Source organism: Delftia sp. (genome assembly GCF_059499305.1).
Map to the genome: position 1 here is coordinate 56,165 of NZ_JCABYI010000038.1, position 55,516 is coordinate 111,680.

General features: G+C 68.5%; 44 protein-coding genes and 2 tRNA genes (2 of these 46 cut by a window edge). 28 read left to right on the top strand and 18 right to left on the bottom strand.

The window, feature by feature from the left end; genetic code table 11:
• The 14 genes from AC5I49_RS27030 to AC5I49_RS27095 form a co-directional block, all read left to right on the top strand.
• Nucleotides 1-792 carry the 3' portion of an acetyl-CoA C-acetyltransferase gene (locus AC5I49_RS27030; protein ID WP_016449218.1) on the top strand. Its footprint begins 393 nt before the window's first position, so the window shows 792 of its 1,185 coding nt (coding positions 394-1,185); its start codon lies off the left edge, out of view; the stop codon is at nt 790-792.
• A gap of 69 nt (nt 793-861) precedes the next feature.
• Nucleotides 862-1,686, top strand: coding sequence for an ABC transporter ATP-binding protein (locus tag AC5I49_RS27035; RefSeq protein WP_495790150.1), 825 nt, complete (start codon nt 862-864; stop codon nt 1,684-1,686).
• Nucleotides 1,670-2,395 (top strand): ABC transporter ATP-binding protein, encoded by a 726-nt coding sequence (locus AC5I49_RS27040; RefSeq protein ID WP_495790151.1) that lies wholly within the window; start codon nt 1,670-1,672, stop codon nt 2,393-2,395. The genes AC5I49_RS27035 and AC5I49_RS27040 overlap by 17 nt, the downstream gene beginning before the upstream one ends.
• A 5-nt stretch (nt 2,396-2,400) precedes the next feature.
• Nucleotides 2,401-3,273: a branched-chain amino acid ABC transporter permease gene (locus AC5I49_RS27045; RefSeq protein ID WP_267177983.1), complete on the top strand. Its 873-nt coding sequence runs from the start codon at nt 2,401-2,403 to the stop codon at nt 3,271-3,273.
• 130 nt (nt 3,274-3,403) lie between these two features.
• Complete coding sequence (locus tag AC5I49_RS27050) at nt 3,404-4,441, top strand: branched-chain amino acid ABC transporter permease (RefSeq protein ID WP_209802304.1); 1,038 nt, start codon at nt 3,404-3,406, stop codon at nt 4,439-4,441.
• 29 nt (nt 4,442-4,470) lie between these two features.
• Nucleotides 4,471-5,349, top strand: a complete 879-nt coding sequence (locus AC5I49_RS27055) for an enoyl-CoA hydratase-related protein (RefSeq protein ID WP_288897624.1) — start codon at nt 4,471-4,473, stop codon at nt 5,347-5,349.
• Between the two features lie 143 nt (nt 5,350-5,492).
• Nucleotides 5,493-6,701, top strand: a complete 1,209-nt coding sequence (locus AC5I49_RS27060; protein WP_495790152.1) for an ABC transporter substrate-binding protein — start codon at nt 5,493-5,495, stop codon at nt 6,699-6,701.
• Between the two features lie 34 nt (nt 6,702-6,735).
• Nucleotides 6,736-8,388 carry a long-chain-fatty-acid--CoA ligase gene (locus AC5I49_RS27065; protein ID WP_495790153.1) on the top strand — a complete coding sequence of 551 codons (1,653 nt, stop codon included), beginning with the start codon at nt 6,736-6,738 and terminating at the stop codon, nt 8,386-8,388.
• Nucleotides 8,389-8,522: 134 nt separating this feature from the next.
• Nucleotides 8,523-9,605, top strand: a complete 1,083-nt coding sequence (locus AC5I49_RS27070; RefSeq protein ID WP_012206624.1) for a CaiB/BaiF CoA transferase family protein — start codon at nt 8,523-8,525, stop codon at nt 9,603-9,605.
• A 9-nt stretch (nt 9,606-9,614) separates the two neighbouring features.
• Nucleotides 9,615-11,177 (top strand): long-chain-fatty-acid--CoA ligase, encoded by a 1,563-nt coding sequence (locus AC5I49_RS27075; protein ID WP_288897621.1) that lies wholly within the window; start codon nt 9,615-9,617, stop codon nt 11,175-11,177.
• Between the two features lie 25 nt (nt 11,178-11,202).
• Nucleotides 11,203-12,351 (top strand): acyl-CoA dehydrogenase family protein, encoded by a 1,149-nt coding sequence (locus AC5I49_RS27080; protein WP_047218395.1) that lies wholly within the window; start codon nt 11,203-11,205, stop codon nt 12,349-12,351.
• A 77-nt stretch (nt 12,352-12,428) separates the two neighbouring features.
• The gene (locus tag AC5I49_RS27085) at nt 12,429-13,319 is read left to right on the top strand and encodes an SDR family oxidoreductase (RefSeq protein WP_016449208.1); all 891 of its coding nucleotides are present in this window, start codon (nt 12,429-12,431) and stop codon (nt 13,317-13,319) included.
• A gap of 17 nt (nt 13,320-13,336) precedes the next feature.
• Complete coding sequence (locus tag AC5I49_RS27090) at nt 13,337-14,149, top strand: crotonase/enoyl-CoA hydratase family protein (protein WP_495790154.1); 813 nt, start codon at nt 13,337-13,339, stop codon at nt 14,147-14,149.
• 259 nt (nt 14,150-14,408) lie between these two features.
• Entirely contained in the window at nt 14,409-15,155 is a 747-nt protein-coding gene (locus AC5I49_RS27095; protein WP_209802322.1) for a 3'-5' exonuclease, read from the top strand.
• Here the strand turns inward: AC5I49_RS27095 and AC5I49_RS27100 are convergent.
• Nucleotides 15,152-16,330 (bottom strand): GGDEF domain-containing protein, encoded by a 1,179-nt coding sequence (locus AC5I49_RS27100; protein ID WP_026062628.1) that lies wholly within the window; start codon nt 16,328-16,330, stop codon nt 15,152-15,154. The two genes, AC5I49_RS27095 and AC5I49_RS27100, sit on opposite strands and share 4 nt — an antisense overlap.
• A 314-nt stretch (nt 16,331-16,644) precedes the next feature.
• On the opposite strand from AC5I49_RS27100, the gene AC5I49_RS27105 reads away from it, so the two are divergent.
• Nucleotides 16,645-17,934 carry an O-acetylhomoserine aminocarboxypropyltransferase/cysteine synthase family protein gene (locus AC5I49_RS27105; protein ID WP_272206903.1) on the top strand — a complete coding sequence of 430 codons (1,290 nt, stop codon included), beginning with the start codon at nt 16,645-16,647 and terminating at the stop codon, nt 17,932-17,934.
• A gap of 7 nt (nt 17,935-17,941) precedes the next feature.
• Here the strand turns inward: AC5I49_RS27105 and AC5I49_RS27110 are convergent, their stop codons facing one another.
• From AC5I49_RS27110 to AC5I49_RS27125, 4 genes are all read right to left on the bottom strand, one after another.
• Nucleotides 17,942-19,006: a hypothetical protein gene (locus AC5I49_RS27110; protein WP_267177977.1), complete on the bottom strand. Its 1,065-nt coding sequence runs from the start codon at nt 19,004-19,006 to the stop codon at nt 17,942-17,944.
• 86 nt (nt 19,007-19,092) lie between these two features.
• Nucleotides 19,093-20,403 (bottom strand): ergothioneine biosynthesis protein EgtB, encoded by a 1,311-nt coding sequence (egtB, locus tag AC5I49_RS27115; RefSeq protein ID WP_016449202.1) that lies wholly within the window; start codon nt 20,401-20,403, stop codon nt 19,093-19,095.
• Nucleotides 20,390-21,448: an L-histidine N(alpha)-methyltransferase gene (egtD, locus tag AC5I49_RS27120; protein WP_046241879.1), complete on the bottom strand. Its 1,059-nt coding sequence runs from the start codon at nt 21,446-21,448 to the stop codon at nt 20,390-20,392. The genes egtB and egtD overlap by 14 nt, the downstream gene beginning before the upstream one ends.
• 362 nt (nt 21,449-21,810) lie before the next feature.
• Entirely contained in the window at nt 21,811-22,425 is a 615-nt protein-coding gene (locus tag AC5I49_RS27125) for an OmpW/AlkL family protein (RefSeq protein WP_016449200.1), read from the bottom strand.
• 230 nt (nt 22,426-22,655) lie between these two features.
• On the opposite strand from AC5I49_RS27125, the gene AC5I49_RS27130 reads away from it, so the two are divergent.
• The 5 genes from AC5I49_RS27130 to AC5I49_RS27150 all read left to right on the top strand — a co-directional run bounded on the left by AC5I49_RS27130 (nt 22,656) and on the right by AC5I49_RS27150 (nt 29,328).
• On the top strand, nt 22,656-23,171 hold the full coding sequence (locus tag AC5I49_RS27130) for a sigma-70 family RNA polymerase sigma factor (RefSeq protein ID WP_016449199.1): 516 nt from the start codon (nt 22,656-22,658) through the stop codon (nt 23,169-23,171).
• Entirely contained in the window at nt 23,168-24,205 is a 1,038-nt protein-coding gene (locus tag AC5I49_RS27135) for a FecR family protein (protein WP_310043756.1), read from the top strand. Before AC5I49_RS27130 ends, AC5I49_RS27135 begins: the two co-directional genes overlap by 4 nt.
• Nucleotides 24,206-24,307: 102 nt before the next feature.
• Nucleotides 24,308-26,779, top strand: a complete 2,472-nt coding sequence (locus AC5I49_RS27140) for a TonB-dependent siderophore receptor (RefSeq protein ID WP_495790155.1) — start codon at nt 24,308-24,310, stop codon at nt 26,777-26,779.
• 278 nt (nt 26,780-27,057) lie between these two features.
• Nucleotides 27,058-28,590, top strand: a complete 1,533-nt coding sequence (locus AC5I49_RS27145) for a hypothetical protein (protein ID WP_310043752.1) — start codon at nt 27,058-27,060, stop codon at nt 28,588-28,590.
• A 117-nt stretch (nt 28,591-28,707) separates the two neighbouring features.
• Nucleotides 28,708-29,328, top strand: coding sequence for a glutathione S-transferase family protein (locus AC5I49_RS27150; protein ID WP_310043749.1), 621 nt, complete (start codon nt 28,708-28,710; stop codon nt 29,326-29,328).
• A 35-nt stretch (nt 29,329-29,363) separates the two neighbouring features.
• On the opposite strand, the gene AC5I49_RS27155 is transcribed toward AC5I49_RS27150, so the two are convergent.
• Both AC5I49_RS27155 and AC5I49_RS27160 read right to left on the bottom strand, forming a co-directional pair.
• Nucleotides 29,364-29,699 (bottom strand): type II toxin-antitoxin system YafQ family toxin, encoded by a 336-nt coding sequence (locus AC5I49_RS27155; protein WP_141834648.1) that lies wholly within the window; start codon nt 29,697-29,699, stop codon nt 29,364-29,366.
• A complete protein-coding gene (locus AC5I49_RS27160) occupies nt 29,699-29,995 on the bottom strand; it encodes a type II toxin-antitoxin system RelB/DinJ family antitoxin (RefSeq protein ID WP_043790100.1) in 297 nt (98 codons plus the stop codon). Before AC5I49_RS27160 ends, AC5I49_RS27155 begins: the two co-directional genes overlap by 1 nt.
• Nucleotides 29,996-30,257: 262 nt before the next feature.
• Here AC5I49_RS27160 and AC5I49_RS27165 point away from each other — a divergent pair, with 262 nt between their 5' ends.
• Nucleotides 30,258-30,512: a hypothetical protein gene (locus AC5I49_RS27165; RefSeq protein WP_012206639.1), complete on the top strand. Its 255-nt coding sequence runs from the start codon at nt 30,258-30,260 to the stop codon at nt 30,510-30,512.
• A 34-nt stretch (nt 30,513-30,546) separates the two neighbouring features.
• Here AC5I49_RS27165 and AC5I49_RS27170 read toward each other — a convergent pair whose 3' ends face one another.
• The 8 genes from AC5I49_RS27170 to AC5I49_RS27205 all read right to left on the bottom strand — a co-directional run bounded on the left by AC5I49_RS27170 (nt 30,547) and on the right by AC5I49_RS27205 (nt 41,663).
• Nucleotides 30,547-31,353 (bottom strand): tetratricopeptide repeat protein, encoded by an 807-nt coding sequence (locus AC5I49_RS27170; RefSeq protein ID WP_310043742.1) that lies wholly within the window; start codon nt 31,351-31,353, stop codon nt 30,547-30,549.
• Between the two features lie 32 nt (nt 31,354-31,385).
• On the bottom strand, nt 31,386-32,030 hold the full coding sequence (locus AC5I49_RS27175) for a hypothetical protein (protein ID WP_016451378.1): 645 nt from the start codon (nt 32,028-32,030) through the stop codon (nt 31,386-31,388).
• Between the two features lie 340 nt (nt 32,031-32,370).
• On the bottom strand, nt 32,371-33,348 hold the full coding sequence (locus AC5I49_RS27180; protein WP_495790156.1) for a DUF808 domain-containing protein: 978 nt from the start codon (nt 33,346-33,348) through the stop codon (nt 32,371-32,373).
• 125 nt (nt 33,349-33,473) lie between these two features.
• Nucleotides 33,474-34,706, bottom strand: a complete 1,233-nt coding sequence (locus AC5I49_RS27185; RefSeq protein WP_034363580.1) for a VWA domain-containing protein — start codon at nt 34,704-34,706, stop codon at nt 33,474-33,476.
• Nucleotides 34,703-37,270 (bottom strand): DUF5682 family protein, encoded by a 2,568-nt coding sequence (locus AC5I49_RS27190; protein ID WP_495790157.1) that lies wholly within the window; start codon nt 37,268-37,270, stop codon nt 34,703-34,705. Before AC5I49_RS27190 ends, AC5I49_RS27185 begins: the two co-directional genes overlap by 4 nt.
• A gap of 62 nt (nt 37,271-37,332) precedes the next feature.
• Nucleotides 37,333-38,415, bottom strand: coding sequence for an AAA family ATPase (locus AC5I49_RS27195; RefSeq protein ID WP_016449186.1), 1,083 nt, complete (start codon nt 38,413-38,415; stop codon nt 37,333-37,335).
• A gap of 66 nt (nt 38,416-38,481) precedes the next feature.
• On the bottom strand, nt 38,482-40,236 hold the full coding sequence (locus tag AC5I49_RS27200; protein WP_495790158.1) for a DUF5691 domain-containing protein: 1,755 nt from the start codon (nt 40,234-40,236) through the stop codon (nt 38,482-38,484).
• Nucleotides 40,233-41,663 (bottom strand): SWIM zinc finger family protein, encoded by a 1,431-nt coding sequence (locus AC5I49_RS27205; RefSeq protein WP_495790159.1) that lies wholly within the window; start codon nt 41,661-41,663, stop codon nt 40,233-40,235. The genes AC5I49_RS27200 and AC5I49_RS27205 overlap by 4 nt, the downstream gene beginning before the upstream one ends.
• Before the next feature lie 511 nt (nt 41,664-42,174).
• Between AC5I49_RS27205 and AC5I49_RS27210 the strand changes: the two genes are divergently transcribed.
• A complete protein-coding gene (locus AC5I49_RS27210) occupies nt 42,175-43,494 on the top strand; it encodes a putative DNA modification/repair radical SAM protein (protein ID WP_495790160.1) in 1,320 nt (439 codons plus the stop codon).
• Nucleotides 43,495-43,509: 15 nt separating this feature from the next.
• Nucleotides 43,510-44,349, top strand: a complete 840-nt coding sequence (locus AC5I49_RS27215) for a TIGR03915 family putative DNA repair protein (RefSeq protein WP_016450771.1) — start codon at nt 43,510-43,512, stop codon at nt 44,347-44,349.
• Nucleotides 44,350-44,414: 65 nt separating this feature from the next.
• Here AC5I49_RS27215 and purL read toward each other — a convergent pair whose 3' ends face one another.
• On the bottom strand, nt 44,415-48,446 hold the full coding sequence (gene purL / locus AC5I49_RS27220; protein WP_495790161.1) for a phosphoribosylformylglycinamidine synthase: 4,032 nt from the start codon (nt 48,444-48,446) through the stop codon (nt 44,415-44,417).
• Between the two features lie 178 nt (nt 48,447-48,624).
• Between purL and map the strand changes: the two genes are divergently transcribed.
• Both map and AC5I49_RS27230 read left to right on the top strand, forming a co-directional pair.
• Nucleotides 48,625-49,440: a type I methionyl aminopeptidase gene (gene map, locus AC5I49_RS27225; protein WP_016450769.1), complete on the top strand. Its 816-nt coding sequence runs from the start codon at nt 48,625-48,627 to the stop codon at nt 49,438-49,440.
• Between the two features lie 89 nt (nt 49,441-49,529).
• Nucleotides 49,530-52,163, top strand: a complete 2,634-nt coding sequence (locus tag AC5I49_RS27230) for a [protein-PII] uridylyltransferase (protein ID WP_046986780.1) — start codon at nt 49,530-49,532, stop codon at nt 52,161-52,163.
• A gap of 80 nt (nt 52,164-52,243) precedes the next feature.
• On the opposite strand, the gene AC5I49_RS27235 is transcribed toward AC5I49_RS27230, so the two are convergent.
• On the bottom strand, nt 52,244-53,737 hold the full coding sequence (locus AC5I49_RS27235; RefSeq protein WP_016450767.1) for a nucleobase:cation symporter-2 family protein: 1,494 nt from the start codon (nt 53,735-53,737) through the stop codon (nt 52,244-52,246).
• Between the two features lie 290 nt (nt 53,738-54,027).
• Nucleotides 54,028-54,567 (bottom strand): peptide deformylase, encoded by a 540-nt coding sequence (def, locus tag AC5I49_RS27240; RefSeq protein ID WP_016450766.1) that lies wholly within the window; start codon nt 54,565-54,567, stop codon nt 54,028-54,030.
• Between the two features lie 261 nt (nt 54,568-54,828).
• Here def and AC5I49_RS27245 point away from each other — a divergent pair, with 261 nt between their 5' ends.
• The 3 genes from AC5I49_RS27245 to AC5I49_RS27255 all read left to right on the top strand — a co-directional run.
• The gene (locus tag AC5I49_RS27245; RefSeq protein ID WP_016451371.1) at nt 54,829-55,248 is read left to right on the top strand and encodes a YbaN family protein; all 420 of its coding nucleotides are present in this window, start codon (nt 54,829-54,831) and stop codon (nt 55,246-55,248) included.
• A gap of 86 nt (nt 55,249-55,334) precedes the next feature.
• A tRNA-Asn gene (locus AC5I49_RS27250) sits at nt 55,335-55,410 on the top strand.
• 52 nt (nt 55,411-55,462) lie between these two features.
• Nucleotides 55,463-55,516: transfer RNA gene (locus AC5I49_RS27255), tRNA-Asn, on the top strand (it continues 122 nt past the right edge of the window).

A 55,516-nucleotide genomic window follows, 5' to 3' on the forward strand; every position in this document is an offset into this window, starting at 1 on the left:
GCCAAGGCCGGCCTGGGCGTGTACATGAGCCCGGCCATGCAGCAGCGCTATCCGGGCGTGGAGTTCAGCCAGTTCATGGGCGCCGAGATGATGGCCGGCAAGTACGGCCTGGCCAAGGACCAGTTGGACGCCTATGCGCTGCAAAGCCATGAGCGCGCCGTGCAGGCCGCGCGCGAGGGCCGCTTCGACCGCGAGATCCTGGCCGTGCAGGCGCGCAGCGCCGAAGGCGGTACCGAGGGCGAAGGCCAGCCGCACACGGTGGATGAAGGCATACGCTTCAACGCCACGCTGGAGGGCATTGCCGGCGTCAAGACCATCCGCGAAGGCGGCTGCGTGACCGCCGCCACGGCCAGCCAGATCTGCGATGGCGCCAGCGGCGTCATGGTGGTCAGCGAGCGCGGCCTCAAGGCCCTGGGCGTGCAGCCGCTGGCGCGCATCCACCACATGAGCCTGCTCGGGCATGACCCCGTGATCATGCTGGAGGCCCCCATCCCCGCCACCCAGGCCGCGCTGAAGAAGGCCGGCATGCGCATCTCCGACATCGACCTGTACGAAGTCAACGAGGCCTTTGCCCCCGTGCCCCTGGCCTGGCTGCAGGCCACGGGCGCCGATCCGGCGCGGCTCAACGTCAACGGCGGCGCCATTGCGCTGGGCCATCCGCTGGGCGCCTCGGGCACCAAGCTCATGGCCACGCTGATCCACGCCCTGCATGCGCGCGGCGGGCGCTACGGCCTGCAGACCATGTGCGAGGGCGGCGGCATGGCCAACGTCACCATCATCGAGCGCCTGTAGGCGCCGCCATGCCACCGTGCGGCCGGCGCGGCCCGCGCAGGCCGCCCACCATCGGGGGGAGGGAAAGCCATGAGCCAGGACTCGCAGCCCCTGCTGCGCATTGAAGGCGTTTCGCTGCGCTTCGGCGGCATCGTCGCGCTGGACGGCGTGAGTTTCGATGTTGCGGCAGGCCAGATCTGCGGCCTCATCGGCCCCAACGGTGCGGGCAAGAGCAGCCTGTTCAACTGCCTGTCGCGGCTGTATGCCTGGCAGGCCGGCCACATCCGCTTTCGCGGCCAGCCGCTGGCCACGCTGGCGCGCCACCGCATGGCCGCGCTGGGCATGGGCCGCACCTTCCAGAACCTGGCCCTGTTTTCCAGCATGACGGTGGCCGACAACGTGCGCCTGGGCACGCACAGCCACCAGCACGCCGGCTTTGTGCGCGACGCCCTGCGCCTGCCCGGCGTGCGACGGCGCGAGGAAGAAGCCCGCGCCCAGGCGCAATCGCTGATGGCCCTGCTGGAGCTGACGGGCGTGGCAGAGCGCCGCGTGGCCGACCTGCCCTTCGGCACGCAAAAGCGCGTGGAGCTGGCGCGCGCCCTGGCCTGCCGCCCGCAGTTGCTGCTGCTGGACGAGCCGGCCTGCGGCCTCAACCATGAGGAGCTGGCCGGCCTGGGCGACCTGATCCTGTCGCTGCGCGACCGGCTGGACCTGACCGTGCTGCTGGTGGAGCACCACATGGGCCTGGTCATGCGCGTGAGCGACAAGGTCGTGGCGCTGAACTTCGGCCGCAAGATCGCCGAAGGCACGCCGGGCGAGGTCCGCGCCCATGCCGAAGTCATCCGCGCCTACCTGGGCTCGGACATGCAGCCGCAGGATCAGGACAGGGAGGTGGCGCATGCCGGCACTGCTTGAAATCCGCGGACTGCATGCGGCGTACGGGTCTGTGCGCGTGCTGGACGGCATCGACATGGACCTGGCCGAAGGCCGCGTCACGGCCCTGCTGGGCGCCAATGGCGCGGGCAAGACCACCACGCTGCGCGCCATCTGCCGCCACCTGGTGGACACACGCGGCGAGGTGCGCCTGGCCGGCGAACGCATAGACCGGCACAGCACCGAGCGCATCGCGCGCCAGGGCGTGGGCCATGTGCCCGACGGGCGCGGCACCTTCGCCCAGCTCAGCGCCGAGGACAACCTGCGCCTGGGCGCGCAGGCCCGGCCCACGCGCGCTGCCCGTGCCGACGTGGGCGGCGATATGGAGCGCATGTTCGGCTACTTCCCCCGCCTGCGCGAGCGCCGCACCCAGCAGGCCGGGACGCTGTCTGGCGGCGAGCAGCAGATGCTGGCCATTGCCCGCGCCCTCATGGGCCGCCCGCGCCTGCTGCTGCTGGACGAGCCCTCCTTCGGGCTGGCGCCGCTGGTGGTGCGCGACATCTTCGGCATCCTGCAGCGCATCAACGCCGAGCAGGGCACGACCATCCTGCTGGTGGAGCAGAACGCGCGCCTGGCGCTGGAGCTGGCGCACAGCGCCTACCTGCTGGAGACCGGCCGCATCGTGCTGCACGGCCCCAGCGAAGCCATGCGCCGCAACGATGCGGTACGCCAGGCCTATCTTGGGGAGTAGCGGCCATGGACGCCTTCATCCACCAATTGCTGGCCGGCCTGGCCACGGGCGGCATCTACGCCACCGTGGCGCTGGCCCTGGTCATGATCTACCAGGCCACGCACCACATCAATTTCGCGCAGGGCGAGATGGCCATGTTCTCCACCTTCATCGCCTGGGCGCTGCTGCAGGCGGGGCTGCCGTACTGGTGGGCCTTCCTGGCCACGGTGGCGCTGTCCTTCGTGCTGGGCGCGGCCGCGGAGTTCGCCATCATCCGCCCCATGCACAAGGCAGCGGACCTGGCCCAGGTGGTGGTCTTCATCGGCCTGCTGATCGTCTTCCACAGCCTGGCCGGCTGGATCTTCGGCTACACCATCAAGGAGTTCCCAAGCCCGTTCCCGGCCGACGCCTGGTACGGCAGCGCCCTGATGTCGGCCCATGAGGTGGGCACCATCTTCGTGGCGCTGTCCATCGTGGCCCTGCTGTTTGCCTTCTTCCGGCTCACGCCGCTGGGGCTGGCCATGCGCGCGGCCGCGCAGAACCCGGCCTCCTCGCGCCTGGTGGGCATCTCCGTGGGGCGCATGCTGATGCTGGGCTGGGGCCTGGCCGGCGCCATCGGCGCGGTGGCCGGGATGATGGTGGCGCCCGTGGTTTTCCTTGATCCGCACATGATGAGCGGCGTGCTGCTGTATGCCTTTGCGGGCGCGCTGCTGGGCGGCATCGACAGCCCCGCGGGCGCCGTGCTGGGCGGCTTCATCGTGGGCGTGCTTGAAAACCTGGTGGGCAGCTACGTGGTCGGCACCGAACTCAAGCTCTCGGTGGCCCTGGTGCTGATCGTGGGCGTGCTCATCGTGCGGCCGGCCGGGCTGATGGGCCGCAAGGTCGTCAGGAGGGTTTGAACAATGTCCCCCCTGAGCGGCTACGCCGCTTCCCGTTGCACGGCGCCCCCTCTCTCGCTACGCGGGAGGGGGACGACACCCTCGCTTTTGGGCCACGCCAGTTTTGTGCCCAACGCCCTGGAGAACAATGATGTCCACACGATCCGCCTCCTCGTCTGACGCACTGGTCGCCGCCACCAGCGCGCCCCGCCCCCTGCCCCTGGGCACGGTACTGATCGCGGCGCTGGCGCTGGCGGCCTGCTCGCTGGTCTTCGTGGCCAAGGGCTACCAGCTGTTCCAGGCCACCATGGTGCTGGCCTATGCCGTGGCCCTGGTGGGGCTGAACATCCTCACGGGCTACAGCGGCCAGATCTCGCTGGGCCATGGCGCCTTCTTCGCCATAGGCGCCTATGCGGCCGGCATCCTGATGGACCGCGCGGGCCTGGCCTACTGGCTGGCCGTGCCTGCAGCGGGCCTGGTGAGCCTGGCGGCGGGCTACCTGTTCGGGCGGCCCGCGCTCAGGCTGGAAGGGCTGTACCTGGCGCTGGCCACCTTTGCGCTGGGCGTGGCCATGCCCCAGCTGCTCAAGTACCGCCACCTGGAGGCCTGGACGGGCGGCGTGGGCGGCATCGTGCTGACCAAGCCCGAGGCGCCCTGGGGCCTGCCGCTGGATGCCGACCAGTGGTTCTACCTCTATGCATTGGCCGTGGCGGCGCTGCTGTTCTGGATGGCGCGCAACCTCATAGACAGCGGCAGCGGCCTGGCGCTGCGCGCCATCCGCGACCACGCCATGGCGGCCGAGGCCATGGGCGTGGACAACGCGCACTGCAAGTCCATGGCCTTTGCGATTTCGGCCGGCTACACGGGCGTGGGCGGCGCGCTGTCGGCCATTGCCGTGCAGTTCGTGGCGCCCGACTCCTTCACCATGTTCCTGTCCATTTCGCTGCTGGTGGGCGTGGTGGTGGGCGGCGTGGGAACGCTGTGGGGCGCGCTGTTCGGCGCCCTGTTCATCATGTTCATCCCGGGGCTGGCCGAGCAGGTGTCCAAGGCCGCGCCCTGGGCCGTCTACGGCACCGTGCTCATCGTCTTCATGTTCGCCATGCCCGGCGGCGTGATGGGCCTGCTGCACCGACTGGGCCGACCGGGCCGGCCGGGCATGCACCTGCCCCGGCAGCGGCCGCGTGCCTGACTTTCCATCCCCACCCACAGGAGTCCCCCATGAATTCCAGTCCGGCCGTCCGCATGGAACGCCACGGCAACAACGGCGACAGCGGCAACAACGGCGAGATCGCCCTCATCGTCCTCCAGGACAGCGCCCGCATGAATCCGCTGGGCAGGCCCTTGCAGCTGCGGCTGCGCGAACTGCTGGCCGAGGTGCGCGAGGACACCTCCCTACGCGCCCTGGTGCTCACCGCCGAGGGCCGGGGCTTTTGCGTGGGCGCGGACCTGTCGTCCATGGGCGGCGCACAAGGCGGGGCACAAGGTGGGGCACAAGGCGGGGCCCAGGCCGATGGCCGCACGCTGGGCGAGCAGACGGCCGACAACATGCAGCAGCTGTCCAACCGCCTCATCCTGGACCTGCAGCAGTTGCCCGTGCCCGTGGTCTGCGCCATCAACGGCGCGGCAGCCGGGGCCGGCGTGGGCCTGGCACTGGCCGGCGACGTGGCGCTGGCGGCGCGCTCGGCCTACTTCTACCTGCCTTTCCTGCCGCGCCTGGGCATCGTGCCGGACCTGGGCACCACCTGGTTCATCGAGCGCCGGCTGGGCCGTGCGCGCGCCCTGGGCCTGTCCCTGCTGGGCGACAGGCTGGGCGCGCAGCAGGCTGCCGACTGGGGCCTGGTCTGGGCCTGCGTGGACGACGAGGCCCTGCGCGAGCAGGCCCTGGCCGCGGCCGCCCGCCTGGCGCGGCTGCCGGCCGGTGCCGTGCTGGAAGCCCGCCGCGCGCTGGACCACGCAGCCGCTTCCACGCTGGAGCAGCAGCTTCACTACGAGGCTGAACGCCAGCGCGAGCTGGTGGGCGCGCCGGCCTTCATGGAAGGCGTGCAGGCCTTCATGCAAAAGCGCGAGCCCGTGTTCGCGCCCCGCCAGCCGGGCTGAGCGCCACACCTTCCCGACGCACCTTGCTGCGCCCGCACATGCATTCGTCGGAATCGACGATGGGCGCGCGCCGGGCCGGTTCCTACCATGGACCGGCCACCACAAGAAAAGCGGGCACGGCGCCCGCAAGCCAGGAGACCACCATGCGCAACCCCTTCGCCCGCGGCCCCCGCGCCCTGATCGCCTGCCTGGCGCTGGTCCTGCCGGCCGTCACCCCAGTGCCAGCCCAGGCCCAGAAGAAGTACGACACCGGCGCCAGCGACACCGAGATCCGCATCGGCAACTTCGTGCCCTACTCAGGTCCCGTGTCGGCCTATGGAACCATAGGCAAGACCCATGCGGCCTACTTCGCCAAGATCAACGCCGAGGGCGGCATCAACGGCCGCAAGATCACCTACCTCTCGGCCGACGACGCCTACAACCCCGCCCAGAGCGTGGAGCAGACGCGCAAGCTGGTCGAGCGCGACGGCGTGCTGCTGATGTTCGGCGCGCTGGGCACCTCGCACAACCAGGCCGTGCATCGCTACATGAACCAGCGCAAGGTGCCCCAGCTGTTCGTCTCCACGGGCGCCACGCGCTGGGGCGATCCGAAGAACTTCCCCTGGACCATGGGCTGGCAGCCCACCTACCAGCTCGAAGGCCGCACCTTCGCCCAGCACATCCTGGCCACGCGCCCCCAGGCCAAGGTGGCCGTCCTGATGCAGAACGACGACTTCGGCAAGGACTACCTCAAGGGCGTGCTCGACGGATTCGGAGAGCAGGCCAAGCAGCGCATCGTCGTGCAGCAGACCTACGAGGTCGGCGACCCCACGGTGGACAGCCAGATGGTGGCACTCAAGGGCTCGGGGGCGGACACCTTCATCAACATCAGCACGCCCAAGTTCGCGGCCCAGTCCATACGCAAGGCCGCCGACATCGGCTGGAAGCCTGCGCACTACCTGGTCAGCGTCTCGCTGTCCATCAGCTCGGTGCTCAAGCCCGCGGGCCTGGACAACGCGCGCGGCGTGATGACGGCCAGCTACCTGCGCGAGCCCTCGGACCCCACCAACCAGGGCACGCCCGAGCTGGCCGGCTACCTGGCCTTCATGCAGCAGTTCTACCCGGCCGGCGACCCCAACGATTCGCTCAACGTCATCGGCTACTCCCAGGCCCAGACCCTGGTGCAGGTGCTCAGGCAGGCCGGCGACGAGCTCACGCGCGCCAACATCATGAAGCAGGCCGCCAGCCTGAAGATGGACCTGCCCATGCTCTACCCGGGCATCAGCCTGCAGACCGGTGCGGACGATTTCTTCCCCATCAAGAAGATGCAGCTCGTGCGCTTCGACGGCAGCCGCTACGCGCCCGTGCAATGACCCCGGCCTTCAGGACAACGACAGGAGACACCCCATGCCCGCCTTGCAAGGACTGATGCAGGACCGCCCGCTCATGATCTCGTCGCTGATCGAGCATGCGGCGCGCTTTCATCCGCACACCGAGATCGTCTCGCGCCTGCCGGAAACACGGGACGGTGGCCTGCACCGCACCGACTGGGCCGGCATGCGCCGCGCCTCCTGCCAGGTGGCCAATGCCCTGCAGTCGCTGGGCGTGCAGCCCGGCGAACGCGTGGGCACGCTGGCCTGGAACAGCTGGCGCCACCTGGCGCTGTACTTCGGCGTCTCGGGCAGCGGCGCGGTGCTGCACACCATCAACCCGCGCCTGTTTCCCGAGCAGATCGAATACATCGCCAACCATGCCGAGGACCGGGTGCTGTTCTTCGACGTGACCTTCGCGCCGCTGGTGGAAAAGCTCGCACCGCATCTGAAGACCGTCACCACGTATGTCTGCATGAGTTCGCGCGAGCACAAGCCCGCGCTGGACCTTCCCGGCCTGCACTGCTGGGACGAGCTGGTGGGCAACCAGAGCGAGGACTTCGACTGGCCCGAGTTCGACGAGCGCACGGCCTCGTCGCTGTGCTACACCTCGGGCACCACGGGCCACCCCAAGGGCGTGCTGTACTCGCACCGCTCCACCGTGCTGCACACGCTGATGGAGCTGGCGCCCGACACCTTCGGCCTGAACGCGCGCGAGACCGTGATGCTCATCGTGCCCATGTTCCATGCCAACGCCTGGGGCACGCCCTATGCGGCGGCCATGGCCGGCGCACGGCTGGTGCTGCCCGGCCCGCACCTGGACGGCCAGAGCGTCTACGAGCTCATGCGCGACGAGAAGGTCACCTTCTCCCAGGGCGTGCCCACCGTGTGGCTGATGCTGTTCCAGTACCTGGATGCGCATCCCGACATCGACCCGCGCGCGCTGGGCGTCAAGAGCATAGGCATCGGCGGCGCGGCCGTGCCGCGCGCCATGCTGGAGCGCTTCGAGAACCAGTTCGGCGCCCAGGTCGTGCAGGGCTGGGGCATGACCGAGACCAGCCCCATCGGCGTGGTCAGCAAGCTGCTGCCCCGGCACGACGCGCTGTCGGGCGAGGAACTGGTCAAGGTCAAGCTCAAGCAGGGGCGCGGCGTCTGGGGCGTGGACCTCAAGATCGTGGACGACGACGGCCGGCCCCAGCCCTGGGACGGCCAGGCCCGGGGACACCTGCGCGTGCGCGGCCCCTGGATCGCCAGCGGCTACTTCAAGGGCGAAGGCGGCTCGCCCGTCGATGAGGAAGGCTTCTTCACCACGGGCGACGTGGCCACCATCGATGCCGACGGCTTCCTGCAGCTGGTGGACCGCGCCAAGGACGTGATCAAGTCGGGCGGCGAGTGGATTTCCTCCATCGACGTTGAGAACGCCGCCATGGGCCATCCCGGCGTGGCCGAGGCCGCCATCATCGGCGTGGCCCATCCCAAGTGGCAGGAGCGGCCGCTGCTGCTGGTGGTGCCGCGCGCAGGCCACAGCGTCAGCCGCGAGTCCATGCTCGACTTCCTGTCCACGCGCATCGCCAAATGGTGGCTGCCCGACGATGTGCTGCAGGTGGCCGAGCTGCCGCACACGGCCACGGGAAAACTGCTAAAGACCAAGCTGCGCGAGGAGTACAGGAATTACCCCCTGAGCCGCTGAGCGGCTTCCCCCAATGGGGGACGACACCTTCGGTGCGGGGCGGCCCTTCCTCGGTGTCTCTCGCTTGGACAACGCCAGTTCCATAGCGCTCTGCTCTATGGTTCATTGAAGAAAAGAGAACAAAGGAGACCTCCATGCCAGGACCGCTTGAAGGCGTGCGCGTGGTCGAGTTCGCGGGCCTGGGCCCGGGGCCGTTCTGCGCCATGCTGCTGGCCGACATGGGTGCCGAGGTGCTGCGCATCGCGCGGCCCGGCACGCCGGTCGATGCGCAGGACATCACCACGCGCAGCCGCAGCCAGGTCGAGATCGACCTGCGCGGCGAGGAAGGCCAGGCCTCGGCCCTGGCGCTGATCGCACGCGCCGATCTGCTGATCGAGGGCTTTCGGCCCGGCGTGATGGAGCGCCTGGGCCTGGGGCCCGAGCCCTGCCTGGCGCGCAACCCGCGCCTGGTCTACGGCCGCATGACGGGCTGGGGCCAGCACGGGCCGCTGGCGCATGCGGCGGGGCATGACATCAACTACATCGCCATCTCCGGCGCCCTGCACGCCATCGGCCGCGCGGGCGAGGCGCCCGTGCCGCCGCTCAACTATGTGGGCGACTTCGGCGGCGGCGGCATGCTGCTGGCCGTGGGCCTGCTGGCCGCCCTGCACGAGGCCGGGCGCAGCGGCCGGGGCCAGGTCATCGATGCGGCCATGACCGATGGCACGGCCCTGCTGTCGGCCTTCATGTACGGCTTCAAGGCCAAGGGCCAGTGGAGCAACCAGCGCGGAGAGAACCTGCTGGACGGCGGCGCGCACTTCTATGACACCTATGCCTGCGCCGACGGCAAATACATCGCCATAGGCGCGATAGAGCCGCAGTTCTACGCCGAGCTGCGCCAGCGCTGCGGCATACAGGACCCGCTGTTCGACGCGCAACTGGACGCCGCGCGCTGGCCCCTGCTCAAGCTGCGCCTGGCCGACGTGTTCCGCACGCGCACGCGCCAGCAGTGGTGCGAGCTGCTGGAAGGCAGCGATGCCTGCTTCGCGCCCGTGCTCGACTGGGACGAGGCGCCCCAGCATGCCCACAACCGCGCGCGCGCCACGTTCACCGAGGCCGGCGGCGTGCTCCAGCCCGCGCCGGCGCCGCGCTTTTCGCGCAGCGTGCCCGAGCAGCCCCGCCCCCCGCGCGCCGCCAGCCTGCAGGACACGCTGGCCGCCTGGAATGCCCGCTCCTGAGGAAACCCCATGCCCATGTATCTCACCCAGGCCATCCACAAGGGCCGCCGCGAAAGGGCCGGCGCCACGGCAGCCATCTGCGGCGCAGAGCAGGCCAGCTGGTCGCAGCTTGCGCAGCGCATCGAACGCTGCGCCGGCCTGCTGCGGGCGCTGGACGTGGCGCCCGGCGACCGCGTCGGCATGATGGGCCTGAACTCCATCCGCTACCTTGAATACTTCTATGGCTGCTGGTGGGCAGGCGCCGCGGTCAACCCCGTCAACATCCGCTGGAGCCCGCACGAGGTGGCCTACTCGCTGGACGACTGCGACACGCGCGTGCTCTTCGTGGACGATGCCTTCGCGCCCCTGGTGCCCCGGCTGCGCGAGCTGTCCTCCAGCCTGCGCACCGTGGTGTTCTGCGGCACGGGCGCCGCGCCCGAAGGCGCGCTGCACTACGAGCAATTGCTGGCCGCCGCCACGCCCTGCGCCGACGCGCTGCGCAGCGGCACCGACCTGGCCGCCGTGATGTATACGGGCGGCACCACGGGCCGGCCCAAGGGGGTGATGCTCAGCCACGACAACCTGTTCATCAACGCCCTGTCCAATGCCAGCAACGTGCCGCGCCAGCATGTGAAGGTGGGCATGGTGGTCACGCCCATGTTCCATGTGGCCGGCTGCGGCCTGGCCCTGCTCATGGCCCAGCGCCTGGTACCCCAGGTCATCGTGCCGGCCTTCGACGAGCTGGCCATCCTCGCCGGCATCCAGCAGCACGGCGTGAACGAGCTGTTCCTGGTGCCCACCATGATCCGCCGGCTGATCGAGCATCCGCGCATGGCCGAATTCGACCTGTCCAGCCTGCGCCTCATGCTCTATGGCGCGGCGCCCATAGACGCCAGTCTGCTGGAGCGCGCCATGCAGGCATTGCCCGGCGCCGACTTCGCCCAGGCCTACGGCATGACCGAGCTGTCGCCCACCATCGTGTCCATGGGCCCGGCCGAGCACCGTCCCGGCCCGCAGCGCGAGCGCCTGCTGCGCGCGGCCGGCCGGCCCGTGACCATTGCCGAGGTGCGCATCGTCGATGGCGAGGGCCGCGAGCTGCCTGCCGGCGAGGTGGGCGAGATCACGGCACGCGGCCCCATGGTCATGCAGGGCTACTGGAACAGGCCCGCCGAGACGGCCGCCGCGCTCAAGGACGGCTGGATGCACACGGGCGACATGGGCCGGCTGGATGCCGACGGCTACCTCTTCGTCGTGGACCGGCTCAAGGACATGATCGTCAGCGGCGGCGAGAACGTGTACTCGGCCGAGGTCGAGAACGCCATCGCCCAGCTGCCCCAGGTCGCCATGTGCGCCGTCATCGGCGTGCCCGACGAACGCTGGGGCGAGCGCGTGCACGCCGTGATCGTCGCGCGCGAGGGCCAGCCGCTGACCGAGGCCGAGGTCATCGCCCACTGCCGCGAACGCATCGCGGGCTACAAGTGCCCACGCTCGGTGGAGTTCCGCAGCGAGCTGCCGCTGTCGGCCGCGGGCAAGCTGCAGAAATTCCAGCTGCGCGAGCCCTACTGGCAGGGCCGCGAACGCCGCATCAACTGAACCCCTCAATCCACCGGTCCAAGCCATGCCACTGCAACTGACACGCTCCTGGAGCACCCCCGAACTGGAAAGCCTGCGCGCCACCGCCGTGCGCTTTCTGGAAACCGAAATGCAGCCGCAGGACGAGGCCGCACGCCAGCGCGGCAACGTGGGCCATGCCATCTGGCGCCGCGCCGGCGAGCTGGGCCTGCTGTGCACCGACATCCCCGAGGACTACGGCGGCGGCGGCGGCGACTTCCGCCACGAGGCCGTGATCCACGAGGAGATGGCGCGCCGCGCCCTCTCGGGCATGAGCAACTCCGTGCATTCCATCGTGGCCCACTACCTGCTCAACCACGGCACCGAGGCGCAAAAGCGCAAGTACCTGCCCGCCATGGCGCGCGGCGAACTGGTGGGCGCCATCGCCATGACCGAGCCCGGCGCGGGCTCGGACCTGCAGGGCGTGCGCACGCGCGCAGAACTCAGGGACGGCCGCTACCGCATCAACGGCAGCAAGACCTTCATCACCAACGGCCTGCTGGCCGGCCTGATCCTCGTGGTCTGCAAGACCGACCCGGCCCAGGGCGCGCGCGGCACCTCCATCCTCATCGTGGAGACCCGGGACTGCGCGGGCTTTCGCGTGGGCCGCGTGCTCGACAAGATGGGCATGAAGGCCCAGGACACCTCGGAGCTGTTCTTCGACGACGTGACCGTGCCGCAGGACGCGCTGCTGGGCGGGCGCGAAGGCCAGGGCTTCTACCAGCTCATGGGCGACCTGCCCTACGAACGCCTGATCATCGGCCTGGCCGCCCTGGCCTGCATGGAAGGCGCCTATGAGGCCACGCTGGCCTATGTGCGCGAGCGCCGCGCCTTCGGCCAGGCCATTGCCGACATGCAGAACACCCGGTTCAAGCTCGCCGAGGTGGCCACCACGCTGACCGTGGGCCGCGCCTTCATCGACCGCTGCGTGGAGCAGCTGGTGGCCGGCACGCTGGACACGGCCACCGCCTCCATGGCCAAGCTCTGGGGCTCGGAAGCGCAGGGCCGCGTGCTCGACGAACTCGTGCAACTGCATGGCGGCTACGGCTACATGAACGAATACATGGTCACCCGCATGTACGCCGATGCGCGCGTGCAGCGCATCTACGGCGGCACCAGCGAAATCATGAAGGAAGTGATCTCGCGCGCGCTCTGACGCTCCGATCCCCTGGCGGCGCCAAGCGCTGCCGCAGTCCCCCTATCCCTTCCCCGGCAGCACAGGAGACAGCAGCCATGACCCTCGACGACCTCATCTACAAGCCCGGCCTGCTCCAGGGCGAACGCATCCTCGTCACCGGCGGCGGCACCGGCCTGGGCCGGGTCATGGCCGAGGCGTTTCTCATGCTGGGCGCCGACATCCACCTGTGCGGCCGGCGCGGCGCCGTGGTCGAGCAGACAGCGCAGGAGCTGGTGCAGCAGCACGGCGGCCGGGCCACGGGCCATGCCTGCGACGTGCGCCAGCCCGAGGCCGTGGAGCAGATGATCGAGGCCATCTGGGCCGACGGCGGCGCGCTCACGGGCCTGGTCAACAACGCGGCCGGCAACTTCGTGAGCCGCACCGAGGACCTGTCCATGCGCGCCTTCGACGCCGTGGCCAACATCGTCATGCGCGGCAGCTTCAACCTCACGCTGGAGTGCGGCCGCCGCTGGCTGGCCGAGGGCCGCAAGGCCAGCGTGCTGTCCATCCTCACCACCTGGGTCTGGAACGGCTCGGCCTTCACCGTGCCCTCGGCCATGGCCAAGTCGGGCGTGCATGCCATGACGCAGTCGCTGGCCGTGGAATGGGGCAACCGGGGCATACGCTTCAACGCCATCGCGCCAGGCCTGTTCCCCACAGAAGGCATGAGCGCGCGGTTGAACCCGCAGGGCGGCGAGCATGTGCGTGCCGACAACCCCATGGGCCGCAACGGCCGCATGCCCGAGCTGGCCAACCTGGCCGTCTTCCTCATGAGCCGCCAGGCCGAGTACCTGACGGGACAGACCATCGCCATAGACGGCGGACAATACCAGGCGACGGGCGGCAACTTCGCCGGGCTGGCCAGCTGGAGCGACCAGGACTGGGCGAATGCGCGCAGCGCCATCGAATCACGCAACGCGGCCGACCGCCAGCAAAGAACCGCATAGACACAAGGAGACAAGCCATGAGCCAAGAACGCGTGCGCATATCGGTGGACCACGGCGTGGCCGAGGTGACCCTGGCCCGGCCCGACAAGATGAATGCGCTGGACCCCGCCATGTTCGACGCACTGATCGACGCATTGGCGCGGCTGCGGGACACGCCCGGGTTGCGCGCCGTGGTGCTGCATGGCGAGGGGCGCGCCTTCTGCGCGGGCCTGGACATGGGCAGCATGGCCGGCATTGCCGACGGCCAGCAGACGGCGGACATGACGGACCTGGCCGCGCGCACGCACGGCATTGCCAACCGCTTCCAGCAGATCTGCTGGGGCTGGCGCGAACTGCCCGTGCCCGTGATCGCCGCCGTGCACGGCGTGGCCTACGGCGGCGGCCTGCAGCTGGCGCTGGGTGCGGACATCCGCCTGGTGGCCGAGGATGCGCGGCTGTCCATCATGGAAATCAAGTGGGGACTGGTGCCCGACATGGCCGGCTGCGCGCTGGCCGCGCCGCTGGTGCGCGGCGATGTGCTGCGCGAGCTGGTCTACACGGGCCGCATCGTGCCCGGCCCCGAGGCCGTGGCCCTGGGCCTGGCCACGCGCGTGAGCGCTGCGCCGCTGGAGGAAGCGCGCCACCTGGCCCGCCAGATCGCGGCCAGCAGCCCGCACGCCATGCGCGCGTCCAAGCGCCTGATGCAGCTCAGCGAAACCGCATCGCCCCAGGACGTCCTGCTGGCCGAGGCACGCGAGCAGCAGGCCCTGCTGGGCAGTGCCAACCAGGCCGAAGCCGTGCGCGCAGGCCTGGAAAAACGGGCCCCGGTGTTCAGCGACCAAGGCCTTTAGACACCTCTTGAAACAACCACCGGACCCTGCCCACGGGTCCGCCGCGGCCATCCGTAATTACCCTTAATCAACGCCCTTTCGCCACTGCGCTGATTTTTTAGGCATTCCGTGGAAAGCCTTGCAGGGCGCGGATTCGGCAAGTTACACCCGGAGTTTTCCACAACTCCGTCCACATGCATCGGGGATAAAAACCCGGGGCCGAAGGGACATGCAGGAGCAGGCATACTTGACGGCCCGCCTCGGCCTCCCCCCCTTTCCCATGCCCCGCCTGCACGCCCCCAGCAAGGAAGACAGCCGCCTGCTGCCGCCTTTTTCCGCCCTGCCGGAACGCTGCATCCACGTGCCCGCCACCGACGCCGAATTCGCGGCCGCCCGCGCCGCGCTGATGGCCGCGCCCGTGCTCGGCTTCGATACCGAGAGCAAGCCTCTTTTCCACGCCAGCCAGACCGACACCGGCCCCCATGTGGTGCAACTGTCCACCTGCGACCAGGCCTGGCTGCTGCAGCTGCACCATGCGCAGGCACGCGCGCTTGCGGCCGACGTGATGGCCAGCGAGGCCATCTGCAAGGCCGGCTTCGGGCTGGACCATGACCGCAGCGCGCTGCCCGCGCGCCTGGGCGTGGCGCTGAACAACGTGATCGACCTGGACCGCGTGTTCAAGCGCCATGGCTACGCCAGCTCGGTAGGCGTGCGCGCGGCCGTGGCCCTGGTGCTGGGGCAGAACTTCCAAAAGTCCAAGAAGATCTCCACCTCCAACTGGGCTGCACCGCAGCTGAGCCTGGCCCAGCGCCACTATGCGGCCAACGACGCCCACGGCGCCGCCATGGTGCATGCCGCGCTGCCGGGCTGGGAGCTGCGCCAGCCGGCAGCGGCCCAGCGGCCTTCCAGGCCTGCGCTTGAACCGCGCGGGCCGCGCGAGTCCAGCGCCCCGCAGACGCCGCAGACACCGCGTCCGCCCCGCACCGCTCGCCTGCTGCAGGCTGCGGTCGCGCCGGCCAAGTCCTAGAGCGTTTCCTCTTCCTTCACCAGCCGCACCCGGTCCCGGCCTGCGCGCTTGGCCTCGTAGAGCATGGCGTCGGCACGCGCGAGCGCCTGCTCCAGCGTCTGGCCCGGCGCCATCCAGGCCACGCCGAAGCTGGCGGTGATGCGCACCTCGTCGGGCAGCCCGCTGAAGCCCATCAGGCGCAGCTGGGTCTGTATGCGCCGGGTGATCGACTGCACGGCCAGAGGGTCCGCACGCGGCAGCAAGGCCACGAACTCTTCCCCGCCGAAGCGGGCCACCAGGTCCTGCTGGCGCGTGCTGCGCAGCAGCAGTCGCGCAAAGCGCTGCAGCACTTCGTCACCGGCCGCGTGGCCCCAGCCGTCGTTGACCCGCTTGAAATGGTCCAGATCACAGACCAGCACGGCGGCTGAAAGCTGAGGGTGCTCGGCCCGCCGGCGCTGCACCTCCTCCTTGAAGGCGCGCCGGTTCAGCAGCCCTGTCAGCGGATCGCGGTCGCGTTCCTCATGCAGCTCCTGCACGGTGTCGCGCACCGCCGCCGCCAGGAACACAATGGCGAACAGCAGGCCGAACACCAGCAGGCTCAGCTGCTTCGCCAGGCACGCGGAAGAAACGCCCAGCCATTCACTGGCCGCGTCGGCCGGTGGCGAGGCGCCAGGCGGTGTCAGCCACAGCGCACGAACGAAAAAGCTCAGCGCAAAGACCACGAACACCCCCAGCAGCAGCCGGTCCCAGTCCGTACCGGGATGCCTGCGCGGCAAACGCCACAGCGGCAGGGCCAGTTGCAGTCCCAGGCCGAAATTGAGCACATGCTGGCGCGCCTGCGCATCGGGAACGACCCAGGCGTAGTAGCCCAGCACCGCCAGCACTGCGCTGCCAAAGACAGCCGCCAGCGGCGCATCCGGTCGCACGCCCTGGCGCATGGCCATGGCCTCGGTGATGAACCAGGCCGCACACAGCTGCAGCGCGGCCGTGGCCAGCGCATTGACGGGCACGGCCGCAGGCCGCTCCAGGACCTGCAGCAGCAGCGCCAGGCTGAATCCGGTGAAGGCGAGGGACATGCTGCGCAACTCGCGCCGGGCACGCAGATGCCGCCAGCAGACATAGAAACAGCCGGCCAGCAGCGAGGTGCACAAGGGCACCGCCAGCGCCAGAAAATGTCTTGCTGTCAACGTCACCATCAACTCCCGAATGGAGTCTAGCGATCAGGTCACGTTACAACACGTTGTTAACAAAAATACACATTCACTCACGATCCTGGCAAAGCCAGGCCGGACATATCTGCGCACGGCAGAGGAGCAACCGGTCTGCGGCGTATATGTTCGTAACCAACGCATCGTTGGGCACCGGAGGCCGGCACGCCACAATGCCAACCGTCCTCCGCTTGTAAAACCTCAGGACTTACGCAAACAGGATGCGGGAACGCGCCGCTGCCCATGGCAAATGGCCCGCCCTGCCCTTCTTGCGTAAGCCGTCACCAGAAAGGCAATCTTCCATGCGCATCGAAACCCTGGCCGTCCACGCCGGCTACTCGCCCGACCCCACCACCAAGTCGGCCGCCGTGCCCATCTACCAGACCGTGGCCTATGCCTTCGACAGTGCCCAGCATGGCGCCGACCTGTTCGACCTCAAGGTGGCCGGCAACATCTACACGCGCATCATGAACCCCACCACCGACGTGCTGGAAAAGCGCGTCGCGGCGCTGGAAGGCGGCATTGCCGCCGTGGCCGTGGCCTCGGGCATGGCCGCCATCACCTATGCCATCCAGGCCATCGCGGAGGCAGGCGACAACATCGTCTCGGCCAGCACGCTCTACGGCGGCACCTACAACCTGTTCGCCCACACCTTCCCGCAGCAGGGCATCACGGTGCGCTTTGCCGATCCGCGCGACCCGGCCAGCTTCGCCCAGCACATCGACGAAAAGACCAAGGCCATCTTCATCGAGTCCATCGGCAACCCGCTGGGCAATGTCACCGACATCCGCGCCCTGGCCGACGTGGCCCACGCCCACGGCGTGCCGCTGATCGTGGACAACACCGTGCCCAGCCCCTACCTGCTGCGCCCCATCGAGCATGGCGCCGACATCGTCGTGCACTCGCTGACCAAGTACCTGGGCGGCCACGGCAACAGCGTGGGCGGCGCCGTCGTGGACAGCGGCAAGTTCCCCTGGGCCGAGCACAAGGCCCGCTTCAAGCGCCTGAACGAGCCCGATGTCAGCTACCACGGCGTGGTCTACACCGAGGCCCTGGGCGAGGCCGCCTACATCGGCCGCGTGCGCGTGGTGCCGCTGCGCAATACCGGCGCCGCACTGTCGCCGCACAACGCCTTCCTCATCCTGCAGGGCATAGAGACGCTGGCCCTGCGCATGGACCGCATCTGCGAGAACACCCAGAAGATCGCCGAGACGCTGCAAAGGCATCCCAAGATCGAATGGGTGCGCTACGCCGGCCTGCAGGACCATCCCGACCACGCCCTGGTGAAGAAGCAGCTGGGCGGCCGCGCCTCGGGCATCCTGTCGTTCAGCCTCAGGAACGGCAACGGCGACAGCGACACCCGCGCCGCCGGTGCGCGCTTCCTGGATGCGCTGCAGCTGTTCACGCGCCTGGTCAACATCGGCGACGCCAAGTCCCTGGCCACGCACCCGGCATCGACCACGCACCGCCAGCTCGACGCCGAGGAACTGGCCAAGGCCGGCGTCACCGAAGGCATGGTGCGCCTGTCCGTGGGCATTGAGCACATCAGCGACCTGCTGGCCGACCTGGAGCAGGCGCTGGACAAGGTCTGAGACGCCCTCAGGGCCTGCGCGAGCGCTCGCGCAGTTCCTGCGAGGAATAGAAGATCAGCGGGTCCGGCGTGCGCTGCGGATTGGCGCAGGGCTCGATGGCATGGCCGCGCGGCGGGGCGCAGCGGGCCAGGTCACGCAGCTGGGCCTGGGTTCGTTCGGCGTGGCGCGCGGCGGTCTCTCCTTCGGAGGGGCGGCTGCCGGGCACGATCAGGCGCAGCTCCATCTTGCGGATGGCCGGCTCCACGGCGTAGGTGCCCTGGAACTGCAGCACCACGCGGCGCTCGGGCAGGTCCACCGTGGCCAGCACGGCACGCATGGGCACGGGAATCATCGCTCCCGACTGGTAGCGCACCAGCACGAAGGGCGCAAAGGGCTTGGGCAGCTTCAGCGCCAGCGTCTGGCCCTTGCCGTTTCCATTGCCGTTACGCGCATCGGCACGCACACGCAGCTGTCCGCCATCGGGCAGATAGCGGTCCAGCCGCCAGCCGGTGGCCACGCGCTGCGCGCCCACACAGGGCGCGTAGTAGTACTCGGTGGGGTCGGCATCCTTGCCCGTGTACAGCATCTGGGCGCCTTCATGCTCGGTCAGCGTCTTGATGGCCGCATCGGCGCCATCCGCCTGGGCGCCGACCAGCGTGCCGCCGCGCACGAACACGCCCGTATACGGGAACCAGGTGGTGCGCTGGTTGGCCACGGCGCCATAGGGCTTGCATTCGGTGGACATGCTCTGGTCCTGCATGTCGGCATGCGGGGCCACGGGCTCGCCGCCCTGGCCGCCGCCCTGGTCGGCCAGGGTCAGGCGGCCATCGGACTCGATGGTGAAGGTGGCCTTGGCCACCATGGAGTAGTAGCGGCCGGCTGCGTCTTCGCCGATCAGCAGCAGGCTGGGCAGGGGCGTGAGGTTGGCCACCTCGGGCTCGGCGCGCGGCGTGTCGGCCGGGGCCTGGGCAGGCACCTGGGGCCGGGGCTGCTCCTGTGGCTGGCTGGGCGCCGGAGCCTGGGGCGGCGCAGTGGCGCAGCCGGCAAGGACCAGGGACAGCGGCATGGCAAGAACAAGCGAACGCAACAACATGGAACTCCCTCGGATCATTGAGGCCGACGATGCTACTGCATGCACCGGCGGGCGGCGCAATGCATGGGGATGCGGCAGGGGCAGGCTCAAGCCGCATCCCGCGCCAGCCGCAGGCCGGTCATCTGCCAGCGCGCCTGCGTGGGAAAGAAATTGCGGTAGCTGGCGCGCGCATGGCCTGGCGGCGTGAGGCAGGAGCCGCCCCGCAGCACATACTGGTTGACCATGAACTTGCCGTTGTATTCACCCACGGCGCCCTCCGCGATCTGGAAGCCCGGGTAGGCGCCGTAGGCGGACTGGGTCCATTCCCAGACCTCGCCCAGCGCAAGGCTGCCGGGCTGCATGGCGCGCGGGTGCACGGGGCCGGGCGGCTCGTCGTGCTCGGGGCGCTGCGCCATGGGCGCGGCAAAGGCCGCCTCCCATTCCGCCTCGGTAGGCAAGCGCGCGCCGGCCCAGCGTGCATAGGCGTCGGCCTCGAAATACGAGATGTGGCAGACGGGGCGGCGCCCGTCCAGCGCCAGCGCGCCATGCAGGCTGAACTCCTGCCACGTGCCGTCCGATGCGCCATCCAACGCGCCGCCTGCATTGCGCCGCCAGTACCAGGGATGCTCCAGTTGCTGCGCGCAGCGCCAGTCCCAGCCTTCGGCCAGCCACCACTGCGGCTGGGCATAGCCGCCGTCCTCGACGAAGCGCAGGAACTCGGCATTGCTCACGGGCCGCTGCGCGATCTCGCAGCCTTGCACAAACACCTCGTGGCGCGGGCGCTCGTTGTCGAACGCAAAGCCCTCGCCGCCATGGCCCACGGCATGCATGCCACGCGGCACGGTCTGCCACTGCAGCGGGGCAGGCGTTCCATCTGCCGGCCCAGGCGCAGGCATGCCCTCTTCCTGCTCTCGATAGGCAGGCCACAGCGGGTGGCACGACAGCAGGTGCTTGATGTCGGTCAGCAGCAGTTCCTGGTGCTGCTGCTCATGCTGCAGGCCCAGCTCCAGCAACGCGGCCAGACGCGCAGGCGGCTGCGTGCCCCAGTCCTCGAACATCTGCAGCATGCGCTGGTCCACCGCCTCGCGATAGGCCAGCACCCGTGCCAGCGAGGGCCGGGTCAGCAGCCCGCGCTGGGCACGCGGATGCCGCGCACCCACCTGCTGGTAGTAGGAGTTGAACAGCACGCGGAAGTCGGGATCGAAGGGCGGCACGCCGGGCGCGTGCTCGGCCAGGACAAAGGTCTCGAAGAACCAGGTGGTATGCGCCAGATGCCATTTGGCAGGGCTGGCATCGGGCATGGACTGTACGCAGGCATCCTCGGCGGACAAGGGGGCGGCCAGCAGCACGGTGGTCTGGCGCACGGCCTCGTAGCGCTGCACCCAGCGGAAGACGGCGGGCATTTCACGCATGGGCATGGATCACGGCAAACCACTGGCGCTCATCGGTCCAGACCTGGCAGGCACCGAAGCCCGCACAGGCCAGCATGTCCAGGAAGTCGGGCAGCGGGTATTTGTAGCTGTTCTCGGTGTGTATGGTCTCGCCGGCCGCGAAGTGCCGCAGCCCCTGGGGCCAGCCCACGATCAGCGGGCGCCGCGCGCGCAGGTGCATTTCGATGCGCGAGTGCTCGGTGTTGAAGAAGGCCACATGTTCCCAGTCGCCCTCGTTGAAGTCGCTGCCCAGCAGGTGGTTCACATGGCTGAGCAGGTTGAGGTTGAAGCGCGCCGTCACGCCCTGGGCATCGTCATAGGCAGGCTCCAGCCACTGTATGGGTTTGGGCAGGTCTATGCCGATCAGCAGCCCACCGTCGTCGCTGAGCAGGGCCCGCATCTGGCCCAGCATGCGCTGGGCCTGTTCAGGGTCGAAGTTGCCTATGGACGAGCCCGGGTAGAACAGCAGCCGGCCGGCCTGCGGGATATAGGGCGGCAGGGCCAGCGGCTCGGTGATGTCGGCCGTGACGGCATGGGCCTGCAGCTGCGGAAACTCCTCGGCCAGGCGCCGCACGGACTGGCGCAGGAAGGCGCCCGCAATGTCCACGCCCACAAAGTGCCGTGGACGCAGGCTGCGGCACAGGCCGCGCACCTTTTCGCAGTTGCCGGCACCCAGCTCGATCAGCACCTCGCTGCCGCGCAGGGCCTCGGCCATGGCCGGACCGGAGTCGGCCAGGATGGCGGCCTCGGTGCGCGTGGGGTAGTACTCGGGCAGCCGCGTGATCTGCTCGAACAGGTCGCAGCCGCGTGAGTCATAGAGAAACTTGGGCGAGACCCGGGCCTGCGGCTGCATCAGCCCGTGCTGCAATTCGGCCAGGGTTGCTCGCAGGGCGCTGTCTGCCAGCTCCGGCGCAGCCTCTCTCCTGCCACCTTCGGCCGGGGTGCGCGGGGCCGAAGGCAGGGGCAGGGGCACGCGCTGGGCGCGCGACGCCAATGGAGGGGAAGACACGGAATGATCGTGGGCATACAGCATGGTGGGGGCCTCGCGTTGTGCGCCGACCGCCTCAGCATGGTGAATGCCGCGCCCCCGCCTTGCAGCGGGGAGCGGTCGCCAAGGGGGCGGGCAGCCAGAATGAAGCCTGCAAACTGGCGTCCCGCCTCGCAAGGCGCGCGCCGACAGGCCGAGGCACCAGCCTAGGCGCCCGCCCCAGGCACGCGGGTAGGACAGTTTCCAGCGAGCGTGTCTTTTTCATGACCTGCAGATCTGGTGCGCTGCAGCATGCCGGACGAAAAAAATCCGGTATGCCGCGAACGGCATACCGGACCAAGTACCCATCCTTGCCTCACTACGCGCTGCCGGATGAAGCAGCGCGTGCCTCGCTCATGATCCGAAGATCAGAAGCGATAGCCCAGTCCCACGCCAACCAGCACGGGGTTCACCTTGAAGGTGCCCACCTTGGTGCCGCCAGCGCGCACGTCCGTCTCGATGAAGACCTTCTTCACGTCGAAATTCAGCGACCAGTTCTTGTCCAGCGCATAGTCGAAGCCGATCTGCAGCGCGCCGCCAAAACTGTTCTTCTTGATGGAGGGGTTCAGCGCGGCCTGCACGGCGGGATCGAAGTTCACGCTGGAAAAGCGCGTGAAGTTGACACCGGCGCCCACGTAGGGCTTGAACGCGCCGAAATTGGTGAAGTGGTATTGCGCCAGCAGCGTGGGCGGCAGGTGCTTGAGGCTGCCGATCTGACCCAGGCCGTTGGCACGCAGGTCATGCTTTTGCGGGTAGGTCAGCACCAGCTCGGCCGCGATGTTGGGCGTGAAGAAGTAGGACACGTCCAGCTCGGGCATCCACTTGTCATTGATCGACAGGCCCAGGCCCGTGCTGTCCTTGTTGACGCTGTCCAGGTGGACGGCGCGCACGCGCACCATCCAGGGGCCTTCGGCCTGCTGCGCAAAGGCGGCACCCGACGACAGGGCGCAAACGGCAGCAACGGCGAGCAGAGTTCTTTTCATGATGGAGAGTCTTGGAGTAGCCCGGGGCAAATCCCGTAGCTGTATTGCAGCAGGGGCAGGCAAGGCCGGTCTTGTCCTAGCTCAAATCCGAAGGTGGGCGCCGTCGCATGGCCGGATCGCGTTGGATGCATGCAACGCCATGCGCGGCAGGCCAGTTGCGGCCAGGCTGCAGCCATTGCTCAAATAGAATGCGAATCATTATCAAATCCGCTTTCCCAGGAACCCGCTCCATGGCCGCCGCGCCTTCGCACCCCGATATCGCCCTGCTCTACAGCGACCACCACGGCTGGCTGGTGGGCTGGCTCAGGCGCAGGCTGGGCAATCCCTGCGATGCGGCCGACCTGGCCCAGGACACCTTCATTCGCGTGCTGGGCAAGCCCCAGTCCCTGCATGGCGTGCGCGAGCCGCGCGCCTGGCTCACCACCATCGCCCACGGCCTGGTCGTGGACCACACACGCCGCGCCGCGCTGGAGCGCGCCTGCCTGGACGCCATCGCCAGCCTGCCCGAGCCGCTGGCGCCCTCGGCCGAGGAGCGCCATCTGCTGATCGAATCCCTGGTGCGCATGGACAACCTGCTGGCCGGCCTGCCGCCCAAGGCCCGCAGCGCCTTTCTGCTCTCCCGCCTGGAAGGCCTGAGCTACCCGGAAATCGCCCTGCAGCTGGGCGTGTGCCTGAGCTCCGTCGAGAAATACATGGCCACCGCCATACGCCACTGCCTTGCCCTGCGCAGGGAACTGACGGCGTGAGCACAGACCAGGCCCCCCAGGCGCTGGAACAGGCCATTGCCTGGGCCGTGCGGCTGGCCTCCGGCACGGCCACCGATGCCGACCGCGCCGCCTGCCAGGCATGGCGCAGCAGCCACGCCGCGCACGAACAGGCCTGGCAACAGGTCCAGGCTGTGGAGGCCCAGTTCGCCCTGCCCGCCGGCCAGGCGGGCCTGGCCCACGGCGTGCTGCGGTCCGCCGGCCCAGGGCCGGCGCGAAGCCGGCGCGCAAGCCTGCAGCGGCTGCTGTTCCTGGGCCCCGCGGCCCTGCTGCTGGGATCCATGGCATGGCGCTGGGCTGCACCGCGCGAGCAGATCGCGCTGGAAACGGCCATTGGTGAGCGCCGCAGCACGCTGCTGGCCGACGGCAGCCGCCTGCACCTGGCACCGGACACGCTGGTGCAGGTGGATTTCACCTTGCTGCGCCGCGTGGTCCGCCTGGCACGCGGCGAGATCTTCATCGACACCGGCAGCGACCCGCGCTCCCTCGCGGGCCGACGCTCCTTCTGGGTGGAAACGCCGCTGGCCCGCTTCGAGGCCCTGGGCACCAGCTTCGGCGTGCGCCACGAAAAACACCCGGACACGGCCACGCGCCTGTACGTCACCGAGGGCCGCGTGGCCATCCATGTCAGGGCGCTGGACGGCACTGCGCCAGGCCCCCTGGACGCCATCGTCGCCACCTCCGGCGAAACCCATGTGCTGCACGCCGGCCAGCACCGCCCTGTGCGCCTGCCCGACGAAGGCCTGGTGCCCGACGCATGGACCGACGGCGTACTGGTCGCCCGCCGCATGCGCCTGGACGCCTTCGTGACCGAGCTGTCACGCCAGACCGGCATGCCCATGGAATGCGCCGACGACGTGGCTGCCCTGCGTGTTTCAGGCGTATTCCAGCTCGACGGGCCGGATCCGGCGGGTCGTGCGCTGGCCGCCATTGCCCGCACGCTGCCTGTGCGTGTGGAGCGCGGACAAGGTGCGGCCAGCGGTGCCCGCAGCGCCAGGCGCCTGGTCAAAGCCTGAGCCGGAATTTTTTCAGGCAGTCATTACGGGTTTCACACCGCCCGTTCGGCATAGGAGCAAAGACATCGCTTTTTCCTTTGCCGCTTCTCAAGGACTGCCTCCATGCCCAGCCTGCCCAGCACCCGCCGCGCCGCCCATCCACCCTCGTGCACACGCCCCACGGCGGTGGCTGCACAGGCCTTGATGCTGGGCCTGTTGATCACGCTGGGCCTGCCCATGACCGCCCTGGCCCAGAGCCCGAGCTCCGCCCCGGATGCCAGATCCATCCGGTTCGACCTGCCGGCCGGTGAACTGGAGACCAGCCTGCACAGCCTCGCGCGCCAGGCAGGCATCACCCTCTCGTTCGATCCAGCCCTGGTCCAGGGCCGACAGTCGGCGGCGCTGAGCGGTACGCGCGGCGTGCACGAAGGGCTTGCCGCCCTGCTCGCCCCGCACCAGCTACAGGCCACGCGCACGGCCGAAGGCGGCTGGGCCGTGCACCGTGCGCGGCCCGGGGCCGCGGCCGAGCATGCGCTACCCACCGTGAACGTGCTGGCCGATGCCGAGCATGAAAGCGCCTGGGGCGCCGTGCCCGGCTACGGGCCGCGCCGCAGCGCCTCGGCCATGAAGATGGATGTGCCGCTGCTGGAGACGCCGCAGCAGGTCAGCATCATCGGCGAGGCCCAGATCCGCGACCAGGCCATCTCCAGCGTGGCCGAAGCCGTGCGTTACAGCGCGGGCGTGCGTCCCATGGACTACGGCATCACCGATGACGACGTGGCCGTGCGCGGTTTCTATCTGACCGGCACGGGCCTGTACCGGGACGGCATGCGCATGGTCCACAACGGCTTCATGACCAACCTGGAGCCGTATGGACTGGAGCGGCTGGAAGTCGTGCACGGCCCGGCCTCGGTGCTGTACGGCCAGTCCGCGCCCGGCGGCCTGATCAATGCCGTCACCAAGCGCCCGCGCGCCGGCATGCAGCGCGAAGTGGGCGTGGAATTCGGCAGCCACGACCGGCGCCAGCTCACGGCCGACATCGGTGGCGCCATCAATGAACAGGGCACGGCGCTGGCACGGCTGACCGTGCTCAAGCGCGAATCGGGCACGCAGTGGAACGGCCTGCGCGCCGACCGCAGCTACATCGCCCCCTCCTTCACACTGCTGGGCGAGCGCACCAGCCTCACCCTGCTGGCGCAGTACCAGGAGGACGAAACCGGCTTCGTCATCCCCTACTACCGCCAGACGCCTGCGGGCTGGTCGGCCACGGACATCAACGTCAGCGGTCCGGGATCTGGCCACCACAAGCGCAACGCCAGCGTGGGCTGGCTGCTGGAGCACCGGCTGAACGACCAGCTCACGCTGCGCAACAACCTGCGCTACCTGGACGGCCGCAACGACCGGCGCGAGATGCGCAACCGGGGCCTGACGGCCGACCAGCGCGGCATGGCACGCCTGGCCATGGTGCGACCCGACGCCGAACAGACCTGGGTCATGGACACGCAGATCGAAGGCCGCCACCGGACGGGTGCCGTCTCGCACCAGTGGGCCGTGGGCTTCGACTACTACCGCTCCAGGCTCGACTGGCGCATCTACTCGCTCAACGGCGCCGTGGCGCCGCTGGACCTGGTCAACCCCATCCACATCGCGCCGAACTGGGATGACAACTACCTCAGCGACCGCGCGCTGGCACGCACGCACCAGGCGGGTCTGTACGTGCAGGACCAGATCAAGTTCGGCGAGCGCTGGGTGCTCAGCGCCGGCCTGCGCCGCGACAGCGCACGCATAGACACCGACTACGACGCGCGCGCCGCAGCCACCGCGGCCTTCGCCATCACCACCGTGCGCCGCACCGACAGCGCCGTCACCGGGCGGCTGGGCCTGATCTACCTGGCACCCAGCGGCCTGGCTCCCTATGTGTCCTTCAACAACTCCTTCCAGCCGCCGCTGACCACGGTCACGGCCACCGACGCCAACGGCAGGCCCTACGAGCCCGAGACCGCGCGCCAGTTCGAGGCCGGCCTGCGCTACGCGCCGCCGTCGGCCGGCTACACGCTCAGCGCCGCAGTGTTCGACCTGCGCAAGCGCAATGTGCGCACGCCATCCACACTCAACCCGCGCTTCGACGTGCAGACCGGCGAAGTGCGCAACCGGGGGCTGGAGCTGCAGGCCCAGGGCGAGATCGGCGGCGGCTTCTCGGCCATTGCGGCCTATACCTACCTCGACTCCAGGGTCACGCGCAGCAACAACGCTATCGAGATCGGCGCGCGCCCCGGCGCCACGCCGCGCCATGCCGCATCGCTGTGGGGCAAGTACCAGCGCGGCGCCCTGGAGCTGGGCCTGGGCCTGCGCCACATCAGCGCCACGTCTGGCGAGCTGCCCATGGACGGCGTGAAGACCCCCATGAACGACGCCTACACGCTGTGGGACGCCATGGCCGCCTACACCACCGGCCCGTGGCGCTTCTCGGTCAACCTCAGCAACCTCACCGACAGGCAGTACCGCACGCAATGCAACACCTTCCGTGGCGGCGCGCAATTCTGCGCGCTTGGCTTCGGGCGCGAGGTGCGTGTGGCGGCGGCCTATCGGTTCTGAGTGCCGCCATTGCTGCCCGCCAGGGGGAGCAATGCAGGCCCCCGCTCTTGGAACAACGCCCGGCGGAGAGCAACAGACAGCCCACTCGGCATGCATCTGCAGCACGCTCGGTGCAGCCTGCATCCAGCACAGCGCATCGCGGACCTGCTCGTCTGGATCGGATGGCGTTGCACCGCCGCAGCTGCATTGGTTCAGCCGCGCACCACGCCATCGACTTGACATTTCGCCCAGTCCACACCGCGCTCTGCTGGCGACAATCAGGTCTTTGAAAGGCGCGCATGCACTACGGCAAATCCCAGGCCATTGGAGACAAGAGCATCTTCATCATCGACACCGCCATGAGCGTGGTCGATGGCCGGCTCTACTACGAGTACTGCAACAAGGGGGACAGCACAACGTCCTTTCTGCGCGCCGTTGATGTGGCCACCGGCAACGTGCTCTGGGACCACCGCATGCGCGAGAGCGAGGGCATGTCGTGGTTCGTGGACGAGCGGCATCTGATGCTCTGCGACCAGGTGCTTGATGCCCGCACCGGCGAATGCCTGTTCGACTTCCATGCCGTGCCGGGCATGCAGGCCAGGCATTGGCCCGTTCCCGTGGAGCTGGACGCGCATCGCTGGCTCGTCGCGATGGAGGAGAGCAGTCCCGAGGGCCGCTATCTGCTGCTGGACCGTCGCACCTGGCAGGGCAGCACGCTGGCGCTGGGCCTGCAGGGTGCGTTTGTGCTGGAGGGGGCGGTCTACGGCTGGATCGTCCACCCTGAGCGCTCGGAGCTGCGGCGCTGGCATGAAACCGACGGGCACACCGAGCATGTGCTGTGGGTGGACAGTGCCCGCGACCTGTACTCGCCCGCCATTGCAGGCGCGTGGGCCGTGTTCGGCCCCGGCAGCAGAGACCACGTGGACATCGATGCACCCTGGCTTCGCATCCATCCTTGCAGCGGCGAAGTCCTGGCCATCACACCTCCCGTTCAACCTGACGATGAGCGCCGGCATGTGCATGCCCAGCGGGCAGCGCATCGTGACGGCGTGGTCTATTTCTGCTTTGCACGCCAGGGCATGTATGGCTATGACATTCGCAGCAACCGTTTCGGACCGTGCCTGTCGCCTACCCATGTCAGCGCGCCGCAATGCCATGCCGGCGTCCTCTATGGAATACAGGACAGGCACGAGGACGGCATGGAGCGGGCCTATCTTGTCGCCGTGGACCCGGACACCGGCGCCCCGCTTTGGGAAACCCCGTGCAGCAGCCGCAACTACAGGCATCTGAGCGTGAGCGAATGCGGTGTCTTTCTGGGCATTGCGGGCGGCAAAATCCAGCACCTTCCGCCAGCGGGCCGCAGGCGCAGCACCCCAACGGCAGAGCCTGCCAAACGCGCCAAACGCGCCGAAAGCGCCAAAAGCGCCAAGGCAGCCACCGGGCCGGTACGCACCGTGCCGCCCGAGTCTCCCTATGCACACATGCTGGACGACATGCCCACGCTGCTCGATGCCCTGCAGGCGCGCGCCTGCGCGCAGAGCCCGAATAGCACCCTCACGGCCGTGGCCGTCTCCAAGCCCTGGGCCATGGTGGCCTGCATCGAATATGGCGAGGACCCCGACTTCCCCCATCTGCGCCTGCTGGATCTGCAGACCGATGCCTGGATCGCGCTCGACTGCAACGACCTGATCGACGCCCCCATGATTGAAGGCATCACGTTCGTGGATGGCCAGGACGGGCAGCTGGACCTGCTACTGCATGACGGCGGCCGCCACACCATCCACATTGACCTGCCCGCACGCACCGTGCGCTGGAATGCCGAGCAGGCATAGGACAAGACAACGATGCCGCTTGCACGACCGTGCAATCCGCACTAAGTTGGGGGGCCGGTCCGGCCATCGGCGCCGACGGCAGAATCTGCCCGTATCCCACCCCTACCCGTCTCTTTCATGACCACCCTCAAGCTCTACTACGCTCCCGGCACCTGCGCCCTGGCCGCCCGCATCGCCCTGATCGAGGCCAATGCGCCCCATGAAGTCGTCAAGCTCGATTTCTCCAAGGGCGAGCAGCGCAGCCCCGAATACCTGGCCATCAATCCCAAGGGCCGCGTGCCCGCCCTGGTGACCGAGCGCGGCGTGCTCACCGAAACGCCGGCCCTGCTCGCCTATATTGCCCGGCGCTTTCCCGAAGCCCGGCTTGCCCCGCTGGACGATGCCTATGCCTTCGCCCACATGCAGGAGTTCCACGGCTACCTGTCCTCCACCGTGCACGTGGCCCACGCCCACGGCCGGCGCGCAGGCCGCTGGGCCGATGACGAGGTGGCCATTGCCTCCATGCAGCGCAAGGTGGCAGCCAACATGGCCGAATGCTTTGGCGTGATAGAGCGCCATTACCTGGGCGACGCGCCCTGGGTGCTGGGCTCCGACTATTCCGTGGCCGACGCCTATCTGTTCACCATTGCCGGCTGGCTGGAGGGCGACGGCGTGGACATCGCCGGCTTCCCCAAGGTGCAGGCGCACTTCAAGCGCATGGGCGAGCGCGCTGCCGTGCGCGGGGCGCTGGGGAGCTGAGGGGGGAGGCTGCCCGCGGCCTGCGATGGCCGCGCTCAGCCAAACAGATCGCTGTGGGTTCCAAGGCGCTTGAAGATGACGATCTCCATGTCCTTGGCTTCGGGATGCGGATCAATGCGATAGATCAGCAGGAAGTCCCCTCCCAGATGGATGTCCCGGTCGCCCGCGTCCCATTCATCGTCGGCGATCAAGGCGTGATCGCTCCACTGCGCCGCCAGCACCTGTTGCGCCGTGTGGGCGATGAGCAGGCCGCCGACCTGGTTCACCAGTGTCATGTCGTAGCGGCCTGATGCCGCCATGCGCTGGTAGTCCTTCTTGAAGGTCTTGGTGTACGCGATGGTGCGCAGCCTGTAGCCCTTCTTGCCGGCCATCAGGCTTCATCCCTTTCCATGGCCTGCAGCATGGCTTCAACAGAGGCATGTCCAGGTTCACCGCCTCTGGCGATTTCTCTCGCCTCCAAAGTGGCCTGCCGGTTTGTCTCGCGACGCAGCCGCATCGCCTGCACCTGCTCCGCCGTCAGCCGCAGGTCAAAGGGAATGCCGTTGTGCAGCACAACGCCCTGCAGAAACATGCGCACGGCGGCGTTCACGTCCATGCCCAGCGTAGAAAGTATGTCGGCAGCGCTGTCGTAGATCTTGTCATCCACAGTAGTACGGATGATGGTCATCTTTTGCTCCTTTGAGGTCACTTGCCGACCTATTCTAGGCAATCTCAAATCAACTGTTGCTGCGACCTTCCACACGCATTCACTTGCAAAAGCAAAAAACCAGACAGTCATTCGTAAATTTCCCTTGGCAGTCCTCCAAGCCCCAGACCTCTACCGCCGCCCCCAAGCCTTGCCTACAGTCGCCAGGACAGGCAGGGGCGTTGCACAAGGCGGCGCCTTTTCGCCATTCCAGAAACGACGGATTCAGACGACAGGGTGGAGCATGCAAAGACAAGCCAGGGTGATTGCCATCAACAACCAGACGGGGCTCATCGGCCTGCAGCCGGAGGGAGAGGACAGCTGTGTGCTGGCGCAGCAGCTCGATACCCGCCCCGTGAATACGGGCCAGATGCTGTCAGGGGAGATGGACAGCGTGGGCATGGAGACGTTTGTGAACGCGCAGACGCAGGACCGCATCGAGGTCTTTGTCGAGGCCTACGGGCTGTCTGCGGAGGCCGTGGAGCTCGCCCTGCGCTGAGCGGGCTGCAGGGCGGAATGTGCAGGTGCCAGCGTCAAGGCCGCGCCCACTGCGCCAGCGTGTGCCGCGCCAGGGCCTCGACATCCAGCGGAGACTGCGGGTCTAACGCAAGCTCTCCCAGCATCACCATGGCCTCTGGGATCTGGTTGCGTTCGCGCAGCACCATGGCCTTGTTCAGGAGCAGAAAGCCGCGGGTCTCGGCATCGGGGTCGGCCTTCAGGCCGCTGTCCAGCAGGGCAAGGCATTGGTCGGGGTCGTCCTCCATCAGGGCGGCTGTCTTCCAGGCGGGGGCGAAGCCAGGGGTTTCGCGGGTCATGGCCAGGGCGGCCTGGCGCACCTTGCTCCTGTCGGTCTCCCACTCCAGGGCGAGGTAGCGCAGATAGGTGCCTTGCGGGAGCTTGCCATCGCGCTCCATGCGCAGGCTGTGCACGGCCGTCTTGGCCGTGAAGAAACCCCTGGGAGCCATTGCATCCACGCGCCGGTAGTGGCGATAGGCCGCATCGAAGTCCTTTTGCAGCAGGTAGGTGAATGCGGCGTCGTAGACGGGATAAGGCCAGTCCGGCGCCAGCTTCGAGGCGGTCTCGAAATGCACCAGCGCAGCCCGGTTGTCACCGCGCTGCCCTGCGGCGCGGCCCAGGGCATGGGCATCGCGTGCCGCCTGGCTGACGGGTGTGGCGCGGGGCAGTTCCCAGCTGAAACGGCCATCGGCCTTGTCCAGGTCGCTGCGCTTGAGCACGCGGCCGGCACTGTCCTTGAAGACGATGTCGTCGGCTGCCATGGCGGGCGCTGGCGCCAGCAGCTGCAGTGCAAGGGCCATGGCGGCAAGCAAGGGGAGCTTCATGGTGTGCTGAGCTTGGTTCGGGAAAGCCGATATTAGGGCGCAGAAGCAGACGCAGACGCAGACGCAGGAGCGGAGCCGGCAGAAGGGGATTCACCTGCAGGCCTGCCAGTTGAGGGGGCCGTGGCGGCGGCACGCCTTCCCCTGCCCCTGGCGCGCGGACGGGCAAGGTGATTCATTTGCCATTCCAGCGATTCGGTATCGAAGTCGAAGGCATCCAGCAGGGCAATGGCTTTCCTGGCCTCCCTGAAGTCCACTTCCGTGACGGGCGGACTGTGCCGCAGCGACAGATCGTGCTTGAGCAGCCATTGCTGCAGATCGGCCAGCGCGACGATGGAGATGCCCTGGTTGATGAGCTGTGACGCGGTGACTTGCGCCAGCATGGCCGGCGTCAGTTGCCTGCAGGAGCGCAGGCCCAGGACCTGCCTGAGTTTGGCCACCAGGGGAGTGCGCAGCTCGAACTGGGGCAGGCTCTCGAAATGGGCCAGGGATTCGAGGTACAGGTCCGGCTCCGCATGTATGGCGTCCAGGTCGTTGGGCAGATTCAGCAGTTCGCAGATGCGATTGAGGGCGGTGCGTGCGCGTTCGGTGCCGAGTTTCTCGGCCTTGCCCGCTTGCGCGACCGAGCAGCCGGCGATGACGGAGCGCAGCACATTGGCCTTGGTGAGATTGGAAATCATGGAATCCCCCTGATGAAAATCCAGGGACCCGCGCGGAATCAGCTTCAGCCGCCCGGTCCCGACAATGGCTCTGGCGCGGCGATGGGCCGTTCACGGAACCTCGGAGGCCGGCAGGCGCAAGTGCATTGCGCCGCCGCCAAGGGACAGGAGGACGCCAGGCCTTGCAGAGTTCCAGGGGAAATGCACGTGCTTGCGCCCACAGTCAAATGCAATGCGCTGAGGTGCAAATTCCATGCAAATTCCATGCAGATTCCATGCAGATTCCATCGAAAAGGGGGCCTGACGGCCCCCCTGGTGTGCTCTGCCGGCTGCAGCCCCGGCAGGCCTTGCTTGCGGCGACTCAGCGGCGGCGCAGGCGCTTGATGCCTTCGACAGCCGCCAGCACGATGGCGCCGGCCACGATGCCGGCCACCGCGTTGAGCACATTCACCGCCAGCACGCGCCACAGGCCGCCCAGCGCGCCCTGGGCCACGGCATCGCCCAGGCCCTCCACGGCGTGGTGCAGCGCAGGCACGCCGTGTACGAGGATGCCGCCACCCACCAGGAACATGGCGGCCGTGCCCGCAACGGACAGCCCCTTCATGAGCCAGGGCGCGGCGGCGACGATGCCCCGGCCCAGCGCGCGGGCCGCGGCGCTGGCACGCTGGCCCAGCCACAGTCCCAGGTCATCGAGCTTGACGATGCCGGCCACCATGCCATAGACGCCCAAGGTCATGATGAGGGCAATGCCCGCCAGCACGGCGACCTGCTGCCCGAACGGCGCCGAGGCCACGGTGCCCAGGGTAATGGCGATGATCTCGGCCGAGAGGATGAAGTCGGTGCGCACGGCGCCCTTGATCTTGTCCTTTTCCATGGCGACGAGATCGACGCTCGCATCGGCATTGGCCTGGGTGAGGCGCTCGCGCTCCACGGCATCTTCCTCGGGCGAATGCAGGAATTTGTGGGCCAGCTTCTCGCAACCCTCAAAGCACAGAAAGGCGCCGCCGACCATGAGCAGCGGCGTGACAGCCCAGGGAATGAAGGCGCTAATGAGCAGCGCCGTCGGCACGAGGATGACCTTGTTGACCAGCGAGCCCTTGGCCACGGCCCAGACCACGGGAATCTCGCGCTCGGCGCGCACGCCCGTGACCTGCTGGGCGTTGAGGGCCAGGTCATCGCCCAGCACGCCAGCCGTCTTCTGCGCAGCCACCTTGGTCATGACGGACACATCGTCGGCCATGGCCACGCTCTTGCGGGCCGCGACCTTGGTCATGAGGGCCACGTCGTCAAGGATCGCTGCAATATCGTCAAGCAGCATCAGCAAACCAGCACCAGCCATCGCGTTTCTCCAGTGAATTGTTGGGGGGCCTTGCGGCCTGGGCGCCATCATGGGGCACGGGCATGTCCTGCCCGTGTAGGAGAGGCCCGGCGGCCGGCCGGGCCACCGGCCTGAGCGGCCATCCGCTACTTGCTTGTCTTGAAGCCCTGCCCTGCCGCCCAGGCCGCCACGTCGTCGCGGCGGATGGCGGCGGCCATGAGCTGCGGGAAGGCGTCCGGCGTGCAGGCAAACGAGGGCACGCCCAGCGCGGCCAGCTTGGCGGCCAATTGTGCATCGTAGGCAGGCGCGCCTTCGTCGCTGAGCGCCAGCAGCGTGATGAACTGCACGCCCGACTCCACCAGCTCGGAGGCACGTCGCAGCAGGCCGCTTTCCACGCCGCCTTCGTAGAGGTCGGAGATGAGCACGACGATGGCATTGCGCGGCTCGCTGATCAGGCCCTGGCAGTAGCCTACGGCGCGGTTGATGTCGGTGCCGCCGCCCAGTTGCACGCCGAACAGCACGTCCACGGGGTCGGAGAGCTTGTCGGTCAGGTCCACCACCGCCGTGTCGAAGACCACCAGACGGGTAGCGACGGCCGGCAGGCTGGCCATGACGGCACCGAAGATGCTGGAGTAGACGACGGAGTTGGCCATGGAGCCGCTCTGGTCTATGCACAGGATGACTTCGCGCTGCGGGCGGCGGACCTTGCGGCCGTAGCCGACCAGGGTCTCGGGCACGATGGTGCGGTAGTCGGGCTGCCAGTGGCGCAGGTTGGCGCGGATGGTGCGGTTCCAGTCGATCTCGGAATGGCGCGGGCGGCGGTTGCGCTGGCTGCGGTCCAGCGCGCCCGAGACGGCGCTGCGCATGGGCTCTTCCAGGCGGCGCATGAGGTCGTCCACCACCTTGCGCACGACGATGCGCGCGGTCTCCTTGGTGTTCTGCGGGATGACGGAGCCCAGGGAGATGAGGTCGGCCACCATGTGCACGTCGGGCTGCACATGCTCCAGCATTTCGGGCTGGAGCATGAGTTCGCGCAGGTTCAGGCGCTCCATGGCGTCGCGCTGCATGACCTGCACGACCTGGCTGGGAAAGTACTTGCGGATGTCGCCCAGCCAGCGGGCCACGCTGGGCGAGGAATTGCCCCGGCCGCCCCGGCGCGAGAGGCTGCCGTCCTTGTTGTCTTCTTCGTAGAGCGCGGCCAGGGCCTTGTCCATCTCATCGAGGGAGCCGCCCTTGGCGCCCAGCCCGCCGCAGCTGCCCTCGGCCGGCTGGCCCAGCACCAGGCGCCAGCGCTGCAGCCGGTTGGTGGGCTGGACGGCGGGGTCCTGCGGATCGGCGTCGGCAAGGGATGCATCGTTCACGGTGGCAGCGGTGTTCATGGCTGGGCCTCCTGCGGGCTGGACAGCAGTTGCGCGGGCAGGTTCAGGCCCAGCAGTTGATCGAGTACGGGAAGGGCAAGCACGGCGCGCGCCTCGTTCCAGGCGCCGTCGTCACCGCCGCCTGCCGCGCCTGCGGCACCTGCGGATGCAGCCGCCACGACGGCCGCACTGCCCTGCCCTCGCCGGGCCTTTTCGCCCAGGCTCTGGCGGTCATGGTTGGAGAAGGCCGAGAAGCTGCGGCGCACCAGCGGCAGGATCTGGGTGAACTGGGTCTCGCCCAGCTGGGCCAGCCAGGCATCGACGGCACCCCAGATGGCGTCGTCGTGCAGCAGCACCAGGGCCTGGCGGTTGAGAAAGCCGTCCAGCCAGGCGGCAGCGTCCAGCGGCGGCACGCCCAGCGAGAGATTGCGGCCCAGTTGCGTGGCCACGGCCTCGCTGTCCAGGCGGTGGGCATCCAGCAGCAGGCGGCAGGACGTGCCGCGCAGCAGGGCCGCGCCGGCATCGCCCAGGGCAATGCTGCGCAGGGCGCCGAACCAGACCTCGCGCGGCTCCTCGGCATCGCGCAGGCGCAGGGCTTCATGGGCCTGCAGCACCGTGGCCTGCATGTGCCTTGCGGCGTCTTCATCCAGCGCCATGCAGGCCAGGGGCAGGCCGATGGCGGCACGCAGCGCCATGCTGTCGATCACCGTGGCCAGCGCCTGGGTGTCGGTCTGGCGCACGCTGCCGTAGCGCAGCACATTGGCCAGCGGCGGCAGCGCCTGCATGAGCTGGGAAACGTCGCCGGTGCTGGCAGAGCGGTCGGCCAGGTCGTGCATGAGGGCATCGACCAGGTGCGGCAGGTCGGCCAGCAGGGCGTCGTCGATGGTCTTGGCCAGCTCGGGCAGCGGTGTCTCGGGCGTCAGCGCCTGGCGCACCTTGGCGGCTGCAGCCTGCACCAGGGTGCCGCCGTAGCGGCTGGCCTCGATGACGCGCACGGCCAGCTCGGGCTCCCACTGCAGTTGCCAGCTTTCGCGGAAGGTGCCCCGGTTGCGCTGCTGGTCGGTGGTGACGCTGCCCCACTCTATGCCCAGCAGGCGCAGCCGGTGCAGGAAGTGGCTGCGGTCGCGGTCCGTGTCCTTGCGCAGGTCCAGGGCCAGGACCTTGGCGGCCGCCTCGGGCTTGAGGCGCAGGCTTTTTTGCTGCTGCTCGATGTCGCGCTGCAGCGGCACCTGGGGCACGTCGGCGGGCACGCCGCCGATGCGGTCGCCCACGCTGAGTTCGCGCTCGATCAGGCGCAGCGGAGCGCGCTCGCCCATGCTGATGACGGTGACGATGGCCTCGTCCAGCTCGGGCAGGCCCGGGCTGGCGTGGCCGCGCAGGGCGGCCAGGCTTTCGGCCAGGCGCGTGGCCTCGATGATGTGGGCGCTGGAGCAGTCCAGGTCCTTGGAACGCAGCAGATGGGCCACGCGCGCCAGCCAGCCGACGGTGCGCCGGGTGCTGGCGCGTGCCGGGTCGGCAGCAGGTGCGGACTGGAGCAAGGACTCGGGCGCAGGCTCGGAGCAGCGCCACAGGTGTTCATACCAGCCCGGCGAATCCACGCCCGCTCCATAGCCGCTGGACGAGCACAGGTTGCGGTAGGTCCAGGGCGCCCAGGTGGCCTGGACCTTGGCCTTGGGCAGGCCCTTGAGCGTGGCGGCATCGGCCTTGGCGGTGACCTGGGCCTGCAGGGCCGGCACATGCCATGCGCCGCAGACCACGGCAATGCGCTGGTGGCCGGCCTTGACGGCCTCGCGCATGCACTGGCGCATCCAGGCTTCGCGCAGCGCCTCGCGCCGGGCGTGGCGTTCTCCGCGCACTTCGTTGGGCAGCTCGGCGCGCACCACGGCCATGGCTTCGGCAATGCCCTCGAACAGGGTGGCGCCGTCGCCGCGCTCCTCGACCATGCGGTTCCACCAGCTTTCGCCGTCGGGGTAGCCTGCGGCCTCGGCCAGCAGGTCCAGCGGATCGCGCCAGTCCCGCCTGCCGGGGTCCGAGGGATCGACGGCGAGGTCGGCAGCCGGCACGGACTGCGTGGTGTCGTCGCGGTCCAGGGCCTCGGCGGCATTGCTCTGGAGCTGGCTGCCGTCTGCCGCAGCGACGCCGGAATCGGAGCCGGTGTCGGCATCCTGGCCTTCATCGCCCGCATCCTCGCCTGCATCACCTGCATCTGCTGCCGCCGCCTCGGCCCGGCGCCGCTCCTGCTCGGCCATGTCCAGCGCCATGCGGTGGGTCTGGGGCAGGTCGATGAAGCGCGTGGCCACGCCCTGGCGCGCCGCCCATTGCAGGGCCTGCCATTCGGGCGAGAACTCGGCGTAGGGATAGAAGGCGGCATGGGCCGGGCTGTCCTGCACATAGACCAGCATGGCCACGGGCGGCTGCAGGTCGGAATGCTGGAGCATGGGCAGCAGGGACTCGCCCTCGGGCGGGCCTTCGACCAGCAGGCAGTCGGGCTGCAGCTGCTCCAGGGCCTGCAGCAGGCTGCGCGCGCAGCCCGGGCCATGGTGGCGGATGCCGAAGAAATGAAGCGGATTGGCAGAGGTGGCCATACGGGAAGTGCGCAGGAGATGCGCAGAAGATGCGGTCGGTCAGCGGAGCGGGAGTGCGGGCTTCAGAGCTGCTCGCGGCAGGCGCGGTACAGGTCCTTCCAGTCGCTGCGCTCCTTGACCACGGTCTCCAGGTATTCCTTCCAGACCACGCTGTCCTGCACCGGGTCCTTGATCACGGCGCCCAGCAGGCCCGAGGCCACATCGCCCGCGCGCAGCACGCCGTCGCCGAAATGCCCGGCCAGCGCCATGCCGCTGTTGATGACCGAGATGGCCTCGGCCGTGGACAGCGTGCTGCTGGGCGACTTCACGCGCACGGTCTTGCCGTCCTCGGTCTGGCCGTTGCGCAGCTCGCGGAAGATCTGCACCACGCGGCGCACTTCCTGCAGGGCCGGCGGCTCGGCGGGCAGGGCCAGGGCGCGGCCCTGCTCGGCCACGCGCTTGGTGACGATCTGCACTTCCTCGTCCTGCGATGCCGGCACGGGCAGGACCACGGTGTTGAAGCGGCGCTTGAGCGCGCTGGACAGCTCGTTCACGCCCTTGTCGCGGTTGTTGGCCGTGGCGATGACCGAGAAGCCCTGCACGGCCTGCACCTCGGTGCCCAGCTCGGGCACGGGCAGGGTCTTTTCGGACAGCACGGTGATCAGCGTGTCCTGCACGTCGGCCGGGATGCGGGTCAGCTCTTCGATGCGGGCGATCTTGCCCAGCTTCATGGCGTTGACCAGGGGGCTGGGAATCAGCGCCTTCTCGGACGGGCCATGGGCCAGCAGCTGCGCGTAGTTCCAACCGTAGCGCAGCTGCTCCTCGCTGGTGCCGGCCGTGCCCTGCACCAGCATGGTGGAGTCGCCGCTGACGGCGGCCGACAGGTGCTCGGACACCCAGGACTTGGCCGTGCCCGGCACGCCGTACAGCAGCAGGGCGCGGTCGGTGGCCAGGGTGGAGACGGCGATTTCCATCAGGCGCGGATTGCCGATGTACTTGGGGCTGACCTCGAAGCCGTTGCCGAGCTTGCCGCCCATCAGGTACTGGAGCACGGCCCAGGGCGACAGCTTCCAGTTGGGCGGACGCGGACGGTCGTCCACCTTGCGCAGGGCTTCGAGTTCTTCGGCGAATTGCTGTTCGGCATGCTGGCGCAGGACTTGGCTCATGGTGTGCTTCCGGAAAGGGATGGGAATGGGATTCGGTAGGGGGTGGGTGGCAAAGCGGGCCCGGCCTCAGGCCTGGCCGCGCAGTGCGATGAAGGCCTGGTGCAAGCCCAGGCGCAGCTCGACGATGCGCTCCAGATGGCCGCGCATGCGCTCCTCGTCCCAGGGCCGCGCGCGGCTTCGTTCGAGGCGCGCCTGCTGCTGGGGCGTGAGGGCAATGGCCGGGGCAGCTGTTGCTGCAGATGCCGAAGCGGCTGCGGTCTCTGCAACAGGCTCGGCCGGGGACTCCGGCGCGGGCTCGACCTGTGCATCCAGCACCGAGGGCTTGCGCCACAGCTCGGCAAAGCGCTCCAGCGCGGTCACGTCCAGCATGCGCGCGCAGGACAGCAGGGCCTGGTCGGCGCGGTAGCTGTGCCAGTTGCCCGTGATCTGCTTGCCGCCCACTGCCACATGCAGTGCCTCGGTCAGCCGCGCCGACAGCGCGGGCGAGAGCAGTTCGGCACCGCCCAGCGACTGGGACATGCCCTCGATGGCGTCGATGAGCTTGTGCCTGTCGCGCTCGAACTGGGCAATCCAGCGGGACTCGCGTTCTTCGGGGGACAGCCGGGCCATGAGGGCGGGCAGCAGCGCATCGTGGCGCATGTCGCGGCCCAGGGCCTGGGCGGCATCGATCCATTCCACGTCCAGCTGGTACTGCAGGGCCCGCACCCAGCCCTGGCGCAGCGAGGATTTCCAGTCGCTGCGCCGGCTCCACTCCATCACTTCCAGGGGCGTCAGGCCCAGGGCGCGGGTCCAGAAGGACACCGGGGTGAGCTGCACCATCTGCTCCAGCAGCCAGGCCTTCTTGCCGCCACGGAAGTAGGCATCGGGCTTGAGCGTGATGCCGTCGCGCTCCCATTCCTTGAGGCCTTCCTCGGGAGGCTCCACGATCCACTGGCCCTTGTCGTCCTGCTGAAGCATGGACTGCATCCAGCCCATGACGCGCTGGCTGTGCGCGCTGTCCGGCAGGCACGAGAGCATTTGCGCGGCGTTCTCGCGGATTTCCTTGCTGCGGTCGGACAGCAGTTTTTCGAGCAGCGGCTCGTCGTCCATGCCCAGCCCCACGGTCAGTGCCTGGACCATGGGCAGGCGCTCCTTGGCGCCCAGCTCCTTCAGGCTGCCTTCCAGCCGCGCACGGGCCTGGGCGGCATCGGCCGCGCGCTCGCTGCGCAGCAGGGCCACGCGCTGCTCGACCGAGCCCTCCTGCCAGACCAGTTCGGGGTCGGCGGTTTCCTCCACGCCGCTGGCATAGCTCCATTGCGGATTGAGCGCGCCCAGCCAGCGCCCGCGCTCGCCCAGCACCGGGGCCAGCCACTGGCGCAGCTCCACGGACTGGCGGCCCTGCTCCAGCGCAGGCACCAGCAGGTCATGGGGCAGGCGCTGGCCCGCCTGGTCCAGGGTGCGCAGCATCGAGGCCTGCAGCTCGAACGGCCCGTCCTTGAGCACGTCGCCCATCAGGGTCTGCAGGCGAGCATCGGCAGGCGCGGGGCGCGATTCTGCAGGCGCCGCGGCCGGCACGGCCAGCGGCGCCGGCAGGCGCACCTGCGCGCCGGGCTGCCAGCCTGCGCGCTCGAACACGGCCGCCACGGCGCTGGCGCGCAGCAGTTGCTGGGCGGGCGAGTCGCCGGGCAGGTCCGCCCGGGGCAGCAGCGCGGCCTGCACGGCCTGCTGCGACCACGGGGCAGACGGATCAACGCCCGAAGCCAGCGCAGGCGGCACGGCCAGCCGGTCCGAGCCGACCATGGCCGATTGCTGCAGCGCAGTCCAAAGTTGTGTGTTGCTCATACCGGTTCACCCTGGTTCTGCCAGATACATTGCCGGGCGCTTTCGCCCTCGCGGGCCTGCCAGGCGCTCAGCAGGCGCCAGCGGCCCACGGCCGGGCCGGGCTCCCATTCGCCAAACAGCTGCATGGGCGCGCCGCCGCTGAGCGCCAGCAGGCGCCAGGCTTCGGCATCGTCAATGGCCACGGGAACGGGTTGCACAGGCGCGGCAGTGTCGTCAGCAGACACGCCGGGCGCAGCCGCCGATGCGCCCGGCGCATCGGGCCAGGCCGCAAACCATTGGCCCTGGGCAGGCACCAGGCGCAACCCGTCCTGGCACAGCGGCTGCGTGGCCTGCAGCGGGTTGGCGGCAATGCGCCGGCCCATCTGCTGCAGGACGTCGCCCACGGCCGAGGTGTCCAGCGGGCTGGCGCCCTCGGCAGGCAGCGCAGGCCCGTTGCCGTTGGCGGCAATGGCGCGCAGCGGCGCATGGCCCGGGTAGAAATTCAGCGCGCATCCGTAGCGATGGCCAGGCACCCAGGCCGATTCGAAGCCGCGCCCGCCCTGCGCATAGTCCAGCACCAGGGCCATGCGGCCCGTGCGCTGCCCGTGCAGCCAGACGCGGCGCTCCATGAGCCGGCCTTCGCGCTCGATCATGCGCAGGCCGGCCACCAGCCATTCGTCCTCGACCAGATGGCCGCGGGCCTGCACTTCGGCCTTGTCCATGGGCCAGCCCAGCGCGGCCATCACGTCGGCCTTGACCTCGGGGCTCAGCGATTCACGGCGGCGCACGGCGTCGATGATCAGCTGCCAGTGGCCCAGCTGCACCAGCATGTCGCGCGGCCAGTCGCGGTGGCTGTCCACCAGATCCCGGCAGTCCTTGATGCGCGCCGCCATGCCCGTGGCCTGCGCATCGACCATGCGCGCGGCCATGGTGTTCCAGCGCTGGCGCATCTGGGAATCGCCGGCCTGGTTGGCCAGGCCCGCGCGCACCATGTCCTGCATCCATAGCGACAGTTCCTGCAGGCCCGCCTCGACCTTGTCCCAGCGCTTGTCTTCGCGCCTGGCCTGCTGCCTGGCCGCAACCTCGGGATCGGGTGGCGGCTCGGCCGCCGCGGCGGCTGCCTTGGCCTCCTTCTTCTCGGCCTTTTCCTGGCGGCTGTCCAGCCAGGTCTGCACCCAGGCCGGTGGATCGCCGCCCTCGGTGACCTGGCCGCCCGCACGCATCAGCATCAGCGCCAGCCCATGCTTGCAGGGGAACTTGCGGCTGGGGCAAGAGCATTTGAAGGAGGGGCCCGACAGGTCCACCTGGGTCTGGTAGGGCTTGCTGCCGCTGCCCTGGCACTCGCCCCACACCGCCACATCGTTGGCACCCATGGTGGGCCATTTGGCGGGCGATTGCAGCCCCTTGGCGGCCTTGCTGGAGGAAGCGTCCGGCGATAGCGCCAGCACTTCGCTCTCTGTTCCTAATACACGCGACACCGAAGCTCCCTCTCCAAGTGTTTGTCATCGCCAGGCGCATTGAATGAAGAAACGACCGCGCCCGGCAAGCCCGAAAGCCTATCAGCAATAGTTATCGGCAATTTGAAACAAATCACAACAACGTCAAACCTCTCTCCCATGAACCGGGAACCCCATGGCGCGCAGCCAGCTGCGCTATATCAGCGCATGCATTGATGGCACCAAGCCGTACCAGCCTTCAGGCATTGCAAAAAGACGCAGGAAACACGCATTCACCATTTCCTGCGATGCACATCGCCACCCATTGAAAGCAAGCACTCATTCCGCACTGAAAACGGTTTCATTCCATTGCACTGGCAACCATTGCAATCCGCTGGCCATTGCGATAGCCCGACAGTGCGTTCAAACCGGAGCCAGGCAAGGCCGGACCAGACCCTGGCTGGGGGATGGGCTCTCGAAAAACCGGATGTGCCAGGCAAATATACTGTATATTCATACAGCCATGGAGCTGCAACGCAAACTTTTCATCCTCGCCGACGCCGCCAAGTACGACGCCAGCTGCGCCTCCAGCGGATCGCAGGGGCGCGACTCGCTGGACGGCAAGGGCATGGGCTCGGTCACCGGCATGGGCATCTGCCACAGCTATGCGCCCGACGGGCGCTGCATCTCGCTGCTCAAGATCCTGCTGACCAATGTCTGCATCTTCGACTGCCGCTACTGCATCAACCGCAAGAGCTCCAACGTGCAGCGCGCCCGCTTCACGGTGGCCGAGGTGGTGCAGCTGACGCTGGACTTCTACCGGCGCAACTGCATCGAGGGGCTGTTCCTGTCCAGCGGCATCATCCGTTCCAGCGACTACACCATGGAGCAGTTGGTGGAAGTGGCCCGCCGCCTGCGCGAGGAGCATGACTTTCGCGGCTACATCCACCTCAAGACCATCCCGGATGCCGCGCCCGAATTGCTGGCCCAGGCAGGCCGCCATGCCGACCGCCTGAGCATCAATGTGGAACTGCCCACGGCCAGCGGCCTGGCGCAGTTCGCGCCCGAAAAGGACGGCCGGCGCATACGCCAGGCCATGCAGGGCGTGGACCGGCATGTGCAGGCCTGGCGCGCGGCCACGCGCGAGCAGCGCCAGGCGCAGTCCCTGCCCGGCGCGCCCGCGCAGCGCGCCGCCGTGCCGCGCTTCGCGCCGGGCGGGCAGAGCACGCAGATGATCGTGGGCGCCGACCGCGCAACCGATGCCGACATCCTCGAGTCCAGCCATACGCTGTATGCGGGCTACGGCCTGCGCCGCGTGTACTACTCGGCCTTCAGCCCCATTCCCGATGCCTCGCGCGACCTGCCGCTGCAGGCGCCGCCCCTCATGCGCGAGCACCGGCTCTACCAGGCCGACTGGCTCATGCGCTTTTACGGCTACGGGGCGGGCGAGATCGCGGCGGCCAGCCGCCACGGCATGCTGGACCTGGAGATCGACCCCAAGCTGGCCTGGGCACTGGCCAACCGCCAGCAGTTCCCCGTGGACCTCAACCGTGCGCCTCGCAGCCTGCTGCTGCGCGTGCCGGGCCTGGGCACGCAGACGGTGGAGCGCCTCCTGGCGGCGCGCCGCGTGCGCCGGCTGCGGCTGGACGACCTGCTGCGGCTGCGCGCCCCCGTGCAAAAGGCCCTGCCCTTCGTGCTGATCGACGGCCACCGCCCCCTGCTGGGCGAGACCGACTCGGCCGCGCTGCGCACGCGGCTGATCGCGCAGTCGCAGGCCAGCCAGGCCCAGACGCGGCACAGCGGCATGCGCGTGCAAAGCGCACTGCAGGCCAGCCTGTTCTAGAACCTGGAGCACGCCATGCACGGACAGGCCCTCACCATCGAACTCGACAGCCCCGACGACTGGCCCGGCTTTCGCGCAGCCTGCCGGGCGCTGCTGGCCCACGGCGCCGACCCCGCTGCGGTGCGCTGGCGGTGGCCCGACACGCGGGGTGCGCAGCCACTCGGCGCGGGGGTGGATCTGTTTTCCAGCGCGCCGCAGCAGGCCATGCCCGCCTCGGCACTCGCCGGGCTGGCCGGCCCCGGCGAGGCAGGGCTGTCCCTGTCGGACACCCAGATGTCCGCCCTGCGCCATGCCTGCATGCACCGCGCGGCGGGCCGCTTCGAGCTATGCCACCGCTGGCTGGCGCGCATGCAGGCCCGGCCCGAACTGCGGCTGGATGCGCTGGATGCGGACTGGCGCGCCATCGAGGCCCTGGCCCGCCCCGTCTCGCGCGAGATCCACAAGATGCACGCCTTCGTGCGCTTTCGGACGACCCAGCGGCAGAACCTGCCCGAGCTGCACATCGCCTGGTTCGAGCCCGAGCACCACATCGTGCGCGCGGCGGCACCCTTTTTCTGCAAGCGCTTTGCCAACATGCACTGGGCCATCCTCACGCCGCAATGCAGCGTGCACTGGGACGGCCATGCGCTGCGCCTGGCGCCCGGCGCGCGCCGCAGCGATGCCCCGCCAGCCGACGCGGGCGAGGCCCTGTGGCTGACCTACTACGCCAGCACCTTCAACCCCGCGCGCCTGAAGGAGCAGGCCATGCTGCGCGAGATGCCGCGCCGCTACTGGCACAACCTGCCCGAGACGGTGCTGATCTCCACCCTGGTCCAGCAGGCCCGCGCGCGCACGGGACAGATGCTGGAGCAGTAAGGACAGGCACCAAAAAACAAAGGCCCCGAAGGGCCTTTGTCTGCTTTGCAGCGTCGCTCAGTGCATCAGCCCAGCCACTTGCGGGCGTTGCGCCACACGCGCATCCAGGGGCTGAATTCCGACTTGTCGCCGTTGGTCCAGCTCATCTGCACGTTGCGGAACACGCGCTCGGGGTGGGGCATCATGGCCGTGAAGCGGCCATCGGCCGTGGTCACTGCCGTCAGGCCGCCGGCCGATCCGTTGGGATTGAACGGGTACTGCTCGGTGGCCTTGCCGTGGTTGTCCACATAGCGCATGGAGGCGATGGCCTTGTCCGCATTGCCGCGGAAGCGGAAGTTGGCAAAGCCTTCGCCGTGGGCCACGGCGATGGGCAGGCGGCTGCCGGCCATGCCCTGCAGGAACAGGCTGGGCGACTCCAGCACTTCCACCATGGACAGGCGCGCCTCGAAGCGGTTGCTCTGGTTCTGCGTGAAACGCGGCCAGTCCTGGGCACCGGGAATGATGTCGGCCAGCTCGGCAAACATCTGGCAGCCGTTGCACACGCCCAGGCCGAAGGTGTCGCTGCGGCCGAAGAACTGCTGGAACTGCGCGGACAGGCTGTCGTTGAAGGTGATGGAGCGCGCCCAGCCGATGCCGGCGCCCAGCGTGTCGCCGTAGCTGAAGCCGCCGCAGGCCACCACGCCGGCGAAGTCCTGCAGCTGCGCGCGGCCGCTTTGCAGGTCGGTCATGTGCACGTCCACGGCGTCGAAGCCGGCCTCAGTGAAGGCGTAGGCCATTTCCACATGGGAGTTCACGCCCTGCTCGCGCAGCACAGCCACGCGGGGCCGCGCGCCCAGGTTCAGGAAGGGTGCGGCCGGGTTCTCGGCCGGGTCGAACGTCAGGTGCAGGTGCATGCCCGGGTCGGCAGGCTCGCCGGCTGCGGCGTGCTCGCTGTCGGCGCAGGCCGGGTTGTCGCGCTGCTGGGCAATCTTCCAGCTGACGGCATCCCAGACCTGGTGCAGGTCGCTGAGCGAGGCGCCGAAGACGGACTTGGCATCGCGCCAGACCTGCAGCTCGCCCTTGCCCGCATCGACCTTGGAGGAGGCAGGACGCGTCTTGCCGATGATGTGGCTGCAGGTGGACAGGCCATGCTCGCGCAGGGTCTGCAGCACGGCGGCGCGGTCGGCCGTGCGGATCTGCAGCACGGCGCCCAGTTCTTCGTTGAACAGCGCGCGCAGCGTCATGTCGTCGCGGCGGCCGCTGATCTGGGAGGCCCAGTTCTTGCCTTCGCCCGAGTCCATGCGGCTGTCGCTGATGCCGTCGCCTTCGGTGACCAGCATGTCCACGTTGATAGCCACGCCCACATGGCCGGCAAAGGCCATCTCGGCCACGGTGGCCAGCAGGCCGCCGTCGCCCTTGTCGTGGTAGGCCAGGATCTGGCCCTTGGCGCGCAGGTCGTTGACGGCATCGACCAGGGCAATCAGGTCCTTGGCGTCATCGAGGTCGGGCGTCTCGTTGCCGGTCTGGCCCAGCACCTGGCCCAGGATGGAGCCGCCCATGCGCATCTTGCCGCGGCCCAGGTCCACCAGCACCAGGGTGCTGTCGTCTTCTGAGGCGTCCAGCTGGGGCGTGAGCGTGCCGCGCACATCGTCGATGGAGGCAAAGCCCGTGATGATCAGGCTGACCGGCGAGGTCACCTTCTTGACCTGGCCGCCCTCGTCCCACTGGGTGCGCATGGACAGGCTGTCCTTGCCCACGGGGATCGAGATGTCCAGCTGCGGGCACAGCTCCATGCCCACGGCCTTGACGGTGGCGTAGAGCGCCGCGTCTTCGCCGGGCTCGCCGCAGGCCGCCATCCAGTTGGCCGACATCTTGACCCTGGACAGTTCGATGGGCGCGGCCAGCATGTTGGTGATGGCCTCGGCCACGGCCATACGGCCCGACGCCGGCGCGTTGATGGCCGCCAGCGGCGTGCGCTCGCCCATGGCCATGGCCTCGCCCTTGAAGCCCTGGAAATCGGCCAGCGTGACGGCCACGTCGGCCACGGGCACCTGCCAGGGGCCGACCATCTGGTCGCGGTGGGTCAGGCCGCCCACGGCGCGGTCGCCGATGGTGATCAGGAAGCGCTTGGAGGCCACGGTGGGGTGGGCCAGCACGTCGATCACGGCCTTTTCCAGGGGCACGCCGGTCAGGTCCATGGGGGGCAGCTCCCGCTGCACGGTGGCCACGTCGCGGTGCATCTTGGGCGGCTTGCCCAGCAGCACGTTCATGGGCATGTCCACGGGGAACTTCTGGTCGCCCGAGGCCACGGCCGTGTCCTCCAGCACCAGCTGGCGCTCCTCGGTGGCCGTGCCGATCACGGCAAACGGGCAGCGCTCGCGCTCGCAGAAGGCCGTGAATTCGGCCAGCGATTCGGGCGCGATGGCCAGTACATAGCGCTCCTGGCTTTCGTTGGACCAGATTTCCTTGGGCGCCAGGCCGGATTCCTCCAGGTTGACGGCGCGCAGATCGAAGCGCGCGCCACGGCCCGCATCGTTGGTCAGCTCGGGGAAGGCATTGGACAGGCCGCCGGCACCCACGTCGTGGATGGCCAGGATGGGGTTCTTGTCACCCTGGGCCCAGCAGTGGTTGATGACTTCCTGGGCGCGGCGCTCGATCTCGGGGTTGCCGCGCTGCACGGAGTCGAAGTCCAGCTCGGCCGCGTTCGTGCCGCTGGCCATGGAGCTGGCAGCGCCGCCGCCCATGCCGATGCGCATGCCGGGGCCGCCCAGCTGGATCAGCAGGGTGCCGGCGGGGAATTCGATCTTGCGCGTCAGCTCGGAGTCGATCACGCCCAGGCCGCCCGCGATCATGATGGGCTTGTGGTAGCCGCGCATCACGGCATCGGCACCCACGCCGACCTGCTGCTCGTACTCGCGGAAATAGCCGGTCAGGTTGGGACGGCCGAACTCGTTGTTGAAGGCCGCGCCACCGAGCGGGCCCTCGATCATGATCTGCAGCGGGCTGGCGATGTGCTCGGGCTTGCCCACTTCGCTGCCCCACAGCTTGGAGACCGTGAAGCCCGACAGGCCGGCCTTGGGCTTGGAGCCGCGGCCCGTGGCGCCCTCGTCGCGGATCTCGCCGCCCGCGCCGGTCGATGCGCCGGGGAAGGGAGAGATGGCCGTGGGGTGGTTGTGCGTCTCCACCTTCATGAGGACGTGGTTGACGGCCTTCTTCTTCTGGTAGCTGGGCGCCTTGATCTTGTCCAGGGCTGCCTCGAAGGTGGCGACGAAGCGCTCGACCTCATGGCCTTCCATGATGGAGGCGTTGTCCGAGTACGCGACCACCGTGTGCTGGGGCGAGACCTGGTGCGTGTGGCGGATCATGCCGAACAGGCTCTTGTCCTGGGCCACGCCGTCAATGGTGAACTGGGCGTTGAAGATCTTGTGGCGGCAGTGCTCGCTGTTGGCCTGCGCGAACATCATCAGTTCCACGTCCGTGGGATTGCGCTTGAGGCCCTTGAAGGCGTCGACCAGGTAGTCGATCTCGTCGTCGGCCAGGGCCAGGCCCCATTGGCGGTTGGCAGTCTCCAGCGCCGCGCGGCCGCCGCCCAGCACATCGACGAACTCCATGGGAGCGGCTTCCAGGGCGGAGAACAGCTGCTCGGCCTCGGCGCGCGTGGCGAAGACCGATTCGGTCATGCGGTCGTGCAGCAGGGCCGCGATCTGCGCGGTCTGCTCGGCCGACAGCTCGGGCTTGCCACCGAGCAGGCCGCTCTTGAGGACCACGCGGTACTCGGTGATGCGCTCGACGCGGAAGACTTCAAGGCCGCAGTTGCGCGCGATATCGGTGGCCTTGGAGGCCCAGGGCGAGATCGTGCCCAGGCGCGGGGTGACCACCAGGGCGGTGCCATCGGCCGGGCCTTGCGGGCCTTCGTAGGGATCTCCATAGGTCAAGAGCGCCTGGAGGCGCTCTTGCAATGCGGGCGTGGGTGCGGCGTCCGTGGCCACCAGGTGCACGAAGCGCGCGGCAATGCCGGTGATTTTGGGATGGATGGCGACCAGGTCGGTCAGAAGCTGCTGGGCGCGGAACGAGCTGAGAGCGTTTCCACCCTCGAACTGTGTCAGATGCAAGGTCACGTGGCGGCCTGTTGGGTGAGGAGGCTTGTGAAAAGCGCCCTGCGGCCCCGCCCGGCTGGGGGCAGGCCGCAAGGCGCTGAATCGGTGAGGCCGCCATTTTACCGGGCTGCGCCGTCCCGGTGGCGACAGCCGCCCCTTACCCCTGCACGTCCAAAGGCGCAATGGGATAATTGCGGGCATGAGCATCACCATCAAGAGCGCCGAAGACATCGCAGCCATGCGCGTGGCATGCCGCCTGGCTTCGGAAGTGCTGGACTACATCACCCCCCACATCAAGCCCGGCATCACCACGGCCGAGATCGACCGGCTGGGCGCCGAATGCATGGCGCAGCAGGGCACGGTCTCCGCCACCATCGGCTACCAGCCGCCTGGCTACCCGCCCTATCCCGGGCACCTGTGCACCTCGGTCAACCATGTGGTCTGCCACGGCATCCCCAACGACAAGCCGCTCAAGAAGGGCGACATCGTCAATGTGGATGTCACGGTCATCACCAAGGACGGCTGGTACGGCGACAACAGCCGCATGTTCCTGATCGGCGAGTGCTCCATCGCGGCCAAGCGCCTGTCGGCGCTGACCTTCGACGCCATGTGGCTGGGCATCCAGCAGGTCAGGCCCGGCGCCACGCTGGGCGACATCGGCAACGCCATCCAGACCTTTGCCGAAGGCCACGGCCTGTCGGTGGTGCGCGAGTTCTGCGGCCACGGCATCGGCCAGAAGTTCCACGAAGAGCCGCAGATCCTGCACTATGGCCGCCCCGGCACGGGCACCGTTCTCGAAGAGGGCATGGTCTTCACCGTCGAGCCCATGCTCAACCTGGGCAGGCGCGAGATCAAGGAACTGGGCAAGGACGGCTGGACCATCGTGACCAAGGACCACAGCCTCTCGGCCCAGTGGGAACACACCCTGGTGGTGACCAAGACGGGCTACGAAGTCATGACCCTGTCGGCCGGCTCGCCCGCGCTCCCGCCCTTCGTGACCGCCACGAGCTGCTGAGGCTCGGCATGTTTCTTGCGTGATGCGCAGGCAAAATGGCACTGCGCCCGGGGCACCCGCTCCAGGCGCCTCCCCTGCCCTGGCCGCGCATGAAACAGATCACTGACCACACTCCTTCCAACTCTGCGCCCGCAGCCCCGGATTCGCTGGAGCAGTTGCGCGCGCAGTACGCCCTCGATCGCGGACGCTGGATAGGCTCGCTGCTGGCGCCCACCATGGGCCGGCGCGGCGTGCGCCTGGTGCTGCAGCACCTGAGCGATCTGGCCGACACGCTGCTGCGCGCGCTGTGGCACCGCGCCGGCATGCCTGCCGAGGCCTGCCTGGCCGCCGTGGGAGGCTATGGCCGCGCCCAGCTGTTTCCCTACTCCGACATCGACGTGCTGGTGCTGCTGCCGGCCACCGGCACGGCAGACCCGGAGCTGACCTCGCGCATAGAAAAGTTCATCGGCAGCTGCTGGGACGCGGGCCTGGAGATCGGCTCCAGCGTGCGCACGCTGGCCGAATGCCTGCAAGAGTCCGGGCGCGACCTCACCGTGCAGACCGCCTTGCTGGAGTCGCGCCGCATCTGCGGAAACGAGCCGCTGTTCGGCGAGTTCCAGCAGCGCTACCAGGCACAGATGAATGCGCGCGCCTTTCTGTCCGGCAAGCTGCTGGAAATGCGCCAGCGCCACAACAAGTACGAGAGCACGCCCTACTCGCTGGAGCCCAACTGCAAGGAATCGCCCGGCGGCCTGCGCGATCTGCACACCATGATCTGGCTAGCCCGCGCCGCAGGCCTGGGCCACAGCTGGCAGGCCCTGGCGGAAAAGGGACTGATCACCGATTTCGAGCGCCAGCAGCTCGAAGACAACGAGGCCATGCTCAGCCTGATACGCGCGCGCTTGCACGCCGTGGCGGGCCGGCACGAGGACCGCCTGGTCTTCGACCAGCAGACCGCCGTGGCCGAGGCCTTTGGCTACCGCTCCACCTCGGCCGAGGGCCGCAAGCTGGCCATGCGCGCCAGCGAGACGCTGATGCGCCACTACTACTGGGCAGCCAAGGCCGTGACCCAGCTGTGCCAGATCCTGCGCCTGAACATCGAGGAGCGCCTGAACCCACGCCCCACGCCGCGGATCCGGCTGAACTCCCGCTTCTACGAGAAGGCCGGCACCATCGAAGTGGCCAGCGACGATCTGTACGAGCGCGAGCCGCATGCCATCCTCGAAACCTTCCTGATGTACGAGACCCATGTGGGCCTCACCGACCTGTCGGCACGCACGCTGCGCGCGCTGTACGGCGCGCGTGACCTGATGGATGCGGCCTTCCGGCGCGACCCGGTCAACCGCGCCACGTTCATGAAGATCCTGCAGCAGCCCAGCGGCATCACGCATGCCATGCGGCTGATGAACCAGACCTCGGTGCTGGGGCGCTACCTGTGGCCCTTCCGGCGCATCGTGGGCCAGATGCAGCACGACCTGTTCCACGTCTACACGGTGGACCAGCACATTCTCATGGTGCTGCGCAATGTGCGGCGCTTTTTCATGGCCGAGCATGCGCATGAGTACCCGTTCTGCTCCCAGCTGGCCAGCGGCTGGGACAAGCCCTGGCTGCTGTACGTGGCCGCGCTGTTCCACGACATCGGCAAGGGCCGCGGCGGCGACCACTCCATCATCGGCGCCGTGGAGGCCAAGCGCTTTTGCCGTGCCCACGGCATTGCGCGCGCCGACGCCGAGCTGATCGAGTTCCTCGTGCGCGAGCACCTGACCATGAGCCAGGTCGCGCAAAAGCAGGATCTGTCGGACCCCGAGGTGATCCAGGCCTTTGCCGAGCGCGTGGGCAACGAGCGCAACCTCACGGCGCTGTACCTGCTCACCGTGGCCGACATCCGTGGCACCAGCCCCAAGGTGTGGAGCGCCTGGAAGGGCAAGCTGCTGGAGGACACCTATCGCCTGACCCTGCGCGTGATGGGTGGCCGCGCGCCCGACGCGGCCGCCGAGATCGAGGCGCGCCGGCGCGAGGCGCTGGTGCAGCTGGCGCTGACGGCCCAGCCCTTCGAGTCCCACAAGAAGCTCTGGGACACGCTGGGCGTGGACTACTTCATGCGCCACGAGGCGGCCGACATCGCCTGGCACACACGCCACCTGTCGCGCCACGTGGGCACCACCCGCCCCGTGGTGCGTGCGCGCCGCTCACTGGCGGGCGAGGGCCTGCAGGTGCTGGTCTACGCACCCGACCAGCCCGATCTGTTCGCGCGCATCTGCGGCTACTTCGACCGCGCAGCGTTTTCCATCCTGGATGCGCGCGTGCACACGGCCCACAACAGCTATGCGCTGGACACCTTCCAGGTGGTGGCGCCCGCCATGCAGGAGCAGTACCGCGAACTGATGCACATGGTCGAGAACGACCTGGTCGCCGCCCTGATGGAGGGCGGACCGCTGCGCGAGCCCTCGCCCCGGCGCCTGTCGCGCCGCGTCAAGAGCTTCCCCTTCGCGCCGCGCGTCACGCTGCGACCCGACGACAAGGCCCAGCACTGGCTGCTGTCCATCTCGGCCACGGACCGCGCCGGCCTGCTCTACACCGTGGCGCGCATCCTGGCCCAGCACCACCTGAGCGTGCAGTTGGCCAAGGTCAGCACGCTGGGCGAGCGCGTGGAGGACAGCTTCCTCATCGAGGGTGCGGAGCTGCAGAACAACCAGCGCCAGCTGCTCATAGAGACCGAGCTTTTGCAGGCCCTGGCAGTCTGAGCCGATTGCGAAAAAAAGCCCGCCCTGTTGTGCAGGGCGGGCTCGTCGGGTTCATGCGCTGGCAGGCGGGGATGCAGCCATCAGTGCATGGCGGACGCAGGCGCGGACACCGTGGCCACTTGCTTGCCCTCGCGGTCATAGAGCTTGCCATCGACCACCCGGTCGCCATCGGCCAGGGCAGACAGCACGGCCTCGCTGAGCACGCGCTCCGATCCGGCGCCGAACACCGATGGCTCTTCGGGGTTGCCCTGCTTGAAATGGTTGAAGACCAGGTTCAGCAGCAGCACGGTCACCGCAGTGGAGCTGATGCCCGAATGGAACATGGTGGCGAACCAGTCCGGGAAGTGGTGATAGAAGTCCGGCTTGACCATGGGCAGCACGCCCATGCCGATGGACGCCGCCACGATGATCAGGTTCATGTTGTTGTGATAGTCCACCTTGGCCAGCGTGCGGATGCCGCTGGCTGCCACCGTGCCAAAGAGCACCAGGCCCGCGCCGCCCAGCACCGAGGGCGGCACGCAGGCCACGATGCGCCCCATGATGGGCAGCAGTCCGAAGGCGATCAGGATCAGCCCGCTGAAGGCCACCACATAGCGGCTCTTGATGCCCGTGACCGCGACCAGGCCCACGTTCTGGGCAAAGGCGCTCTGCGTGAACGAACCGAAGAACGGGGCCACCACGCTGGACAGCATGTCGGCACGCAGGCCGTCGGCCAGGCGGCGCGAATCCACGCGGGTGCCCACGATGTCGCCCACGGCCAGGATGTCGGCCGAGGTCTCCACCAAGGTCACCAGGATCACGATGGACATGGAAAGCGTCGCCGCCAGGCTGAAGGTCGGCCAGCCGAAGTGCAGCGGCATGGGCACGGCGAACCACGCACCGCTGCCCACCTCGGAAAAGTCGGACTTGCCGATCATGGCCGCCACCGCCGTGCCGATGACGATGGCCAGCAGGATGGACAGGCGCGAGATCATGGCGTTGCCCAGCTTGCTCAGCGCCAGCACGATGACCAGCGACAGGCCCGCCAGCCCGATGTTGCCCATGCTGCCGTAGTCGGCCGCCTGGGGATTGCCGCCCATGGCCCAGTGGGCCGCCACCGGCATCAGCGACAGGCCGATGATGGTGATCACGCAGCCATTGACCAGCGGCGGGAAAAACCGGGTGAGTTTGGAAAAAATGGGCGCAATGATCAGGCCGAACACCGAGGCAAAGAGCACGGCGCCCAGCACGCCCTGCATGCCGCCGCCCGTGTGCAGGATGCTGACCATGGTGGCCACGCCCGAGAAGGACACGCCCTGCACCAGCGGCAGGCGCGAGCCGAAGAACGGAATGCCCAGCGTCTGCAGCAGCGTGGCCAGCCCGCCCATGAAAAGGCAGGCCGTGATCAGCAGGCCCGTGTCGGCCGCCGACATGCCCGCCGCATTGGCCATGACCAGGGGCACGGCCACGATGCCTCCGTACATGGTCAGCACATGCTGCAAACCATAGAGGGTGTTGGCCGTGAGGCCGAGTTGCTCGTCCTCCGGGCGGATGTCTGCGCCCAGGGCCGGCGCATTGCCAGAACTTTTTTCCATCGCTGTCTCCTTGTCCTCTTGTTCACAGAACGCCGGACAAGTACGCGGCAGCCGGATGGCGGCAGGCGCGCCCCCGCGCACCTTTTGCCGCCGACCCGATAGGCCGCGCTTCCTGCATCCTGCATCGCGAAGCCCGGTGGCTGCTTGGCAGCTCTTGGCGGGCGAACGCACACAATCCCCGCCTTGGCGGGAAGTGCCAATGTACGGCGCCAGCATGGAAAAATTGTCTACCGATTTGTATACAAAGACCTGACCGCAGATCCTGGAATTACAGCGGCAAGCAAGTCCGCTCAGTCATCCTCGGCAGCGCTGATGCCGGGGAACAGCACATCGGTGAAGCCGAACTGGCGGAAGTCGCGCATGCGCATGGGATAGAGCTTTCCCCAGAGGTGGTCGCACTCATGCTGGACCACCCGCGCATGAAAGCCATCCACCGTGCGATCGATCGCATCGCCAAAGACATCGAAGCCCGTGTAGCGGATACGGCTCCAGCGCGGCACCATGCCACGCATGCCGGGTACGGACAGGCAGCCTTCCCAGTCCATCTGTTCGTCTTCGCCGATGGGCGTGATGACCGGGTTGATGAGCACGGTGCGCGGCACCACCGGTGCATCGGGGTAGCGCGGATTGGGCAGGCCGGAGCCGAACACCACCATCTGCAGGTCCACGCCAATCTGCGGCGCGGCCAGCCCCGCGCCATTGGCGGCATGCATGGTGTCCAGCAGGTCGCTGAGCAGCAGGTGCAGTTCGTCGGTGTCGAATTCGGTCACGGGCTGGGCGACGCGCAGCAGGCGCGGATCACCCATTTTCAATATGGTGCGTACAGTCATGGCAGTGCACGGTGATGCAGGAAATGCGGGTCGCCAAGCATAGCGGGCGACCGCGCACCGTGACCACACCCACCTGCTTCGCCCCCCGATCCCCCCCTCTCGCCCCCCTTGGCCGCCATGGCTACACCGCGCTGGCACAATCGCAGCATGCCCAGCACCGCCAGAGAGTCATCCGCCGCGTCCTCAGAGGACCGTGACACAGGCGCGCAGCAAACACCCGCGGCACAGGCCAGGCAGCCGGATGCCACTGCGCAGGCAGGCATGGCGCAGGCGCAGGCCTTCAATGATGATGATCCCCCTCCCCTGCACCGCATGCCGGCCGCGCCGTTGCGCTGGGCGCTGCAGCTGTTTGCCTGCCTGAGCCTGGCGACGGGCATTGCCGGCATCTTCATTCCAGGATTGCCCACCACGGTGTTCGTGCTCATGGCCGGATGGGCCGCGGCGCGCAGCTCGCATCGCATGCACACCTGGCTGTGGCGCCATCGCCTGTTCGGGCCCATGCTGCGCAATTGGGCGCGAGGTGGCTGCGTGAGCCGGCGCGCCAAATGGAGCGCCAGCGCCATGATGAGCCTGTGCGCCGTCCTCCTGCTGTGGACACGCCCGCCCGCCTGGGTACAGGCCGTGGCGCTGACGTCCATGGGCTGCGTGCTGGTGTGGCTGTGGTTCAGGCCAGAGCCCTGAGAATGAAGGCCTGCGGCAGGCCTGCTGAAAAAAATTCCCCGAGTTTTCTGTGACGTGTTTTTTACGTCATATAATCTAGGTCTTGTTCCTCAATAGCTCAGTTGGTAGAGCGCCGGACTGTTAATCCGTAGGTCCCTGGTTCGAGCCCAGGTTGAGGAGCCAAAGAATTTCAAGACCCTGCAATCGCACAGGATCTTTGTCGATAGACACGTATTCCTCAATAGCTCAGTTGGTAGAGCGCCGGACTGTTAATCCGTAGGTCCCTGGT

What these genes read in the sequence shown, in the direction of transcription:
- AC5I49_RS27035 (WP_495790150.1), top strand. Translation starts at nt 862, where the DNA reads ATGAGCCAGGACTCGCAGCCCCTGCTGCGCATTGAAGGCGTTTCGCTG.
- AC5I49_RS27040 (WP_495790151.1), top strand. Translation starts at nt 1,670, where the DNA reads ATGCCGGCACTGCTTGAAATCCGCGGACTGCATGCGGCGTACGGGTCT.
- AC5I49_RS27045 (WP_267177983.1), top strand. Translation starts at nt 2,401, where the DNA reads ATGGACGCCTTCATCCACCAATTGCTGGCCGGCCTGGCCACGGGCGGC.
- AC5I49_RS27050 (WP_209802304.1), top strand. Translation starts at nt 3,404, where the DNA reads ATGTCCACACGATCCGCCTCCTCGTCTGACGCACTGGTCGCCGCCACC.
- AC5I49_RS27055 (WP_288897624.1), top strand. Translation starts at nt 4,471, where the DNA reads ATGAATTCCAGTCCGGCCGTCCGCATGGAACGCCACGGCAACAACGGC.
- AC5I49_RS27060 (WP_495790152.1), top strand. Translation starts at nt 5,493, where the DNA reads ATGCGCAACCCCTTCGCCCGCGGCCCCCGCGCCCTGATCGCCTGCCTG.
- AC5I49_RS27065 (WP_495790153.1), top strand. Translation starts at nt 6,736, where the DNA reads ATGCCCGCCTTGCAAGGACTGATGCAGGACCGCCCGCTCATGATCTCG.
- AC5I49_RS27070 (WP_012206624.1), top strand. Translation starts at nt 8,523, where the DNA reads ATGCCAGGACCGCTTGAAGGCGTGCGCGTGGTCGAGTTCGCGGGCCTG.
- AC5I49_RS27075 (WP_288897621.1), top strand. Translation starts at nt 9,615, where the DNA reads ATGCCCATGTATCTCACCCAGGCCATCCACAAGGGCCGCCGCGAAAGG.
- AC5I49_RS27080 (WP_047218395.1), top strand. Translation starts at nt 11,203, where the DNA reads ATGCCACTGCAACTGACACGCTCCTGGAGCACCCCCGAACTGGAAAGC.
- AC5I49_RS27085 (WP_016449208.1), top strand. Translation starts at nt 12,429, where the DNA reads ATGACCCTCGACGACCTCATCTACAAGCCCGGCCTGCTCCAGGGCGAA.
- AC5I49_RS27090 (WP_495790154.1), top strand. Translation starts at nt 13,337, where the DNA reads ATGAGCCAAGAACGCGTGCGCATATCGGTGGACCACGGCGTGGCCGAG.
- AC5I49_RS27095 (WP_209802322.1), top strand. Translation starts at nt 14,409, where the DNA reads ATGCCCCGCCTGCACGCCCCCAGCAAGGAAGACAGCCGCCTGCTGCCG.
- AC5I49_RS27100 (WP_026062628.1), bottom strand. Translation starts at nt 16,330, where the DNA reads ATGGTGACGTTGACAGCAAGACATTTTCTGGCGCTGGCGGTGCCCTTG.
- AC5I49_RS27105 (WP_272206903.1), top strand. Translation starts at nt 16,645, where the DNA reads ATGCGCATCGAAACCCTGGCCGTCCACGCCGGCTACTCGCCCGACCCC.
- AC5I49_RS27110 (WP_267177977.1), bottom strand. Translation starts at nt 19,006, where the DNA reads ATGTTGTTGCGTTCGCTTGTTCTTGCCATGCCGCTGTCCCTGGTCCTT.
- egtB (WP_016449202.1), bottom strand. Translation starts at nt 20,403, where the DNA reads ATGCCCATGCGTGAAATGCCCGCCGTCTTCCGCTGGGTGCAGCGCTAC.
- egtD (WP_046241879.1), bottom strand. Translation starts at nt 21,448, where the DNA reads ATGCTGTATGCCCACGATCATTCCGTGTCTTCCCCTCCATTGGCGTCG.
- AC5I49_RS27125 (WP_016449200.1), bottom strand. Translation starts at nt 22,425, where the DNA reads ATGAAAAGAACTCTGCTCGCCGTTGCTGCCGTTTGCGCCCTGTCGTCG.
- AC5I49_RS27130 (WP_016449199.1), top strand. Translation starts at nt 22,656, where the DNA reads ATGGCCGCCGCGCCTTCGCACCCCGATATCGCCCTGCTCTACAGCGAC.
- AC5I49_RS27140 (WP_495790155.1), top strand. Translation starts at nt 24,308, where the DNA reads ATGCCCAGCCTGCCCAGCACCCGCCGCGCCGCCCATCCACCCTCGTGC.
- AC5I49_RS27145 (WP_310043752.1), top strand. Translation starts at nt 27,058, where the DNA reads ATGCACTACGGCAAATCCCAGGCCATTGGAGACAAGAGCATCTTCATC.
- AC5I49_RS27150 (WP_310043749.1), top strand. Translation starts at nt 28,708, where the DNA reads ATGACCACCCTCAAGCTCTACTACGCTCCCGGCACCTGCGCCCTGGCC.
- AC5I49_RS27155 (WP_141834648.1), bottom strand. Translation starts at nt 29,699, where the DNA reads ATGGCCGGCAAGAAGGGCTACAGGCTGCGCACCATCGCGTACACCAAG.
- AC5I49_RS27160 (WP_043790100.1), bottom strand. Translation starts at nt 29,995, where the DNA reads ATGACCATCATCCGTACTACTGTGGATGACAAGATCTACGACAGCGCT.
- AC5I49_RS27165 (WP_012206639.1), top strand. Translation starts at nt 30,258, where the DNA reads ATGCAAAGACAAGCCAGGGTGATTGCCATCAACAACCAGACGGGGCTC.
- AC5I49_RS27170 (WP_310043742.1), bottom strand. Translation starts at nt 31,353, where the DNA reads ATGAAGCTCCCCTTGCTTGCCGCCATGGCCCTTGCACTGCAGCTGCTG.
- AC5I49_RS27175 (WP_016451378.1), bottom strand. Translation starts at nt 32,030, where the DNA reads ATGATTTCCAATCTCACCAAGGCCAATGTGCTGCGCTCCGTCATCGCC.
- AC5I49_RS27180 (WP_495790156.1), bottom strand. Translation starts at nt 33,348, where the DNA reads ATGGCTGGTGCTGGTTTGCTGATGCTGCTTGACGATATTGCAGCGATC.
- AC5I49_RS27185 (WP_034363580.1), bottom strand. Translation starts at nt 34,706, where the DNA reads ATGAACACCGCTGCCACCGTGAACGATGCATCCCTTGCCGACGCCGAT.
- AC5I49_RS27190 (WP_495790157.1), bottom strand. Translation starts at nt 37,270, where the DNA reads ATGGCCACCTCTGCCAATCCGCTTCATTTCTTCGGCATCCGCCACCAT.
- AC5I49_RS27195 (WP_016449186.1), bottom strand. Translation starts at nt 38,415, where the DNA reads ATGAGCCAAGTCCTGCGCCAGCATGCCGAACAGCAATTCGCCGAAGAA.
- AC5I49_RS27200 (WP_495790158.1), bottom strand. Translation starts at nt 40,236, where the DNA reads ATGAGCAACACACAACTTTGGACTGCGCTGCAGCAATCGGCCATGGTC.
- AC5I49_RS27210 (WP_495790160.1), top strand. Translation starts at nt 42,175, where the DNA reads ATGGAGCTGCAACGCAAACTTTTCATCCTCGCCGACGCCGCCAAGTAC.
- AC5I49_RS27215 (WP_016450771.1), top strand. Translation starts at nt 43,510, where the DNA reads ATGCACGGACAGGCCCTCACCATCGAACTCGACAGCCCCGACGACTGG.
- map (WP_016450769.1), top strand. Translation starts at nt 48,625, where the DNA reads ATGAGCATCACCATCAAGAGCGCCGAAGACATCGCAGCCATGCGCGTG.
- AC5I49_RS27230 (WP_046986780.1), top strand. Translation starts at nt 49,530, where the DNA reads ATGAAACAGATCACTGACCACACTCCTTCCAACTCTGCGCCCGCAGCC.
- AC5I49_RS27235 (WP_016450767.1), bottom strand. Translation starts at nt 53,737, where the DNA reads ATGGAAAAAAGTTCTGGCAATGCGCCGGCCCTGGGCGCAGACATCCGC.
- def (WP_016450766.1), bottom strand. Translation starts at nt 54,567, where the DNA reads ATGACTGTACGCACCATATTGAAAATGGGTGATCCGCGCCTGCTGCGC.
- AC5I49_RS27245 (WP_016451371.1), top strand. Translation starts at nt 54,829, where the DNA reads ATGGCGCAGGCGCAGGCCTTCAATGATGATGATCCCCCTCCCCTGCAC.